This window comes from Providencia sp. 2.29, from assembly GCF_015832305.1.
In the GTDB taxonomy this organism is placed as follows: Bacteria; Pseudomonadota; Gammaproteobacteria; order Enterobacterales; family Enterobacteriaceae; genus Providencia; species Providencia stuartii.
In genome coordinates, this window is record NZ_CP065420.1 from 1,960,835 (window position 1) to 2,018,505 (window position 57,671).

The 57,671-nt window shown below is 41.4% G+C and carries 59 protein-coding genes and 1 tRNA gene (2 of these 60 running past the window's edge); 42 read left to right on the forward strand and 18 right to left on the reverse strand.

Features of this window, described 5'->3' with window-relative positions:
- The 18 genes from I3B46_RS08830 to I3B46_RS08915 form a co-directional block, all read left to right on the forward strand.
- Positions 1-242: the final stretch of a DUF3383 domain-containing protein gene (locus I3B46_RS08830; protein WP_163762018.1), read on the forward strand. The gene continues 1,279 nt to the left of window position 1, outside the view; 242 of the gene's 1,521 nt are visible here — the last part of the coding sequence; its start codon lies beyond the left edge, outside the window; the stop codon is at positions 240-242.
- Positions 243-255: 13 nt separating this feature from the next.
- Positions 256-702: a phage tail fiber protein gene (locus I3B46_RS08835; protein WP_163762019.1), complete on the forward strand. Its 447-nt coding sequence runs from the start codon at positions 256-258 to the stop codon at positions 700-702.
- Complete coding sequence (locus I3B46_RS08840; RefSeq protein WP_163762020.1) at positions 702-1,112, forward strand: hypothetical protein; 411 nt, start codon at positions 702-704, stop codon at positions 1,110-1,112. The genes I3B46_RS08835 and I3B46_RS08840 overlap by 1 nt, the downstream gene beginning before the upstream one ends.
- A 56-nt stretch (positions 1,113-1,168) precedes the next feature.
- A complete protein-coding gene (locus I3B46_RS08845; RefSeq protein ID WP_163761869.1) occupies positions 1,169-1,318 on the forward strand; it encodes a hypothetical protein in 150 nt (49 codons plus the stop codon).
- Between the two features lie 39 nt (positions 1,319-1,357).
- Entirely contained in the window at positions 1,358-3,736 is a 2,379-nt protein-coding gene (locus I3B46_RS08850) for a hypothetical protein (protein ID WP_163762021.1), read from the forward strand.
- A 64-nt stretch (positions 3,737-3,800) separates the two neighbouring features.
- A complete protein-coding gene (locus tag I3B46_RS08855) occupies positions 3,801-4,253 on the forward strand; it encodes a hypothetical protein (RefSeq protein WP_196993176.1) in 453 nt (150 codons plus the stop codon).
- 32 nt (positions 4,254-4,285) lie between these two features.
- Positions 4,286-4,840: a hypothetical protein gene (locus I3B46_RS08860; RefSeq protein WP_163762023.1), complete on the forward strand. Its 555-nt coding sequence runs from the start codon at positions 4,286-4,288 to the stop codon at positions 4,838-4,840.
- 139 nt (positions 4,841-4,979) lie between these two features.
- Positions 4,980-6,053, forward strand: coding sequence for an N-acetyltransferase (locus I3B46_RS08865; protein WP_163762024.1), 1,074 nt, complete (start codon positions 4,980-4,982; stop codon positions 6,051-6,053).
- The gene (locus I3B46_RS08870; RefSeq protein WP_140182660.1) at positions 6,031-6,420 is read left to right on the forward strand and encodes an ASCH domain-containing protein; all 390 of its coding nucleotides are present in this window, start codon (positions 6,031-6,033) and stop codon (positions 6,418-6,420) included. Before I3B46_RS08865 ends, I3B46_RS08870 begins: the two co-directional genes overlap by 23 nt.
- A 50-nt stretch (positions 6,421-6,470) precedes the next feature.
- Entirely contained in the window at positions 6,471-7,223 is a 753-nt protein-coding gene (locus I3B46_RS08875; protein ID WP_196993177.1) for a phage baseplate protein, read from the forward strand.
- Complete coding sequence (locus I3B46_RS08880) at positions 7,220-7,492, forward strand: phage baseplate plug family protein (protein WP_163762025.1); 273 nt, start codon at positions 7,220-7,222, stop codon at positions 7,490-7,492. Before I3B46_RS08875 ends, I3B46_RS08880 begins: the two co-directional genes overlap by 4 nt.
- On the forward strand, positions 7,482-8,369 hold the full coding sequence (locus I3B46_RS08885) for a baseplate hub protein (RefSeq protein WP_163762026.1): 888 nt from the start codon (positions 7,482-7,484) through the stop codon (positions 8,367-8,369). Before I3B46_RS08880 ends, I3B46_RS08885 begins: the two co-directional genes overlap by 11 nt.
- Positions 8,356-9,042 carry a phage baseplate protein gene (locus I3B46_RS08890; RefSeq protein WP_163762027.1) on the forward strand — a complete coding sequence of 229 codons (687 nt, stop codon included), beginning with the start codon at positions 8,356-8,358 and terminating at the stop codon, positions 9,040-9,042. The genes I3B46_RS08885 and I3B46_RS08890 overlap by 14 nt, the downstream gene beginning before the upstream one ends.
- Position 9,043: 1 nt before the next feature.
- Positions 9,044-9,397, forward strand: coding sequence for a hypothetical protein (locus I3B46_RS08895; RefSeq protein ID WP_163762028.1), 354 nt, complete (start codon positions 9,044-9,046; stop codon positions 9,395-9,397).
- Entirely contained in the window at positions 9,394-10,584 is a 1,191-nt protein-coding gene (locus tag I3B46_RS08900) for a baseplate J/gp47 family protein (RefSeq protein WP_163762029.1), read from the forward strand. The genes I3B46_RS08895 and I3B46_RS08900 overlap by 4 nt, the downstream gene beginning before the upstream one ends.
- The gene (locus I3B46_RS08905) at positions 10,584-11,216 is read left to right on the forward strand and encodes a DUF2612 domain-containing protein (protein ID WP_163762030.1); all 633 of its coding nucleotides are present in this window, start codon (positions 10,584-10,586) and stop codon (positions 11,214-11,216) included. The genes I3B46_RS08900 and I3B46_RS08905 overlap by 1 nt, the downstream gene beginning before the upstream one ends.
- 7 nt (positions 11,217-11,223) lie before the next feature.
- Entirely contained in the window at positions 11,224-12,486 is a 1,263-nt protein-coding gene (locus I3B46_RS08910; RefSeq protein WP_163762031.1) for a gp53-like domain-containing protein, read from the forward strand.
- A 21-nt stretch (positions 12,487-12,507) separates the two neighbouring features.
- Positions 12,508-13,140, forward strand: a complete 633-nt coding sequence (locus tag I3B46_RS08915) for a tail fiber assembly protein (protein WP_318559208.1) — start codon at positions 12,508-12,510, stop codon at positions 13,138-13,140.
- Between the two features lie 41 nt (positions 13,141-13,181).
- Here I3B46_RS08915 and I3B46_RS08920 read toward each other — a convergent pair whose 3' ends face one another.
- The 5 genes from I3B46_RS08920 to I3B46_RS08940 all read right to left on the reverse strand — a co-directional run bounded on the left by I3B46_RS08920 (position 13,182) and on the right by I3B46_RS08940 (position 16,005).
- Positions 13,182-13,460: a hypothetical protein gene (locus I3B46_RS08920; RefSeq protein WP_163762032.1), complete on the reverse strand. Its 279-nt coding sequence runs from the start codon at positions 13,458-13,460 to the stop codon at positions 13,182-13,184.
- A complete protein-coding gene (locus I3B46_RS08925) occupies positions 13,457-13,702 on the reverse strand; it encodes a DinI-like family protein (RefSeq protein ID WP_163762033.1) in 246 nt (81 codons plus the stop codon). The genes I3B46_RS08920 and I3B46_RS08925 overlap by 4 nt, the downstream gene beginning before the upstream one ends.
- A 184-nt stretch (positions 13,703-13,886) precedes the next feature.
- Positions 13,887-13,963 (reverse strand) — tRNA-Pro (locus I3B46_RS08930).
- Positions 13,964-14,036: 73 nt separating this feature from the next.
- A complete protein-coding gene (gene yejM, locus I3B46_RS08935) occupies positions 14,037-15,755 on the reverse strand; it encodes an LPS biosynthesis-modulating metalloenzyme YejM (protein ID WP_004920906.1) in 1,719 nt (572 codons plus the stop codon).
- A gap of 22 nt (positions 15,756-15,777) precedes the next feature.
- A complete protein-coding gene (locus I3B46_RS08940) occupies positions 15,778-16,005 on the reverse strand; it encodes a YejL family protein (protein WP_014656193.1) in 228 nt (75 codons plus the stop codon).
- Positions 16,006-16,247: 242 nt separating this feature from the next.
- Here I3B46_RS08940 and yejK point away from each other — a divergent pair, with 242 nt between their 5' ends.
- The gene (yejK, locus tag I3B46_RS08945; protein ID WP_004920902.1) at positions 16,248-17,249 is read left to right on the forward strand and encodes a nucleoid-associated protein YejK; all 1,002 of its coding nucleotides are present in this window, start codon (positions 16,248-16,250) and stop codon (positions 17,247-17,249) included.
- 88 nt (positions 17,250-17,337) lie between these two features.
- On the opposite strand, the gene rplY is transcribed toward yejK, so the two are convergent.
- Both rplY and I3B46_RS08955 read right to left on the reverse strand, forming a co-directional pair.
- The gene (gene rplY / locus I3B46_RS08950; RefSeq protein ID WP_004920900.1) at positions 17,338-17,619 is read right to left on the reverse strand and encodes a 50S ribosomal protein L25; all 282 of its coding nucleotides are present in this window, start codon (positions 17,617-17,619) and stop codon (positions 17,338-17,340) included.
- Positions 17,620-17,781: 162 nt separating this feature from the next.
- Positions 17,782-19,542 carry a DEAD/DEAH box helicase gene (locus I3B46_RS08955; RefSeq protein WP_004920898.1) on the reverse strand — a complete coding sequence of 587 codons (1,761 nt, stop codon included), beginning with the start codon at positions 19,540-19,542 and terminating at the stop codon, positions 17,782-17,784.
- Positions 19,543-19,767: 225 nt separating this feature from the next.
- On the opposite strand from I3B46_RS08955, the gene rsuA reads away from it, so the two are divergent.
- The 3 genes from rsuA to I3B46_RS08970 all read left to right on the forward strand — a co-directional run bounded on the left by rsuA (position 19,768) and on the right by I3B46_RS08970 (position 22,778).
- Positions 19,768-20,472: a 16S rRNA pseudouridine(516) synthase RsuA gene (gene rsuA, locus I3B46_RS08960; RefSeq protein ID WP_004920895.1), complete on the forward strand. Its 705-nt coding sequence runs from the start codon at positions 19,768-19,770 to the stop codon at positions 20,470-20,472.
- Positions 20,473-20,570: 98 nt separating this feature from the next.
- Positions 20,571-21,758, forward strand: a complete 1,188-nt coding sequence (locus tag I3B46_RS08965) for a Bcr/CflA family multidrug efflux MFS transporter (protein ID WP_014656192.1) — start codon at positions 20,571-20,573, stop codon at positions 21,756-21,758.
- 678 nt (positions 21,759-22,436) lie between these two features.
- A complete protein-coding gene (locus tag I3B46_RS08970) occupies positions 22,437-22,778 on the forward strand; it encodes a hypothetical protein (protein ID WP_004920891.1) in 342 nt (113 codons plus the stop codon).
- An 86-nt stretch (positions 22,779-22,864) separates the two neighbouring features.
- Here the strand turns inward: I3B46_RS08970 and mepS are convergent, their stop codons facing one another.
- Both mepS and I3B46_RS08980 read right to left on the reverse strand, forming a co-directional pair.
- A complete protein-coding gene (mepS, locus tag I3B46_RS08975) occupies positions 22,865-23,446 on the reverse strand; it encodes a bifunctional murein DD-endopeptidase/murein LD-carboxypeptidase (RefSeq protein WP_004920890.1) in 582 nt (193 codons plus the stop codon).
- A gap of 589 nt (positions 23,447-24,035) precedes the next feature.
- Complete coding sequence (locus I3B46_RS08980) at positions 24,036-24,653, reverse strand: YrbL family protein (protein WP_004920888.1); 618 nt, start codon at positions 24,651-24,653, stop codon at positions 24,036-24,038.
- A gap of 324 nt (positions 24,654-24,977) precedes the next feature.
- Here I3B46_RS08980 and I3B46_RS08985 point away from each other — a divergent pair, with 324 nt between their 5' ends.
- Positions 24,978-25,325 carry a hypothetical protein gene (locus tag I3B46_RS08985; protein WP_104873554.1) on the forward strand — a complete coding sequence of 116 codons (348 nt, stop codon included), beginning with the start codon at positions 24,978-24,980 and terminating at the stop codon, positions 25,323-25,325.
- Between the two features lie 98 nt (positions 25,326-25,423).
- Here the strand turns inward: I3B46_RS08985 and yeiP are convergent, their stop codons facing one another.
- The 3 genes from yeiP to I3B46_RS09000 all read right to left on the reverse strand — a co-directional run bounded on the left by yeiP (position 25,424) and on the right by I3B46_RS09000 (position 27,980).
- Positions 25,424-25,996 (reverse strand): elongation factor P-like protein YeiP, encoded by a 573-nt coding sequence (gene yeiP, locus I3B46_RS08990; RefSeq protein ID WP_004920883.1) that lies wholly within the window; start codon positions 25,994-25,996, stop codon positions 25,424-25,426.
- A 130-nt stretch (positions 25,997-26,126) separates the two neighbouring features.
- On the reverse strand, positions 26,127-27,377 hold the full coding sequence (gene mtr, locus I3B46_RS08995; RefSeq protein WP_104873553.1) for a tryptophan permease: 1,251 nt from the start codon (positions 27,375-27,377) through the stop codon (positions 26,127-26,129).
- Positions 27,378-27,542: 165 nt separating this feature from the next.
- Positions 27,543-27,980 carry a nucleotide triphosphate diphosphatase NUDT15 gene (locus I3B46_RS09000; protein ID WP_004920878.1) on the reverse strand — a complete coding sequence of 146 codons (438 nt, stop codon included), beginning with the start codon at positions 27,978-27,980 and terminating at the stop codon, positions 27,543-27,545.
- Between the two features lie 161 nt (positions 27,981-28,141).
- On the opposite strand from I3B46_RS09000, the gene fruK reads away from it, so the two are divergent.
- Positions 28,142-29,077, forward strand: coding sequence for a 1-phosphofructokinase (gene fruK, locus I3B46_RS09005; protein WP_004920877.1), 936 nt, complete (start codon positions 28,142-28,144; stop codon positions 29,075-29,077).
- Between the two features lie 58 nt (positions 29,078-29,135).
- Here the strand turns inward: fruK and nfo are convergent, their stop codons facing one another.
- Both nfo and I3B46_RS09015 read right to left on the reverse strand, forming a co-directional pair.
- Entirely contained in the window at positions 29,136-29,978 is an 843-nt protein-coding gene (gene nfo, locus I3B46_RS09010; protein ID WP_004920874.1) for a deoxyribonuclease IV, read from the reverse strand.
- Between the two features lie 106 nt (positions 29,979-30,084).
- Positions 30,085-31,164: a YeiH family protein gene (locus tag I3B46_RS09015; RefSeq protein WP_036940814.1), complete on the reverse strand. Its 1,080-nt coding sequence runs from the start codon at positions 31,162-31,164 to the stop codon at positions 30,085-30,087.
- 226 nt (positions 31,165-31,390) lie between these two features.
- Here I3B46_RS09015 and yieE point away from each other — a divergent pair, with 226 nt between their 5' ends.
- The 8 genes from yieE to dld all read left to right on the forward strand — a co-directional run bounded on the left by yieE (position 31,391) and on the right by dld (position 43,503).
- On the forward strand, positions 31,391-32,254 hold the full coding sequence (gene yieE, locus I3B46_RS09020; RefSeq protein ID WP_040133253.1) for a DNA-binding transcriptional regulator YeiE: 864 nt from the start codon (positions 31,391-31,393) through the stop codon (positions 32,252-32,254).
- Positions 32,255-32,469: 215 nt separating this feature from the next.
- Entirely contained in the window at positions 32,470-33,960 is a 1,491-nt protein-coding gene (locus tag I3B46_RS09025; protein ID WP_004920869.1) for an amino acid permease, read from the forward strand.
- Between the two features lie 347 nt (positions 33,961-34,307).
- Positions 34,308-35,432 carry an ABC transporter substrate-binding protein gene (locus tag I3B46_RS09030; protein ID WP_154598944.1) on the forward strand — a complete coding sequence of 375 codons (1,125 nt, stop codon included), beginning with the start codon at positions 34,308-34,310 and terminating at the stop codon, positions 35,430-35,432.
- A gap of 18 nt (positions 35,433-35,450) precedes the next feature.
- Positions 35,451-36,545, forward strand: coding sequence for a FecCD family ABC transporter permease (locus tag I3B46_RS09035; RefSeq protein WP_014656188.1), 1,095 nt, complete (start codon positions 35,451-35,453; stop codon positions 36,543-36,545).
- Entirely contained in the window at positions 36,542-37,330 is a 789-nt protein-coding gene (locus I3B46_RS09040; RefSeq protein WP_004920863.1) for an ABC transporter ATP-binding protein, read from the forward strand. The genes I3B46_RS09035 and I3B46_RS09040 overlap by 4 nt, the downstream gene beginning before the upstream one ends.
- Positions 37,331-37,594: 264 nt before the next feature.
- The gene (locus I3B46_RS09045) at positions 37,595-39,568 is read left to right on the forward strand and encodes a ligand-gated channel protein (protein ID WP_196993178.1); all 1,974 of its coding nucleotides are present in this window, start codon (positions 37,595-37,597) and stop codon (positions 39,566-39,568) included.
- A gap of 593 nt (positions 39,569-40,161) precedes the next feature.
- On the forward strand, positions 40,162-41,544 hold the full coding sequence (locus tag I3B46_RS09050; RefSeq protein WP_004920857.1) for an APC family permease: 1,383 nt from the start codon (positions 40,162-40,164) through the stop codon (positions 41,542-41,544).
- A gap of 225 nt (positions 41,545-41,769) precedes the next feature.
- Positions 41,770-43,503, forward strand: a complete 1,734-nt coding sequence (dld, locus tag I3B46_RS09055; protein WP_004920852.1) for a D-lactate dehydrogenase — start codon at positions 41,770-41,772, stop codon at positions 43,501-43,503.
- A gap of 46 nt (positions 43,504-43,549) precedes the next feature.
- Here the strand turns inward: dld and sbcB are convergent, their stop codons facing one another.
- A complete protein-coding gene (sbcB, locus tag I3B46_RS09060; protein ID WP_102780482.1) occupies positions 43,550-44,977 on the reverse strand; it encodes an exodeoxyribonuclease I in 1,428 nt (475 codons plus the stop codon).
- Between the two features lie 374 nt (positions 44,978-45,351).
- On the opposite strand from sbcB, the gene I3B46_RS09065 reads away from it, so the two are divergent.
- The 3 genes from I3B46_RS09065 (at position 45,352) to tmaR (ending at position 47,585) form a co-directional block, all read left to right on the forward strand.
- Complete coding sequence (locus tag I3B46_RS09065; RefSeq protein WP_036940804.1) at positions 45,352-45,546, forward strand: hypothetical protein; 195 nt, start codon at positions 45,352-45,354, stop codon at positions 45,544-45,546.
- A 272-nt stretch (positions 45,547-45,818) separates the two neighbouring features.
- A complete protein-coding gene (locus I3B46_RS09070) occupies positions 45,819-47,090 on the forward strand; it encodes an MFS transporter (protein ID WP_104873550.1) in 1,272 nt (423 codons plus the stop codon).
- 162 nt (positions 47,091-47,252) lie between these two features.
- Positions 47,253-47,585, forward strand: coding sequence for a PTS system regulator TmaR (gene tmaR, locus I3B46_RS09075; RefSeq protein ID WP_004920843.1), 333 nt, complete (start codon positions 47,253-47,255; stop codon positions 47,583-47,585).
- A gap of 43 nt (positions 47,586-47,628) precedes the next feature.
- Here the strand turns inward: tmaR and I3B46_RS09080 are convergent, their stop codons facing one another.
- The gene (locus I3B46_RS09080) at positions 47,629-48,255 is read right to left on the reverse strand and encodes an SDR family oxidoreductase (RefSeq protein ID WP_104873549.1); all 627 of its coding nucleotides are present in this window, start codon (positions 48,253-48,255) and stop codon (positions 47,629-47,631) included.
- A 179-nt stretch (positions 48,256-48,434) separates the two neighbouring features.
- Positions 48,435-51,686, reverse strand: a complete 3,252-nt coding sequence (rne, locus tag I3B46_RS09085) for a ribonuclease E (RefSeq protein WP_163762034.1) — start codon at positions 51,684-51,686, stop codon at positions 48,435-48,437.
- A gap of 544 nt (positions 51,687-52,230) precedes the next feature.
- On the opposite strand from rne, the gene rluC reads away from it, so the two are divergent.
- Complete coding sequence (gene rluC, locus I3B46_RS09090; RefSeq protein WP_004920838.1) at positions 52,231-53,184, forward strand: 23S rRNA pseudouridine(955/2504/2580) synthase RluC; 954 nt, start codon at positions 52,231-52,233, stop codon at positions 53,182-53,184.
- A 48-nt stretch (positions 53,185-53,232) separates the two neighbouring features.
- Here the strand turns inward: rluC and I3B46_RS09095 are convergent, their stop codons facing one another.
- Positions 53,233-53,817 carry a Maf family protein gene (locus I3B46_RS09095; protein ID WP_004920837.1) on the reverse strand — a complete coding sequence of 195 codons (585 nt, stop codon included), beginning with the start codon at positions 53,815-53,817 and terminating at the stop codon, positions 53,233-53,235.
- 143 nt (positions 53,818-53,960) lie between these two features.
- On the opposite strand from I3B46_RS09095, the gene yceD reads away from it, so the two are divergent.
- The 6 genes in view from yceD to fabG are tightly spaced (at most 23 nt apart) and all read left to right on the forward strand, a layout consistent with a single transcriptional unit that may run on beyond the window.
- Positions 53,961-54,485: a 23S rRNA accumulation protein YceD gene (gene yceD, locus I3B46_RS09100; protein ID WP_004920836.1), complete on the forward strand. Its 525-nt coding sequence runs from the start codon at positions 53,961-53,963 to the stop codon at positions 54,483-54,485.
- 12 nt (positions 54,486-54,497) lie between these two features.
- The gene (rpmF, locus tag I3B46_RS09105) at positions 54,498-54,668 is read left to right on the forward strand and encodes a 50S ribosomal protein L32 (protein WP_004920835.1); all 171 of its coding nucleotides are present in this window, start codon (positions 54,498-54,500) and stop codon (positions 54,666-54,668) included.
- 23 nt (positions 54,669-54,691) lie between these two features.
- On the forward strand, positions 54,692-55,738 hold the full coding sequence (gene plsX, locus I3B46_RS09110) for a phosphate acyltransferase PlsX (RefSeq protein ID WP_014656180.1): 1,047 nt from the start codon (positions 54,692-54,694) through the stop codon (positions 55,736-55,738).
- Between the two features lie 3 nt (positions 55,739-55,741).
- Entirely contained in the window at positions 55,742-56,692 is a 951-nt protein-coding gene (locus tag I3B46_RS09115; protein ID WP_004920833.1) for a beta-ketoacyl-ACP synthase III, read from the forward strand.
- An 18-nt stretch (positions 56,693-56,710) separates the two neighbouring features.
- Positions 56,711-57,643: an ACP S-malonyltransferase gene (gene fabD, locus I3B46_RS09120; RefSeq protein ID WP_004920832.1), complete on the forward strand. Its 933-nt coding sequence runs from the start codon at positions 56,711-56,713 to the stop codon at positions 57,641-57,643.
- 7 nt (positions 57,644-57,650) lie between these two features.
- On the forward strand, positions 57,651-57,671 hold the 5' end (the start) of the coding sequence (gene fabG / locus I3B46_RS09125) for a 3-oxoacyl-ACP reductase FabG (protein ID WP_004920831.1). It continues 714 nt past the right edge of the window; the window shows 21 of its 735 coding nt (coding positions 1-21); its start codon is at positions 57,651-57,653; its stop codon lies beyond the right edge, outside the window.

The window sequence follows — 57,671 nt, forward strand, 5'->3', positions numbered from 1 at the left end:
AAATGCTGAATTTTGGCGGTATTCAAGCGGGTATTGAGCTCTCTGAGCAGCAAAAAACACAAATCAACACTGAAGCGGGCTTTGATGCGGCAACGCAACTTAACGTTACGGGCTGGTGCTTGAAGATAGAGAAAACCTCCGCACAAACACGCGGCTTGCGCAAATCAATGCCGTTGAAATTATGGTATGCCGATGGCGGTAGTGTTCAATCCGTTAATTTACCGTCTATCAATGTTCAGTAAGGAGTAACACGTTATGCCAATGGGCCATAATGAAAAAACGATTACTTCCGCCAACTCGGTCATGATGCTGCGTTGTGAGGGAGTTTACGATAACTGGGTGCGGATCCTTGGTTTTCAAGCGGATAACGCGTGGGAATTTGGTGACGCGAATATTGGTGAAACCCGTATGGGTGTGGATGGACGACAATCCATTGGTTACACACCGCACGAAACACCGTGGACGCTTTACCTTGAAGCGAACAGCCCTTCAATACAAATCATGGAAAATATCCGTAAAGACTTTAATGCCAATATGGAAACGCGCTTCATTGAAATCATTATTGAAATGCCTTCTATTGGCAAACGTTATACCGGCAAGGGCGGCATGACGACGATGAAAGGCGGTCCAAGCGGTAAAAAAATGCTTGATGGTACCGCGTATAACTTCAACATGGTCACTAACGGGGCGGATGAAATCTAATGTCATTAAAAACAAAAACAGTAGTTATTGAAAAAGGGCGCGATGCGGGTAAAACCTTTGTAGTGACTGAAATGCCTGTGACTAAAGCGGATAGTTGGGCCATGCGTGCCATTTTTGCCTTAGCTAATGCGGGTATCGATATCGGTGATGTAAAACCAGAAATGGGCATGATGGGGTTCGGTCAAGTGGCACTGAAAGCCCTGTCGAGCATTAAAGCCGAAGTTGGGATCCCGCTTCTGAATGAATTACTCGACTGTGTCCAAATTGTCCCTACAGGTGGTAATGCGCGTAATATGGAAATCGACTCAGATATTTTTGATGTCATGACTTTGTTTGTATTACGCAAAGAAGCGCTGGCGATTCACATTGATTTTTTAGCTCAAGGCGGTTTGTCCAGTTCAAGCAACTAAGGGCTGGCTTACCGCTTCGTGAAGGTGTTCTTGTCGAAACAAAAAATGTGTCTAGTGTGGTCAGAGAAATTACGTGCTCTGGCCTAGCAACATATACGGAGTTAACGACAACACTGGGACTAGAAGATGCAATGAACTTGCTCGAAATACACCATGTGAATGAATATAACAAGCAAGTGATGAAAGAATTGAGTCAACAACAATAAGCCGCTCTTGCGGTTTTTTTATTTGCCGCAGGAGTGCTTATGGCGACGATTATCGATGCGTTAATTGTTACGTTAAAATTGGACAATACAGGGTTTAAAGAAGAAACCCGAAAATCAACGGCCGAAAGTGATCGACTATCTGCTTCACTGGATAATGTGAATGAGTCCTCAGCGGACTTAACCATCACCATTAAAAATCAGGCTGATGAAACCAAAAAAGCCAAAGAGAAAACAGAAGACTTTACGCGCTCAATTTATAATGGTGTTAAAGCCTTAACCGCATTCTTTGGCACCATCATGGTTTCATCGGGGTTAGCTAAGTTAATAACTGATGTTAACCAGGCTAACGATAAACTTAACTTTCTGAGTAAAAATTTAGGCATGAATGCCACCGAGGTTAAAAAGTGGCAAAATATGGCCGAAATGGCGGGTGGTACCGCTGATGGTATGACGGCCAGCTTATCTAACTTGAGCAAGTCGTTGTGGGATTTAGTCACTATTGGTGATGCGTCAGTCTTACCGTATTTCAACGCGCTTAACGTGGGAGTGGTGGACTCTACAGGCAACATCCGAAACCTTGATGATATCTTGCTCGATGTGTCTGACAGCTTATCGAAAATGTCACGGCCACAAGCTTACAACATTGCAAAAAATATGGGATTTGATGAAGGAACCATTAACACGTTACTTCAAGGCCGTGATGCCATGGAACGGCAACTTGCTGCACAGAAAGATATTGTGATCTCTTCTAAAGAAGAACTCGAAATCAGCCGCAAGCTGAATGAACAAAATGCGTTAGTGAGTCAGCAATGGGAAGGCTTAAAAACACTTATCGCGAATTACTTAATCCCTTACTTTCTTAAATTCTCTGAACGACTTACCGCTTGGCTTGATTACCTTAATCGAAACCGTGATGGGGCTATTTTGATATTTAAAGGTATCGCGGCCGTTATTGGGTTAACACTTATTCCGTTAGCATTAAAAGCGGCGATAGCCTTTGCAGGGATGTTTGCACCACTGTTTACAGGTGTTGGTTTAATTCTTGCGCTAGGTGCTGCGATTGTTGGGCTATCCAATGATTATGAGGTTTGGAAGCGCGGTGGTAAATCGATGTTCGATTGGTCGGAATGGTCAGAGTCGATTGAGGCAGTCCTTGAGTGGTTAGATGATTTAGAAGAGTGGTTCAAAGGCACTACTGTTGGTAAATGGTTTACTGATCAGGATGGAAATCTTAATAAATGGCAACTTGCACTTGCTGCTTTCGGGACTTATTTTGGCGGTAAGTGGGTGGTGGGTATTTTGAGTGGCATCACTAGAATCGGTACCGCGTTTGGCGGACTGCTCGGATGGCCTGCGCTGTGGGCTGCTTCTTTTGCTGCCGGTATGGCTATTGTAAAGCCTTTCGTTGATGAAGGGATCAAAGGCCTTGAAGAGATTATGGATAAGGCTGCTGAGAAGTCATCTAAGATAATTGGGGCCGTTTATAAACTCAATGACCCTAACGCAACAACAGAGGATAAGGCAAAAGCAGGGCTTGATGCTGCAAGTGGTATTGTACCCGGTGCTGATATTGGATCATTTGGTTTAATGGTGAAAAATTCAGGATTATTTGATGGAACTATTGATGCTACAAAAAACGGAGGTATGACAGGGCTGATAGGTACCATTGCAAATAACTACGAAGCGATGAGAAGGCAATCATCAACAAATAACTCGTTAGCAATAGGAGATACGCGAGGGGAAAGAAATAATAACCCTTTAAACATGGATTACGTGGGACAAAAAGGGGCAATTAAAGAAACAGGAAAAGGAGCCCGATTTGCTGTGTTTAAAACGCCTTATGATGGATTAGAAAAAACCGCATGGCAACTAAGGCGTTATTATGACGGTAAAACAACAGGAGAAAAACTCCAGACAGTTCAAGATATTGTTAACACATGGTCTCCAAAAGGTGATGGAGCAAACAATCCCGCCATATATACCAAAAGAGTGTCCGAGCGGTTAGGTGTTAAACCAACTGACCAAATAAATCTAAATGATGATGACATAATGTTTTCATTGATGAATGCAATGAGCATGGAAGAAATTGGCAAAACCTTACCTTATGATAAGGCTCTGATAATGGCAGCTATAAAAGGTAAAGGTGACCCCTATGCTAATGCCGCCAGTAATCTAAAAGGGTTCAATGACTATATATCAAAACCTTTGATTCCCAATATAATGCCAGATATCAAACAAACACTCGGTCAATCTGATGCTCTGAGAGCTAATGAGCAGGCGGTAAATAACAATAAAATCGAGGCTACATTTGGTGATATTAATATTCACACTAGTGCATCTACTATCAAAGGGAATGTATCTGATGCGGTAGAGACAACAAATGAATTAATGTTTCAGCTAATTGGTCCGATGTCTTGATTTGCTTTAAATTGCAGCAGCCCGATGGCACAATACTTTAAACGTAATAAATATTGAGGTAACAATGTTTAGGATACTTACTATTGGGTTGGTATTATTTCCACTCATGGCTAGTGCTAATTTTGATAAGCTATCTGAATTGAGGGACGACAAAGGTTATTTGGATTTACGTAACGGAACATATCAATGCAACAGTCAATCAGGGAAAGATGATGGCTTGAAGAAAGAGCAAGTACCTGTGCTCATGTATGTAGAGAAAATGCAGGGAAATGAACTGTTTTTTACGGTGAATTTAGAAAACGGAATACACATGACGTCACCTATGCTAAATAAAGCTCCGAGCAAAGAACCTGATTTTGTAGTGTATTCAAAGGTCATAGATGAAAAAGAAAAAAGCGTGTGGGCTCTTCAATCGACAACAAAAAATGGTGTTGAAGGAATGATTATAAAAATGGGCGGAGATATCCAGATCACTATGGGAATATCGGACTGCAAGCTAATCCGTAACCTAGAGTAATAGTATCCATACCTGAAAGAGTCATACCAATAATGTTTAACCACAAAAATAGATTAAGTGATTTACTAAAAAACATACCTGAAAGCTCAACCCCGTCAGGATGGCAACTATGCGTTGAAATCGCTGTTGGTGGACTTACCGAGGTTGGGTTTTCTAGGCAACATCATAATCTATTACTGACAGTTTCATCTTCTGGTCGTGGTGTAATTGATTGTAACTCAGGGGAAAAGATAGCAAGAGATTATGAGGAGTACGGTGATTGGTACGATCCTTTTAACCTTAGCTGTTTGGGTATTGGTCCTATATCAGAGGAAATTATTACTATATCTGGTTTATGTGGAGGCGGCATGCCAACAGCAAATCATTTCGGTGAAACACTAACACGGGTCGCGCCAGAGTGGCCTTTAGAAGAGTTAATTTGGAGCCCTTTAGGTAAAGACCCTTTAATTAAACAATTCCAAGCAGGTTGTATTAAAATAGTTTCTGATTATTTTCGTTGCGTAGGTTTTTCATGGAATGGCGAGTTTATTGTAGCGGCAACAAGTAGTGATATTACAATATGGAAAAAGACAGCAATTAATCTTTAAATTTTCCTTGCTTTGTGACGTTCGACATAAAATGTAAGTTACCTTATTTAGCTTAAATTGTTATTCTTAGCATCTCTTAGTAATGGAGTTTATTTGATAGCGCTATTAATTAAAATATCAATTTAATAAGGTGTCAATTATGGATAACTTGCAGTATTTGCCTTTTAACAAAATTGATTTAAATGATGATTTTTTTTCGTCATTGAAAGACGATTATAAGCATGGGTTTATTGATTGGTTTAATAAAAAAGCATCATCACAAGATGAAAAAGCCTATGTTCTTTATGAAGATTCAGGTGATATTGATGGGTTTATGTACTTAAAAATAGAAAATGGTTCTATAGATGACGTATCACCACCAATATCTCATGGAAAGCATTTAAAAGTAGGGACGTTTAAATTCGAACCCAAGGGCACCCTAAGAGGACAACGTTTTTTAAAGAAAATTTTTGATAATGCACTTTCATTTAAAGTAGATGATATTTATGTAACAGTTTTTGAAAAACACGATTATCTAATTAGATTATTTAAAATGTACGGGTTTAATGAATGTGGGATAAAAGAGTCTAAAAATGGTAATGAGATAGTGTTGTTGAAAGATATGAAACCAGAGGAATCAACAGGTGATATTTTATCTGATTACCCACTATTTCCTATCGAACCGATACAGAATAAGTACTTGTTAGGGATTCGTCCTGAGTTTCATACAGATCTTTTCCCTGATTCTATACTGGTAACGGAATCGCCTGATATATTAAGAGATATTTCACATACGAACAGTATTAGGAAAGTGTATATTTGCAAAATGAAGCAAGCCTTATCCTTTAAGCCATACGATATACTCGTAATATATCGTATGGGTGACGGTAAGGGGCCAGCTCACTATCGCTCAGTTGCAACGTCGGTATGCATCGTTGAAAATATAAAGAAAATGAGTGATTTTGAATCAGAGGAATTATTTGTAGATTATTGCATTAAATACTCTGTGTTTACTAAGGAGCAGCTACAAGAGTTCTATCGGGATAAAGTGTATCCTTACATAATCACCTTTACATATAATTTAGCGTTCCCAAGAAGGCCAAATAGAGCATCGTTAATTGAAAACGTTGGTCTTGATCCTGATGAGCGCTGGGGTATACTCAAACTCACAGATGAACAATTCAACAGAATTTTAAGCTTAAGTGGCGCAGATGAAAGTATTATTATCAATTAAACCTGAATTTGTTAGTAAGATATTGGAAGGAACAAAAAAGTATGAATTCAGGAAAGGAATGTTTAAGAATTCATCAGTTACTTCGGTCGTTATTTACTCTACGTTACCCGTTGGCCAAGTTGTTGGCGAATTTAGCATAGAGCATGTTTTAGAGGACACGCCCCCATCAATTTGGAAAATTACAGAGGAATATTCAGGGATAAGTAAAAGCTTTTTTGATGAATATTTCCAAGAGAAAAGTAAAGCCTTTGCTATACAGATAGGTAACGTTCATGAATATGATGAACCCATATCTTTAGCTGAACTTAGCGAAAAGCTTGGGAGAAAAATTACAGCCCCTCAGTCCTACTGTTATTTACCAGCCTAAATAATAACCCTCTTCGGAGGGTTTTTTATTACCTAAAATTCGAGGTTCTTATGTTCGGAATGCCAGATATCCCTAACTGGAAGGGCATCCCCAATGCCGCGCTTGACGCTGGCATTAGCTTTGGTGGTGCAGCGTTAATCAATAAGTTGTTTGGTAACTATTGGGGGATCTTTAATCAATACGGAGTGCCATTGCTTTTGGCTGATAATGTTATTTCCCTGCAGTACCAAAACCAAAACCGTGTTGTCAGCGCACCTATTGAAAAAGGCTCATTTGCTAGTTACAACAAAGTTGCCGACCCGTGGAAAGCCACTATTCAATTAAGTAAAGGCAGTGGTGGAACTTTTGAGCGCGGGGCCTTTTTAGCACAACTGGAAGTGCTCTCTAAAAGTACACTTAAGTTCATCATTATCACGCCTGAATTTGTTTATAAGTTTGCCAACATCACAGGTTATGACTTAGCGCGCGAAGCTAAAGACGGTGCAACACTAATTAAGGTGAATGTGCACCTTGAAGAGATCCGCGAAGTTACCGTTAAGTATGATGAAGAAGAGGTCAAGCAGCCTGACGATGCGAAAATAAAAGACGGTGGTGATAAGACACAATCTGCGGAAAATGGCTCTTTTGATACAAGCCTAAAAGAATTGGCTGATATTTTTAATGCCCCTGATAAATCATATCTCGTAAAGGGGAGTGAAGCCGCTCAGTTGGTTATAAAGGTTATGGGCAATATGTATAAAGATATACAGCAAGTCAAGGACGCAGCGGGCATGATGGAAATGCAGGTTGGAGGTGGATTTTGATAACAGAAATACCACTTTCGGCAGTACCTAATCAAGTCCTTACCGTTACCATCGAACAAAATACCTACGAAATCACTTTAGAAACTCGGCTTAATAACCTATTCGCTACGGTAAAACGGAACGGTGAATACCTGGTCTGTAATCGAATTTGTCGAAACCTAACTTATATTTGCCGGTGGCTGTTATTTATGGACGTGACTGGCAATACCGACCCTGTTTATACAGGCCTTAACTCTCGATACAAATTGGTGTGGCTCAATGGCATTTAATCGGAAAGTTATCAAAATAACGTTGGTGCTGGGTGGCAAAGAAGAGTCTTTTACGTCTGACAATAAAAATAAGCTGTCTGCTACCGGATTAAGAATTAGTGCAGAGGTCACAAATGGTAATGGGGCTCCATCACCATCAGCAAGGGTGAGAGTTTACGGTTTACCCATTGAAACCATGTCAAAACTATTACGCATTAAATGGCGAGAAGTCACTGCGCTAAAAAATTCAGTTACGATAGAAGCGGGGGAGCAAGGCGAGGACTTAGTAACGGTATTTAAAGGCGGTATCACTTTTGCCTATCCAGATTTAGCCGAAGCGCCTAATGTTTCTCTCGTGATCACTGCGCAAACGGCCGTACTAGAAAATATGCAATCAACGGCGGCTGAAAGCTATGAGGGTTCTCAAGACGTTATCAATATCATGGGTAACATTTGCCAGAGAATGGGCTATACATTTGAAGATAATGGCGTTAATCAGAAGCTAGATAATGTTTATTTGTGCAATTCGGACATCAAAAAGATCCAATGGTTAGCTGAAAGTGCAAACCTCGATTTGTACGTTGAAAGCAATCACATAGCAGTAACAAACAAGGGACAACCTCGGAAAATAAAAATTCCTGTCATATCTCCTGAAACTGGCTTAATAGGCTATCCAACGCCCACGATACAAGGTATTCAATTTCAATGCCTCTATGACCCATTGGTACGCTTTGGTGGTTTAGTTCGCATCAATGATAGTTTGATTGATATCTGTAACGGTGATTGGTTGATATATGGAGTGAGGGCTATGCTAGAAACCGAGAGTGATTCTGCACGCTGGTTTATGGATGTTGCCGCATCATTAAAAGGGGATAACGTTACTTATGTCCAAAGATAACAGCGCACTTCCTTTTGATTTACGTGATTTAGCCGGTGGAGCCAGAACCCAAGAATACATTATCAATAGCTTAATCGGTCGTATCGGCACGACTACGATTTGTCGCATTGTCAAAGTAAAAAACGGTGGAGTAGGCCCAGTTGGTTTAGTCGATATAGTGCCAATGGTTTTACAAGTCGACGGTGCCGGTAATGTTTACGATAACGCAACTATTTTTAACGTACCTTATATGCGTTACCAAGGTGGTGCAAATGCGGTAATTATTGACCCAAAAGTCGGTGATATTGGCATTTGCTTAGTCGCTACTCGTGATATTTCGAAAGTGAAGCGCACTAAAAGAGACGCGCCACCCGATAGCAAACGTAAATTCGATTGGGCCGATAGTTTGTATATAGGTGGCATTTTGAATGGAACACCTGCGCAGTATATCCATTTCTTAGAAAGCGGAATTGATATTGTTGCTACGGGGGAAATTAAAGCCACGGGCACCAAGATCATACTCGATGCGCCAGTCGAAACCACAAGCACAGTTCAATCAGCTGGTGATATCACGGATAACACCGCAGCCGGCAACAACCAAACCATGGCAAGTATGCGCGTTACATATAACGGGCATAACCACAAAGCTAACGCAGAATACGCGAACACGAATAAACCAAATCAGCAGGTTTAATATGAAAACACTATTTCTTCACCCTAACACATGGGACTTAACCCTTGATGTGTCGGGGAACCTTGCTATTGCATCAGACCAATACGCTCGGGCGCAATCTGTTGCAAATAAGTGTCGGGTTTTTATGAAAGACATGTATTACGCACAGCAAGAAGGTATTCCTTATTTAGAGGAAATTCTTGGTAAGAACCGTTTCTCACTTTCGCTTTATCGTCAGTATTTGCAAGATGCCGCACTTTCCGTTGAAGGTGTCGTATCGGCAAAAGTGGAGCTTAGCACCGCAAATGATCGCGTTGTGCGAGGGCGAATTACATTCACAGACAAAGACGGCCGAGAGGGAGCGATAGAATTATGATCCCACCCATTGAAGTAACACCCGAGGGTATATTAGCGCCTACGTCACAGCAAGTTATCGATGGGTTGTGGCAACTTATGCGTAACTGCTTCGGCGATACTATTTCGACTGAAATGGATACACCACAGGGCCAACTGGTCACTACGTTGTCAGCGATTATTACTGATGAGCGTAATTTCATGATTAACCTGCTTAACAGTTTTGATCCTCGATATGCTTCGGGAATGATGCAGGACGCCATTGGCTATATCTATTTCTTACAGAGAAAGCCAGCGACTAGCTCAGTGGTTGAGTTAACCTTTACAGGGCTAGCGGGTGCTACCGTTCCGGATGGTTTTCAAGTCCAAGATGTAACAGGGCGGATTTGGCAAACTGAAAAGCAAATAGCGATTGGTAATACCGGTACAGTGGCCGTTAATGCTTTTTGTTCTGAAGTCGGCTCGATATCAGCGCAACCAGACTCAATCACTAAAATTATTCGTAGTGTTTCTGGTGTAGATTCGGTGACGAATTTAAAAGCCGCAATTATTGGTCAGAATGAAGAAAGCCGGCAAGAGTTCGAATTGCGTCGATACAATTCTGTGTCAGCGAATGCCAAAAATATGAACTCGTCGACCTATGGCGCGGTATCAAACATTAAAGATGTTATTGATTGTTATGTTATTGATAACCCTTCAGACACTACAATAACAGTCGGTAAAACGAATTATTCATTAATTCGAAATTCAATCGCCGTTTCTGTTGTCGGTGGCAATGACCAGGTGATAGCCAAAAAAATCCTGACCAAGGCCGGTACCGGATGTGCGTTTGTGGGTAATACCTCAGTAACTTATGAAGATGTTGAAAATTTCCCCTACATGCCGCCTAAATACGAAGTCAAATTTATCCGGCCAACCCATATTCCTGTTGAATTCACTGTCTTGTTTGAAGATAAAAACCTCTTAACGTTCCAAGAAAAAGATGCGGTTAAAAACGCGATTTCGGAAGAGTTTAAAACAGGAAGAGGCAAGGGCCGGATAGCAAAACGCTTGATTGCCAGTGATTATATTTGCACGGTGGCTCAGTCGACTGTTAACCGACTGTTGTCCGTTCAAGTCAGTAGAAAAGAGGGCGCTGCAGGAAATTATGTCGATTTTGGGATAGATGAGTTTCCGGTGTTGTCGGTCGATGACATAAGGATAACGTGATGATTGATATTAGAGAAACCCTACTCAGTCAATACGCTAACTCCCCTTGTATTACCTCAATCCTTAAATCAGTCAACGAAGCCATAGACCCCCGACAGAGTTCTGATGAATTCTATCATTTAGCTATTAACGTTCTAACCGCTCAAGGCTTCGGCTTAGATATTTGGGGGCGTATTGTTGGCATTAATCGGGGCTTAACAATACCGGACCCTGATGCTGATTACTTTGGTTTCGATGGAACTGAGAAGTATTTACCATTTAACCAAGAACCCTTTTTTGGGGATTTTAAAAACGAAAGCTCTTACTTGATGACAGACCCCACGTTCCGTGAAGTTATCATCATGAAAGCGTACGCCAATATTATTAATGCAACTGCACCTAATATTAACACCTTTTTAAAAACCTCTTTTACACGCGGAAAAGCGTATTTTTTGATTACTGGGCATATGAAAGGGCGATATGTTTTTGAATATCGGCTTTCTGAATTAGAAAAAAACCTCATCTTTAATCACAGCATATTGCCGAGGCCCAACGGCGTTGAAATAACAATCCGTGAACTACCTTACGCCGATTATTTCGGTTTCTTCGGTTCAGGATTCCAAACCTTCAATCAGGCACCTTTCATTAAATAGGTACGTAATGAAAAATCCAAAACTCATCACTAAGCCCTTCGCACAGAATGGGCAGAAGAACGCTATACCCGAAAACTTTTCATCGAGCATGGAAAGCAATCAAGCAACGTGGGATACCGGCTTCGGGCAAATCACCATGATCCCTGTGGCTGCTGGTGGCTTACCCCCAAAAGGTCAGGACTTTAACGGTATTTTTAACCAAATATCAGAAAATGTTGTTTATTTATCAATGGGAGGTCGATTTAAGTTTTCTGCTGATTATGCAGCGGCAATCAATGGCTATCCAAAAGGGGCTATTCTTCAGTCAGATGACGAAAAGAAAGAGTATCAAAGTATTATTGATAACAACAAAGTTAACTTTAACACCGCGACTCAGGCGCAGATTAATGCGGCGTGGAAGTTGATTAGTACTGATGACCTGTTGCAGCAAATAGCGAATAAACAACCATCTGGCAATTATGCACTGAAAGGTGATAGCTACACCAAAGATGAAGCAAATAAAAAATTTCAGCTTATAGGTTCTTACGCTGATGGTAATCGGTTTAAAACGATACCCAGTAATGTGTCAATGTCTCCGCCTGAAGGCTCTATTTCCCTTGTTTTGCAAAATGACGGAACGCTTTTCATGTGGGATGGTGCTAAATCTATTTTTAGAATTTCTAATGCTGGTGAGATAACAACAGGATCCATGGCTTATTCTCGTCTAACGGGTGTACCTATCGTGCAATCCACAGGCGGAAGTACAACGAGTTTTATGAGTCAAAAAGCCGTTACTAATATGGCTTCAGGCCTGCAAGCCAAAGGCGATTATGCAGACGGTAAAAAATTTAAAGTGTCTTTAACAAACTCATCTGTTTTATCACCAAATGGTGAGATATCACTTGTGCTGCAAGATGATGGTACTTTGTTTACTTGGGATGGTAATAAATCTGTATTTTCTGTATCGCCCGCTGGAAAACTATTAAAAGGGGAGATCCCTTATGAGCGTTTGACGGGGGTGCCATTGAATACATTGTTTAGTGAGGATAATGGCTATTGGCGATGTAAAGACACAGGATTCATGATCCAGTGGGGGAGAGCCAGTGCTAATGGTTTCGTCAATTTTCCGATCCCATTTCCAAAAGCGCTATTTTCATTTTCAGGAATACATGTGGGTGAAAATGCGGTCCCTGTTAGAATCAACGCAGAAAGAAGCACATTAAAGGGTATTGATATCGCGCAATCCACAACAGGACAGATAGGTATGCGCTGGATTGCTATTGGATTTTAATTAAACGTAATGGAGCTAAAAATGGATGAATCAATCGTATTAGATGCAGATAAACAAACTGAAAAATATTATTTTAATGCGTTAGATAATATTTTCTTGATCTCTGAAAAAAAATTAGAGGAATTAGACGGTTTTATTGAAATAGAAAAAGAAGTATATGATTCCATGATGACATTACCTAATGATTTCATGGTGGCTTCTGAGGGAGGCTATCCCATTAGTGTTCCTGTCGGTTCTTATCATTTTAGTGCATCACAGAATGCCTTTTACCCATATGCAATGCAAAGCGTCTACTTAAAGGCGGGCAGTTGGCCCCTAGACGGTCAATTAGTCGATGAATCAACTTATTATGAATTTGCTGTCAGTGAGGCACCTAAAGGAAAGCAGCGAACAGCAAATAAAAAAGGTTTACCCGCTTGGACTGATATCCCTAAACCATCACAAGAGCGGTTAATTGCAGAGGCTGAACAGCAAAAGCAATCACTTTTAGCTGAAGCGAATAGCGCGATTGCACCTTTACAAGACGCAGTCGATTTAGGCATGGCAACTGACGAAGAGAAAGCGCAATTAACAGCGTGGAAAACATACCGTGTCTTGTTAAACCGTGTTGACACCTCAACAACACCGGATATTGACTGGCCACAAAAGCCTTAATTCCCACCCAAAATAAAGCCGCTGTAAAAAGCGGCTTCTCGTCACATCAAGTATTTTTTAACGGGCTCAGGATAGTCATCATCCGTTTTTTCTAAATACTCTCCAATCTTAGAGTACATATACTCTGCAATATCACGAGATAAATAAGTGCGCTGAGCCGGTCTATCAATATCTTCCCACTCGCGAGTTTCTTTGTTAATGGATCCATCAGCAAAAGTGATTTCCAGTACAAGAACTTCATAAGGGCTATTAACAGCTACCTTCACTTCCGTAATTCGAGGAACAATATCGATATTACTTTCTCCACGATCATTTTTCATGCAGGCACCCATGAGTCATCCAGCCAAATGTCTTCGATAATTTGATTTATTTCTTTGGTCGCATCGTCACTTTTAGCTCCAGTAACCACTAATGATGTTGACGAACTTAGCGCCACCCTGACATTTAGAGTGCCGTACTTGTCGCCAATCTTGTGTATCACTTGTTCACGTAGGGCATTGCGTACTTTTTCAGATGGCTTGTTGCTATTTTCTTTATCAAAGAGAATTTCAATGCGTGGCATAATGTAACCTCTCATTTAACTGTTAATTTATACAGTGTATTTATATACAGTTAAAAGGGTTTGTGCAAGAGAAAAAGGCAACTATTGTGATAGGGTTTTACCCCAGTTTTACCCCCATTTTACCCCGCTTAAAATTTAGACATAAAAAAACCAACCTTAAGCGGTTGGTTTATCTATAAAAAGTTGGTCGGCATGATAGGATTTGAACCTACGACCCCCGACACCCCATGACGGTGCGCTACCAAGCTGCGCTACATGCCGAACTGCGATTAATACTACTCATTTTCCCCATGAAAGCAAGACATTGATTGCACGACTGATTGATTTTTAAACGTTAATTTTCATTAAAACGCTTAAGCTCTGTGAAAATCTTCAATAACTGTGCAAGATCAGGTTTTTGGTCTTTAACTTCTCGACCTTGCAGGTCATAGATACTAAATTGACCGTTATGATCCATATACAGGGTCGCACTATTGGTCGTGATCACTACATCATTGTCATCGCCGGTAATAACCCACGGGTATTTACGTTCTGGGCTAAATAAATCTTCCCCTTGGCTATAATCCTCAGGCGAGTTAGACACATGCAGTAACCGTTGCATAATCGTCGTCAATACGTCTTGGTGGCTTGTCAGCTTATCAATTTGTTGACTCGGTGTATTAGGCCAATAGATAAGCAGTGGAACCTGCATTTTTTCCCGCTCAAAACGTTTATTACTAAACCAGTTTGTTGTGTCAGATTGTTCAGCATTATTATAATTCGCTGTAATAATAACAATCGTATTTTTCAAGCGACCATCACGTATCAGTGACTCTATTACTTGATTGATTTGTTGATCCGTCTGGTTACTTCCCGGTTTACCTTTAATATTTAAGAAGGAGAACCAAGGCGATTCATTTTTTAAACCTTTTAACCAGGAATCCCACTGAGAAATTGTTTGTGCATCACTATCAGCCGCTTTTGCAGGCAATGAATAATCGGCCAAGATAGCTTGACGGAAAAGCGGGGAATTAAAGCCATCGGTAGAGAATAGGCCGAATTGATACCCTTGTTTCTGCAATGCTTGGATAAGCACAGAGGCATACCGCTCATTAAGAATATTATCAAAATAGCTGGATGAGATACCATAAAATAGGCCAAAGAGAGCAGTATCGTTACGTAAACCCGTCGTATAGTGGTTGGTGAATTCGGTACTCATCTCTTTAAATGATTTCAGCGATGACATGCTATTTTGCTGTGTTTTATTGCCTAAATCATCAACAACAACTAACAGCAAGTTATAACCCATACCTTGGTCATAGTAGCTGAGCGGTTTTAATGGATACTGGATTTTTAGTGCAGTAGGGCTACCTTGTTGGAAAACACGATTTTGATGTTCTGATAAGTCCAGCAGACCGTATTTATCAAGCAGTTTCCTTGCCGTCATAGGTTGTGACAGCGGGTAATTATAACGCTGCATGGTAATGGGGCGATAGAAATTAGCATCAGACCATGCATACATTAGGTGCGACATAATAAAGGTCGCAATAAATATCCCCGCAAGTGGCTTACCAAAAGTTTGCCTGTTCAAACTGCGTAACTTTTGCCAACTCCACGTTGCAAATAGCATTTGAACGAGAAAGATAATTGGGATGGTGATAAACATGAGTTGCCACTCGCGAGCCATTTCACCTTTGTCAGGGTTGATGACAAGATCCCAAACTTGTGGCGTTAGGTGTAGGCCAAATTGGCTAAATACCCGAATATCAAAGAGTAATAATGTGGTGCCAACGGTGGCAAGGGCAACACAAATCAGCCTCAGCAGCCGCTGAGACATCACAATAAAGGTCAGAGGAAAGACAATGAGCAAGTAGCAAGCAAAAACGACAAAGCTAAAATGGCCAATCCAACTGACGAAGGCAAAAATACGCCCAGCTAGCGTATCAGGCCAATCGAAAATAAACAGATAGCTACTGCTTAGCCCAAGGCTAAGCAGTATATTGAAAAGTGCAAACCAGTGCCCCCAACTTATCATTTGGGAGACTTTGTCACGGTAGCGCTGCTGGGTCACCATACTGTTTATTTCATTAGTCTATTTAGTGAGATTGATCTTCTTTAACAGAAGACAACAAAGCGTTGGCGAAAGAGTCTGCAATCATTTTACGTTGAGTTGGCGCAACAGACGTATTAAGCAGATTGGTCACCATATTGCCTAACACCATAAGTGAAAGATCTACAGGAGTATGGTTTTTTTCTAACACGCTGACAAGTTCAGCAAGCAAAGTTTCAACTTTTTCATCACTATAGCGAGATGACTGTGGCATAAATTTCGACATCCTAAATTAGTTAAAGCTCACCTATGATAGCGTATAGCGGGATGTTTTTCTTCATTCTTCGCAAGAAATTTATATTCAAGTGAGAATAATGCTTATTAAGATAATTTGAATGAGTATTAGTTCAATTTTGCTAAGTAAAAATAGGTAGAGATGACGGTTTCAGTTGCAGATAAATAGCATCGGTGTTTGAATACGCGCGACAATATTTCTGCTTGAACAAGGAGCCTACAATGAGTCTGGAAATTACCCAGATAGCTTTACATCAGTTGATCAAACGCGATGAACAAACACTCGAAGTGATGTTACGTGATTCTCTGTTGTCAACCGATAACGTTGTGCAAGACATGATGGCAGAATTACACCGAGTATACAGTGCGAAGAGCAAAGCGTTTGGCGAGTTTAACGAAGAGAGTGAGCTGGCGGACGCATTGAAATTATTGCGCAAAGGTGAAGAGGAGTTTCTCGGTTTTAGCCGTGCAATGACCGTGCGCTTAAAAGATGAATTGGCAAAATATCCCTTTGCTGAAGGGGGCGTGGTGCTCTTTTGTCAATATCGCTACCTCGCGGTTGAATATTTATTAATCGCGGTATTAAGCAGCTGTGACAGTATGTTTGTGACAGATAACCTCGATTTATCGACGACACATTATCTGGATATCCCTCATGCAGATATTGTAGCGCGTATTGATTTAACTGAGTGGGAAACGAACCCAGAGTCAACCCGTTACTTGACCTTTTTAAAAGGGAGAGTAGGGCGCAAAGTCTCTGACTTTTTTATGGACTTTTTAGCGGCGTCAGAAGGTCTAAATGCAAAAGCTCAAAATAAAGGCTTAGTACAAGCGCTAGATGATTTTTGTGATAATGCTCAGATGGATAAAAATACGCGTCAAGCGTATCGTCAGCAAGTCCATAATTATTGTACTGAGCAGTTGCAATCAGGGGAAGAAATTGAATTACAAGCGCTATCGAATGAGCTGCCGGTAGTTGAGGAACAAAGCTTCAGTGATTTTGCTCGCCAAAATGATTATCAATTAGAAGATAGCTTTCCCGCAGATAGAGGTACGTTAAAGCAACTGACCAAGTTTTCTGGTAGTGGTGGTGGAATAACGATCAGTTTTGATGCATTACTGATGGGAGAGCGTATTTTTTGGGATCCAGTCACAGATACATTAACGATTCGAGGCACTCCGCCAAATTTGCGGGATCAACTGCAACGTCGTAGTGGCAAATAAGGTAACCACTAAAAATAAATAACGCCGCAATTGCGGCGTTATTTACTCGGCGTCCCGATAAATTCTAAAGCTCGGCTTGTGGCTTTAATTAAACGCGCAGGAAGTCAATGTGCGTCACTTTTGGCTTGAATGGGTGACGTTGAATTGCCTGAACTTTGACTTTAGTTTCTTTACCATCGATAACCAGGCTCAGAACTTCATAAAATTCTGCTTTGCCTTCTTGGTTAATTACTTCATCATGGTTAAGAGTAACAGAGATAGCTTCTTGGTTGCCACCGTAAACGATAGCTGGAAGCTGGTTTGCTCTGCGCAGGCGGCGGCTCGCACCCTTACCCTGCTCTTTACGTGCAATTGCATTAATAGTTAACATTACTATTTCTCTATACAAGAAAAAAATAAAATCCTGCTACAGGCGACCCAGCAGCAGGTTCGAGATTTGGCTTGTTGATGTGTAATTCGCTGACGCGAAACATCCAAGCGGGCGGCATTTTAACGGAAAACCGTCTTTACAGCAATCATAATCTAATCAATATCAGGAGTAGAGTTGGTCGGCAACTCGAAAACGCCCTTGATAATCAAATATTTTTTGGCGGATCTCCCAATAACTTTCCTTCTTACGAGCCACTATAAATTGAGGATAACGTAATAAAGCCTGCTGAGAGATAATGTCATTAGCCGAAGACCAATGAAAAGGAACGCCTGGCGCACGGAAATGTTCCCGCAAGAAATGGTATTCAAAAGCACGGCGTTGCGCCTGCGTATGCAAACGAAAGCGCTCCGAAACGGAGGTGCCATCTTCATCATAGTACGTGATTTTTAGCCATTCACCTTTGTTATCAGCACCATTGGTTAGTGCCATGCCGCCGCAACGTAAGATCAACGCATCTTTTAATTTCAAAGCCGCTTTTAGCATATCGTCAGGATCAGATAATACCCCATCGCATTTTTGGCAGCGGCGAGCGGCAATATCGTTTTCTGCACCACAATGAGGACATTGTTTAAAACGAAAACGGTACTCACATTGCTGCTTTTGACCTAATTCATTCTCTTCCCAGCCTTGGCAGCGGCGACCATAATGCTCGATAATTTGCCCATCTTCGGTGCATTTTCCCCAAAAAGTATTAGCAAACTGACAAAGAGGGCAGAATACCTGAACGGGAACACTGTTGGTGTTAGGCTTAGTTGAACCTACCTCAGGGCGAAAGAGGTCGTGAGGATTCCCTGCATAGTCTAAGATCAGGCACTCGGTTTTTCCCGGTGAAAGGCGCAAGCCTCGGCCTACAATTTGCTGGTATAAGCTGACAGATTCTGTTGGGCGTAGAATGGCAATAACATCGACATGCGGGGCATCAAACCCTGTTGTCAGAACAGAAACGTTGACTAAAAAATGCAGCTTTTTCTGCTTAAACTGTTGAATAATAGCCTCTCGCTCTATCGCGGGCGTCTCGGCGGTAACTAAGGCGGCGGTCTGTTCAGGTAAATAGCCGAAAATTTCTTTTGCGTGTTCAACGGTAGCGGCAAAGATCATACAACCTTGCCGCGGTAAGGCGTATTCAACAATTTGAGCGACAATTTTAGGTGTAATACGTTTTTGTTTCTTAATAGAAAGGTTTAATTCTTGTTCATTAAAAATGCCGGCGGAACTGAGAGAAACTTGGCTAAAGTCATACTGTAATACTGGCATATCAAGGCGTTCGGGGGTGACTAAGAAATGATTTTTAATCATGTAATGCAAAGGTAACTCATAAATGCATTCATGAAAAAAACAGTTCTCATCGCCTCTTATCATGCCGTGATAATGATATTGATAGATCCATCCTGAACCGAGTCGATAGGGAGTGGCGGTTAAACCTAGGATCTTCAATGCAGGGTTGTACTGGCTAAGGTTATTGATAATTTGTTGATATTGGCTTTTCTCATTCGCGCTAATACGATGACATTCATCAATGATGATTAAGGAGAAATTATCATTAAAACTGTCTAAGTTTCGCGCAACGGATTGTACGCTGCCAAAGACGACTTTGCTTTGGGATTGTTTGCGATTTAAGCCAGCAGCGAAAATATCAGCCTCAAGGCCATAAGCGATATATTTTGCATGGTTTTGTTCTACTAATTCTTTGACGTGAGCAAGAACCAATACTCTTCCTCGAGCTAAGCGAGCAAGTTCGGCAATGACCAAGCTTTTTCCTGCTCCCGTTGGTAGCACAATCACGGCAGGTTGCGTGTGTTGGCGAAAATAACGAACGGTCGCATCGACAGCTTCTTGTTGATAGGGACGAAGGACAAAAGGCATATTATTCAGTATTAATTAAAAATAGTGAGTCGCTTAATGTAAAATTTAGGTTAACACAATGGGTTGAGCTAAAAACACGCGTTAATTTTGAGACGCTATCACTTGTAGTTAGTTATTGATATAATAAAAGATGTGAGCACAATCACAATAACCTTTCAATTTTATTTCTAACAACTTAGTTGTCTTTAGGCACTAAGTTACTATTCCATCAAATTAAGAGTGTTTATGCGACTGGATAAGTTTTTGTCCCAGCAATTAGGGATTAGCCGGAGCCTAGTGGCGCGAGAGCTGCGTGCCGGAAAAGTCACTGTAGATGATGAAATTGTCAAATCAGGTGCGGTACAAGTCAGCCCTGAACAAGTTGTCGCTTATGAAGGCAGTGTTTTAGTTCATGTTACAGGCCCGCGTTATTTTATGTTGCATAAGCCTCAAGGCTATGTTTGCTCAACAGACGATCCTGCACATCCCACCATTCTCTATTTTATTGATGAGCCGCTGGCAGACAAATTGCACTCAGCAGGGCGCCTTGATATTGATACCACAGGGTTAGTATTGCTAACCGATGATGGTCAGTGGTCACATCGCATAACCTCTCCCAAGCACCACTGTGAAAAAACGTATCGAGTTGAGTTAGAAAACGACATTGCTGACGATGTTGCAAAACGCTTTGCCGAAGGCGTCATGCTAAATGGCGAAAAATATCCAACCAAGCCAGCTCAGTTGGAGGTCATCTCTCCAAAAGAAGTGCTATTGACCATCAGCGAAGGGCGCTATCACCAAGTAAAAAGAATGTTTGCAGCAGTAGGAAATCATGTTTGTGGGCTACACCGCGAGCGTATTGGTGATATTTGGCTCGATGATGATCTTGCTCCCGGCGAGTATCGTGAGTTAACCGAAGACGAAATCAACAGCGTTATCGTTCCGCGCTAACGATAAATTATTAATAAAAATAAATAAAATCGTTTCTGGTGTGCGACATATCTTTAAGGTGTGTCGTATCAGGCGAGAGCGAGATAGGAGTTTAAAGAGTGCAACAGCAAAAATCATCCTACATAGGGTTGATATTAATATTAGGCTTATTATCAATGCTTATGCCTTTAGCCATTGATATGTATTTACCTAGCTTTTTAGTGATGGGTGAGTACTTCAATGTCGATGAAGGGCGTATCCAGATGACGCTTAATAGCTATATTTTTGGCTTTGCAATTGGGCAGCTATTTTATGGTCCAATGGCCGATAGTCTGGGTCGTAAGCCTGTGATTTTAGGCGGCGTCATCGTATTTGCCATCGCCTCAGCAGCATGTGCGCTTTCTGAATCAATCGAATCACTCATCTTGTTTCGCTTCCTACATGGTTTTGCTGCGGCGGCGGCTAGTGTTGTGATCAACGCATTAATGAGGGATATGTTTACGCGTGATGAGTTTTCACGCAGTATGTCATTTGTTGTTTTAGTGATGACAATAGCTCCACTATTGGCACCGATTTTAGGTGGCAAGGTGATGTTATGGTTCTCATGGCATGCCATTTTTTGGAGTATTTCGATAGCGGCCGTGATTGCGGTTATTTTAGTGAGTTTATTTATACGTGAAACGTTACCTGTTGAGAAACGGCAACCCTTTCATTTAGGTAATACATTAAGGCAGTTTGCAACCCTTTTTCGTGCCAAACAAGTGCTGTTTTATATTTTAGCGAGTTCATTTTCATTTGCGGGAATGTTTTCATTTTTGAATGCTAGCCCGTTTGTTTATATTGAACTGAATGGCGTGGCGCCAGAAAATTTTGGTTACTTTTTTGGTATTAATATTATTTTCTTATTCATTATGACCACATTTAATGGTCGTTATGTTAGGCGCTTTGGGGCAGAGCGCATGCTCTACCTAGGGATCATTGTCCAATTCACCATGGGAATTTGGTTACTGGCGACCACGGCAATGGATGTTGGCTTCTGGGCTTTGGTGCTTGGTGTGGCGATTTATGTCAGTGGGATTGCCATGATAACTTCAAATGCAATGGCGGTAATTTTAGATAATTATCCACATATTGCAGGTACGGTTTCTTCATTAGCGGGAACAATCCGTTTTTCCATTGGGGCTTTGATAGGAACTTTACTATCGATGATCCCTGCTAAGTCAGCATGGCCGATGGTTGGCTCTATGGTTGCGTGCGTGGCTTGCTCAATGCTATTTGTTTTATTGGCGAAACGCGCCAAAAAATAAATTAATCCAATAAGACTGGCTGTTTCATGGATGAAACAGTGGTTTCCTTCGTACTTATTTCATTTCGTGACCATCTCTTTTTATATAGTGTTAAGCAAAAATTAATTACTCGGTAAAACCGAATTTTTTGCCAGTAAAATTGGAAAGTATGAATAAAAATGATCTAAATCAATAATCATTTGATAGCGATTTGTTAAATTTGTGTATTAAACTCAGGTAATTGCAGTTAAGTCATAAGTTGGTGGAGTTAGTGAGTTTTCTTCAAAATTACTCAGCTTATTATTAATGCCCGTTTAATAATGTAAAAAAAATGACTAATAGTTAGTCTCTGTGTTGAGTTTTAAGATCAAAAAAAATTTAAAATTTAACATTCATAGTAAAAAAATGTGCATGCAAGGATTTATGTCACAAAAATTTAACGACACGAGTAATATTTAATGTTATATTTAGGTATGTATATTTAACAAACCCGTTACTTTTGGGCTTTGTCGCGAATTCGGTTTGAACGAAGTTTGATATCGTTTACTGACCTCTAAACATTTATTTAGAGGAGGGAGAGTCAAAGCTTAAGGCTCGTAGGTATCTCGCCATAAAGGCAGCCTCAGCGAAGCGTTGATTAAGTAAATAGCCTTCGTTCAACGAACACTATGATGGTTTAGGTAGCAATAGGAATTTGTTGTGGAAAAATCAGGTCTTTCGGTTGTGCACAGGCTGCCGCAAAGTTACCGCTGGTTATCTGGGAAAATAGGCACGGACGTTGAAGTCGTACCTACAGATGACTTCGATAGCGATAAACTTGTGGGGCTGAAATTACTCAGCCATGACTGTGCTACAGATTGCATTGCAATGAAGCAGTTGTCAGAATCATTGTCTGAATTGCAAATTGAAAGTGCGATTTTAGAATGGCAAAAAGAAATTTGCCTCTTCATTCATGCTAGTGATGAACTTGCCGCCATGTGCCGCTTAAAGGCGGCTGGTGTTGCTATCGCGGAGCTTGAGTCAGGTTTTTATTCATCCTAACATCGCTATTGAACGCAATAAAAAAGCTTCCAGTTTTTAACTTGGAAGCTTTTTTATTGGCAAGGAATTTAAAAAGGTATTATCGGTTATGAACCATTAATGATGCGGCGACCAGCGTAGTACCGTTTGCTCCAATACTCATTAGTCATTTCTGATACGATAACACCACTGCTGGTAGAGGCGTGAACAAACTTATTGTCACCAATATAGATACCAACATGCTTCATGCGGCGACCGGTTTTAAAGAGAACCAAGTCACCTGCTTTTAAATTGTTACGGTTAACACTCTTACCGGAAGACTCTTGCTCTGAGGTCGTACGTGGTAAGGCAACACCAAATTGTTCAATAAAGGTACGTTGCACAAAGCTTGAACAATCAATACCACTTTTTGTTGTACCGCCAAGACGATATCTCACACCTTTCCAATTTGCATATTGATTCATGATCTTCGATTTGGTATCGACGCTTTGAACGAGTTGTTCGAACTCATCTTGAGAAGCCATTGCTAACGAATCGGAAGAACCATTTAACATACGTGGTTCAGAATGAGTGGTACGTTGAGCATTTCTTGAAGAATCAGGGGCAGTACAAGCTGACAGTGTCGCGGCAATTGCTATTGCTGGTATGATGCGCAAAATGTTGCGCTTAAATTTTTCAGATGTTGCCATTATTGTTAATATCCCTTGCCATTTCTTATTGTGTTTTTTTCCACACAACAAACGTAAACTTATCCCTGTGAAAAGCGCATTTTACAAAATGCGACACTGGCTTTTCACAGAAAGCGTTTAATACAGAACAACTAAAACTTGTATATGAGCAAAACGACGATTTGCTGCGTTGGCGACACGTTTGTTATGTCAACATAACAACAAACTGTTAAACACTCACCGTTAGAGTTTGGCAGTTGCATACTTATTTCGCCAAACATAGAGAGCATACATAAACGAAAGCAAAATGGCGAGTTAATAAGGTAATAATTTACAAAACATTATATTAAGCATGGATGTGTATCATCTTTTGTACATTTAGAGTTAAAAAAGTGTGTGTGTTATCGTTAGGTACTCAAATAATCGAGTAAAAATAACGATCTAGATCACGCTTTGAGTGAAACAACATTTGCTTAATAGCATAACAGCGTCTACAGGCTTTTTTGAATTGTAAAGAAGTTTAAATTTTTCTAAATTGAATAATCTAATACGATGGTGAAGCATACGATATTGCGCCGCAAGATCAAAGCAACGCAATATCGTTTTGCCACTAGTTTATTTGCATATTAGCCAGTTTGACGTGATATTCTCTTAGCATTCGCTGTTCAAAATCGGTAAATCGACGAGTGAGTGTGGCTCGAGCGATTGTAGATGAAAAGTAGTCGACGGGAATTAAGGTCGCACAACCTAGATTATCAATGATAAAAAATTGGCCGTGGGGTTTATAGCCTAATTGATAAACAATATTGTAAGGCTTTAATGCCATTGTCACTATTGCATCTTTAAAAACAGTCTTTTTAAAAATATCATAGGCAATTCTCATATTTTTTTGATGTTTTAAAAAAGCATTTTTATTTTTTAAATAATAATCCAGCGTATTGGATACATTTCCCGCTTTATCTTTTATTAACTGAAATACGTAGCCTGTACCTAACGTGGTTTTTTGAATGCCATAATAATGGGCAATCGCATCTGATGATGATTTATTTCGGTAAATTCGTTTGTAATACTTAATTTCACGTATTGTTTCTCGATCATCTCTATTTGAATGATGAACTTTGACACATAAATCATCACGCTCGGGATGCTGATAACATGCACGTTGCCGACCACTTGCAATCAAGAGGGATGGCGTCAATTCGATGGTTTTTGAAAGTAATGTTTTCATAGTGAATTAGGTTATAAGTCTATTAGTGATCATAACGATTATTGTTAAGGCTTCTATTTCTAAAAATATCCGTACTATTTTTAATAGATTAAACCTAATGGGAGTTGCAATATGTGTGATCGTCTCAAATTTGTGATCAACTTAACTAATTATGTGTTATTTCTTAGAGTTTGAGAAAAATAAAAAACTACGACTGTAAGTTAAATATTGTTTCATTCATTCAAATTAAGATTCGGTTATTCAGTAATAAAAAGTAAAAAATTATTACAGATATAAATAATTCATCGCAGATGACGATAACCTAATTTTAAGCGGATGACTTTTATGAAACTTACAGCAAATAAAATTTCTTTGACAGCGCTATTAGCAATAGCCATTTTTAGCTTTTTTCCTTTTGGTAGTGTTCAAGCAAAAGAAAAAAACTATGTTGGCGGTGGAACGATTACCTTTATCGGTGCAATTGTTATGCCTCCATGTCAAATTGGTGCAATTGATGGGCATATTGAAACCACATGTTGGTCTAGCAATAAAGGTAAACCAGAAATAACAAAAACGTCTTTAAAAAAATTGAGAGTAGGCATCCATGAATTGCCTAATAGTCAAGGCACTCAAAGCTTTAAATGGATAAATAAAGAACAGACGTTGGGTGTGTATACACTGACATATAACTGAATAAAAAAACTTAAGCGGTTTATTAGGTAGGAAGTTAGTTTAATTTGTTTAAGAAAAAGAAAGCCCTATGGGCTAATGCCCATAGGTGATATATCTAATTAATCGCAGCGGCCCATATAGCGGCGTTCAGGAATATGAATACGAATTTTTTCACCACTCGTGAGGTATTCAGGGACTTGAACCGTTAGGCCTGTTGCCATTGTTGCAGGTTTTGTTCGCGCACTGGCTGAAGCACCTTTAATTGCAGGTGTTGTTTCTACAATAACCATATCAACGGTTTGTGGAAGTTCGAGCGCCAATACTTGCCCATCCATCGTGAGCACCTGCATGCCAGGCAATCCCTCTTCAGGGATAAATAACAGCTCCTCTTCAATGTCTGCACGTTTAAAGAGATAAGGCGTATAGTCTTCATTATCCATGAAAACATATTCATCACCGTCGATATAAGAGAAGCTAACAGCGCGACGAGTTAAAGAGATGGTTTCTAAAATATCATCACCTTTAAAGCGTTCTTCGACTTTTTGACCAGTCTTAATATCAGTAAAGCGCATTTTATATAAAGTACTGGCGCCACGAGCGCTTGGTGCCTGAATATCGATATCTTTAACCAAGAGCAGCTTGCCGTTGTAACTCACCGCAAACCCGCGTTTGATCTCATTGGCTTTTGCCATAAATAACCTTCTTTATTATCGTCAGAAAAGAGTGCGACAAAATTACTCGCAGATAGGCGATTAGGCAAGATAGGAAACGTACTTTTCAATAAAAAAAATCTCCCCAACGGTGATGTTGGGGAGGGTATCATCAGTAAACAGGCAGTAAACCAGATAAGGAGAGTATGTGTGCTACGGCATTAATGACACCAAACAAGATAACAAATAGGATGATACCAATGCCGCCAGGCGCCCTATAACTGTTATTCGGGAAACGCTTACGACTTGCTCTTGCCATCAGCGCGGGCACAATCACTGCCCAAATAGTGGCAGCGAGGCCTGCAAAGCCAATGGCATAAATAAAGCCATTAGGAAAAGCTAGGGCAAATACAGCCGGTGGCAGGAAAGTGATTAAGGCAGATTTTAAACGGCCTTGTTTGCTATCGTTGAATCTAAAGAAGTCAGCAATAAAGTCAAACAGCCCCAAAGATACACCTAAGAATGAACTTGCCAGTGCCATATACGAGAACAAATTCAAAAACTTCGAAATAAAATCGCTGTTGGTAGACAAATTCATTTGCTTAAGCAGTGCACCAATATTATTGCCGTCCTCACGAATTTGGATAAAGGCAGAGCGTGGAATATTCCCTTGGACCGCATACTGCCACAAGATATAAATGGCAACGGTGATAATCGCACCATAGACAAGGCTACGAACCACAGAACGGCTATCTTTATTATAGTATTTTACAAGCCCAGGAACGTTACCGTGATAGCCGAACGATGTCAGCAAATAGGGCAGTGCAGCGAGGGCATAAGGTAAATAATGTGTATTGCCTTGATCGACTTGGTTAAACAGAATCGAAGGTGAGGCTGTGGTGACCATACCGCCAACTGACATAATAAAGGTGATAACCATACCACCAATTAAAATGGTACTTAAACGGTCGACGGCACGCGTAGATAACCAAACAACAAAGGCAACCAGAAGTGCGAAGAACAATCCAGAAACGGCTTGTGGAACGTCCATTTTTATATAGGAAGATAAATTTTCCGAGATAATCGAGCTACCCGCGGAAATATAAGCATACGTTAAAATATAAAGGACAAAAGTAATGGATAGCCCATTAATTGAGTTCCATACAGGCCCAAGTAAATCTTTAACCATGGTATGAAAACTTGCGCCAGCAGGGTAATTCATATTGGCTTCTAAAATCATTAATCCTGAAAGCAGCATACAAAAAAAGGTATACAGCAAAAGTAGGATAGAGCCTGTAAACCAGACACCGGAGGTCACCATGGGGATTGAAAACATACCAGCGCCAACGGCTGTACCCGCGATGATCATCGCCCCACCTAAGATGGAGGGCTGCTTATTTGTTTTTACTGCATCAACAGACATGGAAACTCCCGATTAATGTTTCTTTGTACTAGCTTAATGATACAGTTGAGACATGTTGATGTAAACAATAATTAAAGCACAAATAGGTAAAATTAAGAGTAGTAATAATAGGTTGGGTGATTATTGTACAAATAGCCTTGAGCTATTTGTACCTGAGTAAAGCGATTAAGCGGGGTGATGATAAAATTGTTGGTTTAGCCAGAGGTCAATGGCATTACGGCTAGCCTCAAAATGGGGTTCTGGGAGTTCATTCGGGGATACCCACATCAAGCTTTCGCACTTATCTTTTTCCATGATTTGCGGCTCGATATCGCCATTATATTCAACATGCATACAGATAGAGACAGTATGTTTACCTTCTTGGTGATAGGTGTTTATATTGTTACTAATACCAAAAACCGTTGGGGCGGTAATATCAATACCAATTTCTTCTTTTATTTCACGAATAGCACAGGTTTCGAATGATTCCCCAGCATCGACATGCCCCCCAAATATTGACCAGTATGGTGCGTGCTTGCTGCTGCGTTTGCCCATTAAAATTTGGCCTTGTGAATTCGTGATAATTACGCCAACACCAACGACAACGCCATCAACAGTAGACATCAACTTCTCCTTTCTTTTTTTATTCTATTCGGTGCGATTCTGCCAGTTTATAGCAGAAAAACAATCAGGAAAAACTACAAATATCACTGAAGCCATTGTGTTTTAATGGTATAACTATGGCTGCATACACATGACGATAATGATAAGGGAGATTCGAGGTTATGACTCGCCGGGTTGCTACAATTACATTAAATCCTGCCTATGATCTTGTTGGGCTATGTCCATCAATCGAAGTCGGTGAAGTCAACTTAGTGAAGACGGCTAGCCTCAATGCAGGAGGCAAAGGCGTTAATGTCGCGAAAGTTTTACGAGATCTTGGTATTGATATCACAGTTAGCGGCTTCATGGGGAAAGATAACCAAGAAGAATTCCAACACTTCTTTAGTGATAATGGTATGGCAAACCGCTTTTATATGGTGTCAGGACGCACAAGGATCAACGTAAAGCTGACAGAAGATAATGGTGAATCGACAGATTTCAACTTTTCTGGCTTTGAAGTCAGTAAAGAAGATTGGAACCGTTTCTCAACGGAGTCACTCAATTGGTTAGGCCATTTTGATATGGTGGTGGTGAGTGGTAGCCTACCAAATGGGATTGATCCCGAAGAATTCACTCGTTGGATGAGCCGCTTGCGTCAATTATGTCCATGTATCATTTTCGACAGTAGCCGTGAAGCATTAAAAGCAGGATTAAAAGCCTCGCCTTGGTTAGTAAAACCCAATCGCCATGAATTAGAAATGTGGGTGGGTCGCAAGTTACCTGAATTGAAAGATGTCATTGCGGCAGCACATGAATTACGCGATAAAGGCATTTCTCATGTGGTTATCTCGCTTGGTGAAGAAGGGGCATTATGGGTGAATGCTTCAGGCTCTTGGTTAGCTAAACCGCCTCGTTGTGAAGTGATCAGCACGGTGGGGGCTGGTGATTCAATGGTTGCAGGCCTCGCTTATGGCTTACTGAATGGTGAATCTAGCGCACACACATTGCGTATGGCCACGGCTATTTCAGCGTTATCCGTATCACAGCCTGATGTTGGCTTAAAAAATCGTAATAAGCTTGCCGATATGATGGCAAAAATTGAGATGGAATCACTGTAAAACGATAAAGGCGGCGGAGGTTAACTCGCCGCCTTTATGCTTTATAGATAGTGACTGGTTATTTTTGCTGTGACTTTAGCCAAGCAATTTCTTGGGGCCAAATATCTGGATTAATGGTTTCAAGGATCAGAGGGATACCATCGAAACGAGGGTCTTTCATTATGTAACTAAAAGGTGTGTAGCCTATATTACCTTCCCCTAAGCTATGGTGACGGTCGACTCGGCTGGCAAACTCACTTTTGGCATCATTTAAGTGCATACCTTTGAGGTACTCAAAACCAACAATGTCAGAAAACTGTTTGAAAGTCTCTTCACAAGCCTCCTCTGTTCGCAAATCATAGCCTGCTGCAAAGGCGTGGCAAGTATCAATACAAACACCTACTCGGCTTTTATCATCCACATCTTCAATGATTTTTGCTAAATGTTCAAAACGATAGCCTAAGTTTGAACCTTGCCCCGCCGTATTTTCGATGACGGCAATGACGCCTTGAGTTTCATTTAGGGCGATATTGATAGATTCGGCAATACGAGCTAAGCAATCATCTATATCGATTTTTTTCAGGTGGCTGCCAGGGTGAAAATTGAGTAGATCAATACCAAGCTGCTCACAGCGTTGCATTTCGTCAATAAATGCGATGCGTGATTTTTCTAACGCTTCTTGCTCTGGATGACCTAAATTAATTAAGTAACTGTCATGCGGTAAAATTTGGTGCTTACCATAACCGTATTTTGCACAGTTAGCCTTAAATTTTTCAATCACCTCCTCGCTAAGAGGTGGGGCTTTCCACTGGCGCTGATTTTTGGTAAACAGCGCGAATGCCGTAGCGTTAATTTCATGAGCGCGAATAACAGCTTGATCAACGCCTCCAGAAGCGCTGACGTGTGCTCCAACATATTTCATTCTTGACTCCTTCTTTTATGAAGAAGTATGCCATTAATAGGAGAATAAATGAAATCAACAAAAAGGCCGCATTAAATGCGGCCAAATTAAAAAATGAACAAAGAGTTTATAGGATAGTCTGGATAATGGCATTGATGGCGAAACCACCAATGATTAGCCATACAAATAAGATAAGCGCCATCAATAATGGTTTGATCCCCGCCTGACGTATTGCACTAACATGAGTTGTTAAACCGAGGGCAACCATGGCCATCGCCAACAATACGGTATCTAACGTGATAATGTGTTTTACTATTTCTGTCGGTATCAAATTGAACGAGTTGAATGCAGCGACCAGAATAAAGATAACGGCAAACCAAGGGATCGTGATTTTGCTTTTTTGGGCTGTTTGTCCTTTAGCGACCGCAGAGCGGCGGCTCAAATAAGCAGATAAAATAATTAAGAAGGGTGCAAGCATCATCACTCGGATCATTTTGGTGATCACGGAAGCATTCTCTGCGTCAGGGCCGATAGTGTGACCGATAGCGACGACTTGAGCGACTTCATGCACTGTTGAGCCAATATAAATACCAAAGGTGTCTTGGGTCTGTGTGAACCAACCAAAATGTGCATTAAGTTGATAAAGCCATGGATACACAAAAATGGCGATAGTACCAAAAATCACCACCGTTGAAACGGCGACGGCAACTTTACTGGCAGAGGCTTTGACAACAGGCTCTGTCGCCATAACCGCTGCGGCTCCGCAAATACTGCTACCTGCACCGATTAAAAAAGTGGTTTCATCATCGAGTCCAAACACCTTTTTACCTAACCAAAAGGCCAACAAGAAAGTGGATGCGAGGGTAAGTGCATCAATGAGCAACCCTGTGGCACCAACATCAGTAATTTGTTGGAATGTTAGGCGAAAGCCATAAAGTATGATCCCCGCACGTAAAAAATAGTGTTTGGCAAATTTGATCCCCTCATCACAACGATGACTAATAGCAGGGTAGATTGTATTCCCGACGATGATGCCTAATAAAATTGCCAATGTCAGGGCGCCTAAACCGACATCAATAAACCATTGCTGCTCTCCAAGATATATCGAAATTGCGGTTAAAACTCCCGCTAAAATAATACCTGAAATTAGTTTTAGAGCTGGGTGCTGTGCGCTCTGTACTAACGTTTTTGTATTGCTTTTATCCATAACCTTACCTTTAGTTACGACTAATACCCTTCATAAAAGCAGTTTATTCAGGGTATAGATAATTTTGGAATAAGCATATAACAAAAACTATAATAATTTAAATTGATTGTTTATATATAATCTATCTGAATTTCTGGTTATAAGTTTCTTCTGGTAAGTTGGTAATAAATCGTTAATATTAACAATATTATTACAAACTCTAGTGAACAATGTTGGGGCTACCTGTATGCGAATAACACTTAGGCAACTCGAGGTATTTACGGAAGTACTAAAAAGTGGCTCCACGACGCAAGCATCCCAATTACTCGCTTTATCGCAATCTGCTGTAAGTGCGTCGTTGACCGACCTTGAAGGGCAACTTGGAGTACAACTGTTTGACCGAGTAGGCAAACGGCTTGTGACTAATGAGCATGGTCGGCTGCTCTATCCCAAGGCATTGGCGTTGCTTGAACAAGCGTTGGAAGTAGAACAATTATTCAAAAAAGAGATGGGGGCGGTGCGTCTCGCTGCCAGTACCACAATTGGTAATTACATGCTGCCATCACTGCTGGCGGAGTATCGTCGTGACCACCCGACGATCCCATTAGAGTTAAATATCAGTAATACAGAGGAAGTTATTAAAGCGGTGATGGAATTTCGCGCTGATGTGGGTCTTATTGAAGGCGTGTGCCATAGCCCCGAGTTAATTACCGAACCATGGCTAAAAGATGAATTGGTGATATTTGCGGCTCCTAGTAATCCATTGGCGGGAAGAACACTCACCTTAAAAGAGTTACGTGATGCGCCTTGGGTGCTGCGTGAAAGAGGCTCAGGTACACGAGATGTGCTCGATCAGCTGTTATTTGCTCATTTACCGGGTTTTCATATTTTTATGGAGCTTGGTAATTCGGAGGCCATTAAGCATGCAGTTCGCTTTGGTATGGGGATCAGTTGCTTATCAAGACGCGTTATTGAGGAGCAATTGACGAACGGGTCGTTAGTAGAGCTAGAGGTTGAAGGGCTACAGTTACAGCGAACACTGTATTTGATTTATCACCGCCAAAAACATTTATCTAATGCAATTAAAAACTTATTAGATTATTGCAAGTAATGTGTTGCTGATTTAACAAAGTTTATGGATCGTATAAAGCCAAATGGTCAACAAGGTTGTTATTTGAACTATGATGCATAGGATATAAGTGTTTTACTAATAATTCCGTTGGGATTATGAAGGTATCTTATAACTGCCAAGAGTTACTTAGTTCTGACAGGATGTTTTGCTAGAATTCCTTCAATATTGATTAAATAAAGAAAAACAGGGAACAGATGTCAGAACAACAAACCACTACGGTACAAGGTAGCGGACAAAGCAAATTACGTCGTGAGTTGAAAGCTCGCCATCTTGCAATGATTGCCATTGGCGGCTCCATTGGCACCGGCCTCTTTGTTGCATCCGGTGCAACCGTTGCACAAGCAGGTCCCGGCGGGGCGCTTCTTTCTTATGCAATTATCGGCTTAATGGTCTATTTTTTGATGACCAGCTTAGGTGAACTTGCGGCTTATATGCCAGTGTCAGGTTCTTTCGCGACCTATGGCGCTAAATATGTTGATGAAGGTTTTGGTTTCGCATTAGGCTGGAACTATTGGTATAACTGGGCTGTAACTATTGCTGTCGACTTGGTTGCCGCGCAACTGGTCATGACTTACTGGTTCCCTGATACGCCGGGTTGGATTTGGAGCGCAATATTTTTAGCCGTCATTTTCTTACTGAACTATATTTCTGTTAAAGGGTTTGGTGAGGCAGAATATTGGTTCTCACTCATTAAAGTGACAACCGTTGTTATTTTCATCGTTGTCGGCGTATTGATGATTTTTGGTATCATGAGTGGTGCTGAAAATGCGGGATGGCATAACTGGACCATCGGGGATGCACCATTTGCTGGTGGTTTCTCTGCCATGATTGGTGTGGCGATGATTGTCGGCTTCTCTTTCCAAGGAACCGAACTGATTGGTATCGCCGCGGGTGAATCTCAAGACCCTGCGAAGAATATCCCTAAAGCAGTACGTAAAGTATTTTGGCGTATCCTTTTGTTCTATATCTTTGCAATCTTGATCATTAGTTTGATTATTCCATATACAGATCCTAATCTACTGCGCAATGATGTTAAAGATATTAGTGTTAGCCCATTTACCTTAGTATTTGAAAATGCTGGGTTGCTATCGGCAGCAGCAGTAATGAATGCGGTTATTTTAACGGCGGTACTATCGGCAGGTAACTCAGGGATGTACGCCTCAACACGTATGCTGTATACCTTAGCCCGTGAAGGTAAAGCACCACGCATTTTTGCTCGCCTCTCAAAAGGTGGGGTACCGCGTTATGCGCTATTTGCCACTACGGTAATTGCTGCTCTGTGCTTCCTAAGTTCAATGTTTGGTAACCAAACTGTCTACTTATGGCTACTGAATACTTCAGGTATGACAGGGTTTATTGCTTGGTTGGGGATTGCAATTAGCCATTATCGTTTCCGTAAAGGTTATATTGCGCAAGGTAAGGATATTAATGACTTACCTTATCGTTCGGGCTTCTTCCCAATTGGTCCTATCTTTGCTTTTGTTCTCTGTTTAGTGATTACATTAGGGCAAAACTATCAAGCGTTTTTAGAAGATAAAATTGATTGGGTAGGGGTTACAGCCACTTATATTGGTATTCCATTATTTTTAGCAATTTGGTTTGGCTATAAAATAGCCAAAAAAACGTCAATTATTCGTTATAAAGACATGGAATTCCCAAGCTACCGTGAAAATCTGAATAAATAATTGCTTAAATTATTTACACATATTCAATAACAGTAAGTTATAAATAAAAATGCCAATCAACAATGAACTGGGGTCAGTTCGAACGTTGATTGGCATTTTTTATAATGGGAAAAACCGAATAATCGGGTCGTTTCCTCATGATATGCTTTGCATGCTGAGTCTGGCGTTATCTTCTTTTTTAAAGACGAAATAGCCAATTTATCAATTGATTAACAAAAATTTTCGTCCACGATCACAATTCAATACATAGATGGAATTAAATCAGCAATCGTATTGATAAGTATTCTTATTTGCTTTATTGTTATGGGCACCAAAATAAAGGGGATAAGAGGTTTGATGTGAAGTTGATGGCAAAGTCGTTAGCAAAAGGGATAGGTTTAGCATTATTTGCAGGCTCTGTGATGAGTATCAGTATTAGCTCATTGGCTGCAACAGTTACTGATGTTGCTGGTAGAACGGTTGAAGTACCTGATAATGTTAATCGTATCTTACTTGGTGAAGGCCGTTTGTTGAGTGCAATTGCTTTACTTGAAGGCGATAAACCGCTTGATAGAATTGTTGGCTGGCAAGGCGACTTACGTAAACTTGATCCACAAACTTACGCGGCTTATAAAGCTAAGTTCCCTCAAATTGATAATATTCCATTAATTGGTAATACCAGCGCTGATAGTGTCAGTGCCGAAAAAGTATTAACACTGAATCCAGACATTGCGATTTTTGGCCTCTCTGGTCATGGCCCCGGTAAAAATAGTGAGTTAGTAGGGCAGTTAGAAAAGGCGGGTGTGCCTGTTGTGTTTGTTGATTTTAGAGACAATCCACTGCAAAACACGCTACCGAGTATCCGTATGCTTGGGAAAGCATTAAATCGCGAACAGACTGCAGAAAAATATGCTGATTTTTACGAAAAAAATCAAAAATTAGTGACGGATATCACCAGTAAGATCCCTGAAGATAAAAAGCCTACCGTGTTTATTGATTTACGTGCTGGTGCATTTGAAGATTGTTGTGGAACCGCAGGCAACGGGAACATGGGGAATTTTATCGACCTAGCGGGTGGGAAAAATATCGCCAAAGATGTGCTACCCGGTGCTTTGGGTAATATGAACCTAGAAAAGGTTATCGCTGTTGACCCACAAATTTATATCGCAACAGGTGCTAAAGCTCCCGGCAGTAAAGATGTCGGAGTGCAATTAGGGGCACAAGGCACTGTTGAAGATGCAAAAAGTAGCTTGAAAAAAATTACTGAACGCAAAGGAATTAGCTCTTTGTCAGCGGTGAAAGATGGCAAAGACTATGCAATTTGGCATAACTATTACAATTCTCCCTACAACGTATTAGCGACTCAAGTATTTGCTAAATGGTTCTATCCGGAGCAGTTTGCTGATCTGGATCCGCAAAAAACCTTGAATGAATTACATAGCCAATTTCTTGCAGTTGAGCCAACCGGCATCTATTGGGTAAGTGAGAAGTAAATTTTGTAGGTAATAATAATGAGTCTTACTACCGAGTCTATATCAACTGTTAAGCCGTCAGTGAGAGAAAATGATAATGGTGTGAAGCAGCATTATCAAAAAATGTTACGTCGTAGGGTAGCATGGATTGCCGTGATCATCGCTGCAATCTTATTATCATTGGTTATTGATTTCACATTAGGCCCATCCGGCTTATCGCTGGAAAAATTATGGCAAACCATCGTATCCCCTGAATCTGTAGAAGCGGGAACTCGTGTGATTGTTTGGGATATCCGTTTGCCTTATGCCCTTATGGCCGTTGTGATTGGCATGTCACTTGGCCTTGCTGGGGCCGAGATGCAAACTATCTTGAATAACCCGTTGGCAAGTCCATTTACCCTCGGTGTTTCCAATGCCGCTGCTTTTGGTGCGGCATTAGCGATTGTTTCCGGTATTGCTATTCCTGGTGTGCCTGATCAGTGGGTAATTTCAGCGAATGCCTTTATTTTTGCACTATTGGCTGCACTGATGTTAGATGCAGTGACCCGTTGGACGCGCGTTGCAACATCGGGTGTCGTATTGTTTGGGATCGCATTGGTATTTACCTTTAATGCTTTAGTTTCAATGATGCAATTTATTGCCACAGAGGACACTCTGCAAGGTCTAGTATTCTGGACAATGGGGAGCCTTTCAAAAGCAACATGGGTAAAACTCGGGGTGATGACACTCGTCTTTGCTCTAATTTTCCCATTGGCGATGATGAGTTCATGGAAACTGACTGCACTGAGGTTGGGCGAAGACCGAGCGATTAGTTTTGGTATTGATGTCCGTCGGTTACGTTTAACCACATTGTTGCGTATCAGTATCTTATCAGCGTTGGCAGTCGCATTTGTGGGGCCTATCGCCTTTATCGGCCTGGTTGCTCCTCATATCGCGCGCTTGATGTTTGGTGAAGATCACCGCTTTTATTTGCCAGCAAGCGCATTAATTGGTGCCTTAGTCTTATCCATGGCATCTATTGCATCTAAAAATATTATACCGGGTGTCATTATTCCTGTTGGTATTGTGACCTCACTCGTTGGTGTACCGTTCTTCTTAAGTATTATTTTACGTCATAGAGGTAGTGTGTCATGACAGATGGCCTGATTATTAATCGCTTTAATGCAGGTTATCCTAAAAACCCTGTGATTGAAGGGCTGACAACAGAAGCTTTACCAAGAGGTCAGATCACTGTGTTATTAGGGCCAAATGGAAGCGGCAAATCGACTCTGCTGCGCTCTTTGGCTGGTTTAAATAAAGCTACAGGGCAATTGCTGTTAGATGGAATGGATTTAACACAGCAAAACTTTGCTCAGCGTGCGCAAAATGTTGTCTATTTACCTCAAAGCTTACCAGCAGGTGTTCATCTTTATGTCTTGGAATCAGTGATCGTTGCTCAAAGAGCATCGGGTGGTCTGAGTAATGAAAATAGTAAAGATGAAGTGATGCATTTATTGCGTCAATTAGGTATTGAACATTTAGCATTAAGTTATTTAGACCAATTATCAGGTGGTCAAAAGCAATTGGTTGGTTTGGCACAATCATTAATTCGTCAACCAAACTTATTGTTATTAGATGAGCCATTAAGTGCATTAGATTTAAATTACCAATATCACGTTATGGATTTAGTGGCGAAAGAAACAAAGCGTCGCAATATTATTACGGTGGTTGTGGTTCATGATATCAATATTGCGTTAAGACATGCTGAACATGTTTTAATGCTAAAAAAAGGCAAACTGATTGCTCAAGGTGAACCAGAGGCCGTGATTACGCCAGATAGCTTGGCTGATGTGTACGGTGTTAGGGGGCGAATAGAGCGCTGTTCTCAAGGGGTACCACAAGTTTTAATTGATGGCTTAGTGGATAAGTTAGCGAGCTAGTTTTGATATAAATTAATAGTGTCAATGAAATTTAGATTGGCACTATTAATTGAATAAGAGAATAAAGGTTATATTTTTCTAGCGATAATTAGTTATAGAAAATTTCAATATATACAAATAGTATTTACCATAAATTTTCTATGGGTAATTTTTATTATCTAATAACCAAAAAAATAATAATAGTAATGATAGGGTTATAGACCCGAATATTGAGCTTATGTCATATCAAAATTCAAATCAAAATTATCTCTTGGAGAGTTGGGAATGGTAGTTTTCAATAAAAGAAAAATTGCAATAAGCGTTATTGCGGCAATCACAGCAGTCCCTGTATTTGCGGATGATAGTAAAGACACGATTATGGTTACCACCGCATCTGGCTTCCAACAAAAAATTGAAGATGCGCCGGCGTCTATTTCTGTGGTAACGCGTGAGCAACTAGAAAATAAAGCTTACCGTGATGTCACCGATGCATTGAAAGACGTTCCGGGCGTTCTAGTCACCGGCGGCGGTAGTAGTTCAGATATCAGTATTCGTGGTATGGATGCAAAATACACGATGATCTTGATTGATGGTAAGCGTGTTGATACGCGCAGTACGCGCCCAAATAGTGACGGTTCAGGTATCGAACAGGGATGGCTGCCACCACTACCTGCAATAGAACGTATTGAAGTTGTTCGTGGGCCTATGTCTTCCCTCTATGGTTCTGATGCTATGGGTGGGGTAATTAACATTATTACTCGCCGTGTGCAGCAAGAGTGGACGACAAGTTTACGTGCTGATACGACAATTACTGAGCGTAGAAATTCAGGAAACACTGGACAAGGCAGTTTCTATACTTCTGGTCCACTGATTGATGGCTTGTTAGGCGTGAAGCTTAGCGGTCAATATTCACACCGTGGTGAAGATAAAATCGTTGATGGTTTCGGTCGTCAAATCGTTGCAAGTGGTGGTGGAACACTGTCATTAACACCAGATGAAAAGAACACCTTTGATTTGGATTTCAAAAAAGATAGCCAGCATAGGGACTATCGTGAAGGCTATACGTATAAAGAAGGTGATAGTAGCAGCTTTAGTAAATATGAGATGACGCATACTGCATTAACTCATACAGGGGTTTATGACCTAGCTAACACTGATACTTATATTCAATACGATGAAACTAAGAACCCAACTCGTAAGATGAAATTTGATGATCTCATCATACGTAATCAAAGTGTCTTCTTAATTGGTGACCACAGTTTAAGTTTAGGTGGCCAATATCGTAAGGAAAAATTAGAAGCAGGTGATAATAAATTTGCACTAAACAAACTTGACCGTTATAGCTGGGCGCTGTTTGCGGAAGATGAATGGTTAATGACCAATGATTTCGCTTTAACCGGCGGTATCCGTATGGATAAAGACGAAAACTATGGTATTCACTGGACACCTCGTCTTTATGGTGTTTGGCATGCTGACGACCAATGGACCATCAAAGGTGGTGTGTCTACAGGTTATAAAGCACCTGACTTACGTCAATCTTCAGCAGACTGGGGGCAATCAACGGGTGGGCGCGCAGGTAACGCAGTGATTTACGGTAACCCGAATTTGAAACCGGAGAAAAGTGTTACAGAAGAAATTGGTGTAATTTGGAATAACCAAGACAATATTACCGCAGGGATCACGATCTATAATACCGATTTCAAAGATAAAATTACAGAAGTTAGACGCTGTGATAATAGCAATGCAAATATCAGAGACTGTACATTAGATGATGGTATTGGTGATAATGGTAAGCCATACCGTTTTGTTAGTGACCGTGAAAACGTTGATAAAGCAAGAATGCGTGGTGTTGAGTTAACGTTTAACTGGGGCATTCTGGATAATTTAGCGTTTTCGGCGAACTATACTTACACCGACACTGAACAAAGAAGTGGTGTCAATAAAGGTAAGCCGCTAAACAAGCAGCCAAAACATATGGGTAATACGACATTGACATGGGATACAACTGAAGAGTTGCAAACATGGGCACGCATGAATTTCCGCGGTAAAACGTCTGATTACCAAGGCCGTGGTGAGACAATGAATAATGGTACGGCGTCATATGCATTGTTTGATTTAGGGGCAAGCTACCAGTTGAACAAGAATGCAAATATTGTCGGTGGTGTCTATAACGTGCTAGATCGCCGCATTGACTCAACAAACTATGGTGCTGAATTAGAAGGTCGTCGATACAATATAGGTATCAACTATAACTTCTAATGAGTTTGATAACTGACTGAATTAAGGCTCTCTTATTGAGTTAAGAGGGCCTTGTTTTTTGGCGTGCGAAAAAGAGTAAAAAATGTCTTTTAATAGCAAAAATTTATAGAAGAAAACAAGTTATTAGCTACCAGCGCAAAATCGGCAAATTTATCAAAAATTCTCATCAAATATTGTCTGTTTTTTTAACAATACCTATTGCTATTTGATAACTTGAAGTGCAAAATGCGCGAACTAAAAAAATGACTGATACCTCAATTTCCGGTATCGGTTTTTTTTTGCTTTTTAAGTTCGTTTAATTTTATGGGGCCGGATAATAGGCCGGATAGATAAATTATATTTTTACGTGTAGCAAACATTTTATGCTACCGATTTGAGGAATGCTTGCATGGCTTACTTTTTCGCATTCGCAGCAGGGCCTGGTGGCCGTGGCTGCCGCATCGATGATTACGGAGCAATCGGCTGCTTCGCAACTTCACCATTTAACCTTTCATCTTTCTTCTCTGCCTATAGGCAGATGCAAAGTCTTCCCAGTAACTGTCGATTAAGTAGGTCAAATAGTACTCAATCGAAAGTTATGGGAGGGCTTTATCATGCCAAATAATTCAGTACCATTATCCATCGGTAGCAACCAAACTGGTGCAAACAACCGCGTAGAGCTGGCAAAAACGCTCACCCTGTTACAAGTGGTGATGATTGGTCTTGCTTATATTCAGCCAATGACGATTTTCGATACTTTTGGTATGGTATCGGATAAAACCGGTGGTCACGTCCCGACTTCCTATATTATTGCACTTGCTGCGATACTATTTACTGCTCTGAGCTACGGCAAATTGGTAAAACGTTTTCCATCTGCTGGCTCGGCGTATACCTACGCTCAAAAATCAATGAGCCCACATATTGGCTTCCTTGTAGGATGGACCTCGCTGCTGTCTTACATCTTTATGCCAATGATCAACATATTATTAGCGAAGATTTATTTACAAGATATCTTCCCAACGGTTGAGCCTGCTATTTTTGTTGTGGGGCTAGTTATTCTGATGACTGCCGCTAACTTACGCGGTATCAACGTCATCGCTAATCTAAGTACCGTGATTGCCATTATTCAAATAGGGGTCATGGTTGTATTTACCTTGATTGTGATTCATGGTGTATCGAATGGCGAAGGAACGGGTGAAGTTTGGACCTTCCGACCATTTGCTGATGAGCACACGGAATTGATCCCTCTGATAGCCGGAGCGACAATACTCTGCTTTTCATTCTTAGGTTTTGATGGGTTAAGCTCTCTGTCAGAAGAGACGCCAAATGCAGGTAAAGTGATCCCGCGTGCTATTTTCCTGACAGCACTTATCGGTGGGATTATTTTCATTACCGTGTCATTCTTCTTACAACAATTTTTCCCAGATGTTTCGCGCTTTAAAAACATCAATGAAACACAACCTGACATTATGAGATTTGTTGCTGGGGCATTCTTCCAGTCCATTATTTTGGTTTTCTCATGTGTTACCGTATTAGCTTCAGGTATGGCTGCACATGCAGGTAGTGCTCGCTTGATGTATGTGATGGGGCGTGATGGGGTGTTCCCAGAAAAAATCTTTGGCCACGTAAGTCCAAGATGGCGTACTCCGTCTTATAACGTATTAATGGTCGGTGTGTTAGCACTTGGCGCTATTTGGTTTGAGATGGACTTTGCAACAGCATTAATTAACTTTGGTGCACTGATTGCGTTTACGTTCGTTAACATTTCAGTTATCAGCCAGTTCTTCATTCGTGAACGCCGTATACATGGGATTAAGAATATCCTTAACTATTTGATTTTGCCTGTCATTGGTACGCTGACCGTTTGTGTACTATGGTTAAATATCGAAGAGGATTCAATGGTATATGGTTTAATTTGGACGGCTGTCGGTCTGGTCTATATGGCGATATTGACGCGTATGTTCCGTCGTCCAATGCCTCAAATGAGCGATTATTAATTTAGTCGATTGAATAAAAACAGCACCTCAGAGTGCTGTTTTTTTTTGCCTATTATTCAGGCTGTTAGTCTATTATTTGTTTTAACCTTCCAATCAGCTAATTGTGACACTGCACCGATATCTCAATCTAAAACGCTTTATAATGTGATATGGTTGTTAAATGATTATGACATTACAATTAATTGAACAGTTTATTGATAATTACCCTGACAGGAAGGCGCAGAAATGAATGCAGTAAACAGCCCTGAAAATCAACGATTATTACTGACACTCACCAATATTGTTGGTAAAAAAAATATCCTGACTAAGCCTCATAAAACCGAACGTTACCGCAAAGGGTTTCGCTCAGGTATCGGTAATGCTATAGCGGTCGTCTTCCCTACCACGTTGTTAGAGCAATGGTATGTTTTTAAAGCCTGTGTCGAGGCGGATAAAATAGTGATTATGCAAGCCGCGAACACAGGGCTGACAGAAGGTTCGACGCCAAGCGGTTATGATTATGATCGTGATATCGTTATTATTAGCACATTAAAATTAAATCAAATTCAAGTATTACCTGAATTTAATCAAGTTGTTGCTATGCCAGGCAGTACGCTGTATGACCTCGAGAAATTACTAAAACCATTAGGTCGTGAACCGCATTCTCTCATTGGCTCCTCTTGCATCGGGGCGTCAGTGGTTGGTGGGATCTGTAATAGTTCAGGTGGCTCCCTAGTGCGCCGAGGCCCGGCTTATACGGAGCTAGCCTTATATGGGCGAGTAAATGAAGATGGAAAAGTGGAGTTAGTAAACCACCTAGGGATTAACTTAGGGGATACACCTGAAGAAATTTTAACGAACTTGCAAAATCGACGTTATCGAACAGAAGATGTTGAACACAGTGAAAAGCTGGCGTCAGACCATGAATATGCTCAGCGAGTTCGTGATGTGAATGCGGATACACCATCACGCTTTAACGCAGATGAGCGCCGCTTGTTTGAAGCATCTGGTTGTGCGGGTAAATTAGCTGTATTTGCTGTCCGCCTTGATACTTTCCCTGCCGATACCTCAACACAAGTGTTTTATATTGGCACAAACAATCCGGATGTTCTGGAAGACATTCGCCGTCATATTCTTAGTGAATTTAAAAACTTACCAGTAGCAGGTGAGTATATGCACCGCGGTTGTTTTGATATCGCTGAAGTATACGGAAAAGATACCTTTTTAATGATAGATAAATTTGGCACTGACAAAATGCCACTATTTTTTACTATCAAAGGCCGAATTGATGCCGTATTAAATAAAGTACCGTTGTTACCGTCAAACCTTGTTGACCGCACTATGCAGCTACTCAGTAAATTATGGCCTGCACATTTACCTCCACGTATGAAGCAATTTCGTGATAAGTATGAGCATCATCTGATGTTAAAAATGGCGGGTGAAGGTATTGATGAGGCGAAAGTTTGGCTGAAATCCTTCTTTGCAACGGCGGATGGGGGGTATTTTGAGTGTACACCAGAGGAAGGGGCGAAAGCATTTTTACACCGCTTTGCCGCAGCGGGATCGGCGGTTCGTTATCATGCGGTACATAATAAAGATGTTGAGGATGTATTGCCGCTGGATATCGCTTTGCGTCGAAATGATCGTGATTGGTTTGAAAAATTGCCGCCAGAAATTGAAAAATTGTTAGTTCATAAACTGTATTGTGGGCATTTTATGTGTCATGTGATGCACCAAGATTATGTATTGAAAAAAGGCGTCGATCCAAAAGAATTGAAAGAGAAAATGTTAGCGCTGTTAGATGAACGAGGTGCACAATACCCCGCAGAGCATAACGTAGGCCACTTATATAAAGCTCAGCCACAGCTAAAATCTTTCTATAAAAAAGCCGATCCGACTAACACCATGAACCCCGGTTTAGGCAAAACAACGAAACGTAAAAATTGGGAGGGGGATTGTGGTTGCCACCACGATCACTAATCAGTGCAAGCGTTGTTTTTGGGCAGGAAACCCTGCCCAACCCATATTAGCTGGCTAATTCAGCCGCGTAATTGACCAGTGCTTTGAGCTGCTTACAGCGTTCAACATCGTTTTGATGTTCAATCATTAACGACTCAATAGATTGCATATATTCCATTAAACGGCTTTCAGTAAAGTAGTCACGGCGGTGCTGCAACCAGCGTTGCTGCTCATCATAGGATAAGGTTGAGGGGTAATTACGTGCTTTATAACGGAAAAATAGCTCTTTCATACGTGGGTCTTCAAAAGTGAGGTCTAACGCAGGCAGGTTTTTTTCCGGTGTTTCTCTAATAATATCCATCGTCGAGCGGTCAGAGCTACTGAAAAAGCCACTGTAAATTTGAGCATCAACATCATCCGGCTCTTCAAATGGTTGCGCTTGGGCAAAAATTTCAATCACTTTATGACGAATATCGGGGTGCTTACGTAAGATTTCCAAATTGCGTAGGCAGAGATCGCGGTCAACCCCCGTGCGTTCAGCATCTTCTGTACGCAATGTTTTCTCAGGCGCAAGAATAGGGCATTTATTAATGTGTACTAATTTAATCGGAACCGGTAATTCGCCATCTAATTCCGTTTTAGGGGTATATAAGCGCTCACGCAAAGTCTCAACGGGCAAATTAACCAGGGGTGAAATATCCGCCGCTAAATCACACATAATAACCGCATTACGGTTGTCTGGGTGCCATGCTAATGGTGCAACAAGGCTAATATAGGAGCGTAGAGCGCCAAACATGCCAGAAACATGCACCAACGGTGTCATATCGACAATGTCGATTAATTGGCTAACTTTATTTTTATTTCTTAGCTGGTAGAAGTAGTTGAACATTCTAGGTTGAGCGGCTTTGAGCAGCTTCGCCATATTTATGGTGGCGAGTACATCGGACATCGCATCATGAGCATTTTCATGGGCGATACCATTCGCTTTTGTTAGATGTTCAAGGCGCATACTAGGTAAGCCTTCATCATTTTCAGGCCAAATAATCCCTTCAGGGCGTAGCGCAAAACACGCTCTCACAGTATCTAATAAATCCCAACGCGAATTACCTTGCTGCCAGCTATAAGCGTAGGGGTCATAAAAATTACGATAAAAAATATTTCGAGTCACTTCATCATCAAAACGAATATTGTTGTAACCCATAATACAGGTATTCGGTTGGCTAAATTGCTGGTGGATCCGTTTAGCGAATTCAGCCTCATTGACGCCTTGGGCTAAGGCGAGCTGTGGTGTAATACCGGTGATCATCACCGCTTCTGGTTGGGGCAAATAGTCGTCTGTTGGTGCGCAATAAAAGACTTCTGGCTCATCAATAATATTAAAATCGAGATCGGTTCTAACACCTGCAAATTGTGCGGGGCGATCAAGTGCGGGGTGTTTACCAAAGGTTTCATAGTCATGAATAAAAAAGGTAGGCTGCTTTTTAGTCTCTTGCAACGTTATTCTCCGTAAGCCTTTGCTGCTATTTTTGTGATGATGAGGTTTTGTGATGGTTACTGATAAGGGGCAAATAATTTAGGCTAATAAACACAAAAATTGCTCCAGAGAATAGGCGGTAACTTCTCACAAATAGTAGCGACTATCATACCTGATAGATGTGAAAACCTGAACAGAGGCCCTTAAATGGTTGGCGTTGCAATTTAAATATGTAATAGGAACAAACTGCTATCTAATTGATATTTATATCAATCATTTGATATAAGATGCCCTTTTTTCTTGAAAAAACAGGTAAATCAGCGTAAAAATTTGCCTGATAAAGGATATTTTGATCTACTCTTTTAAATGCGACTAACAAAAAAGAGGATGTGAATATGAATACATATGATGAAAGAACACGTTTAATTTTATCTGAAATAGGTCATGTGACACTAGAGCTATTGGGTAATAGCGACGTGACTAAACAAAGTATTATTGATAAGTTGAAAAAGGATGCAAAAGAAGAAAACAACCCAGCGCGAAAAAGCATTCTTGATGATGCAGTGACCTTTCTAAATAGCCAAGTTTAGATAATACGAGCCCTCGTTTGAGGGCTAGTGACAGCAACATTTATCATTTCATTACGTGACCTTTCTTTCGTTGATCAGAAGATCAACCCGCAAGTTGATATTGCTAAAACAACGGCTCCATACCGACACTGAAGAGTGATTTGCTTCATAAATCAGTGATGTTAACGTTAACAAATGTGCTTAACATCACAATTTGAGTGCGATTTACTGGTTTAGAAAAAATGTTAACCTTAACATTTTTGGCATTTAGGGGAATTTGCAGGCGAATAACAATGAATAATGAATCGAGAAAGTACTACGTGTCATTGAGTGCGTTGCTGTTTTTTTTCTTTTTTACTTGGTCGTCAACATTTTCAATTGTTGCTATTTGGCTTAGAAAATATGTTGGTTTAGAAGGCACTGAAACGGGGATCATTTTTTCATGTATTTCCATAGTGGCGCTTTGCGCGCAACCTCTTTATGGCTTTTTACAAGATAAGCTAGGTCTACGAAAGAACTTATTACTGTTTATTGCGATACTTTTGATATCATCTGGCCCATTTTTTATGGTGTTTGGCTATTTATTGCAATGGAATGTGGTGGTAGGAAGCTTAATCGGTGGTCTTTTTATCGGTATGACTTTCCATGCCGGAATTGGGGTACTTGAGTCGTATACGGAACGTGTCAGTCGCTTGCGTGATTTCGAATATGGCAAAGCAAGGATGTGGGGCTCATTAGGTTGGGCGATTGCGACATTTTTTGCTGGTCGCAATATTAACGTTGACCCTAATTACAATTTTATCATGGCGAGCCTCTCCGGTGCGATTTTTCTCGTTATTTTATTAAAACTAAAAACGGCAAAACCAAACGCATTTAATAGCCTAGAGCATGGAAAACCTTCTGGCATAACCCTTGATGACGCCTTGCAATTGTTCACACTTCCTCGTTTTTGGGCGCTGATTTTATTCGTGTTGGGCACATGCATATACAGTGTTTATGATCAGCAATTTATGGTCTATTTCGCACACCAATTCCAAGATGAGAAAACAGGTAATGAAATGTATGGCTATCTGAATTCATTGCAGGTTTTCTTAGAAGCAGGAGGTATGTTTTTAGCTCCGTATATTGTTAACCGCATAGGAGCCAAAAAAGGGTTATTGTTTGCGAGTAGTGTGATGGCATTGCGGATTATTGGCTCAGGTTTAGTCGAAGGACCTCTCATGATCTCTATTATGAAATTACTTCATGCTGTAGAGCTGCCAATATTGCTGATTGCAATTTTTAAATATAACAGTCGCCATTTTGATAAGCGTTTATCATCGACACTGTACTTAGTGGGTTTTAGCTGTATTACCTCGATTGTGGGGAGTATTTTATCGCCGTTGGCGGGCTGGGGTTACGATAAAATCGGTTTTGCTGATACCTATCTGGTAATGGGGGGCTTTGTCGTGATCACCACAATTTTATCTGCTTTCTGTTTACGCAGCGATAAAATAGCGCTTGCCAAACAAACTTCCAGAGTTGCTCAGGAAATAGGCGTTAAGGACGAGGTACAAAAGGTATAACTGAAACAATTCAGCTCGTGAGTGGAGTCGATTGAGCAAAAATGCCTTTTTATTTGTTTTTATATCAATGAATAGATGAAATAGGGTTGTAACACGGTGCTGTTAGAAGGTATTGTGTAACGAGTGAATGCGTTTTGTTTTTCTAACAGAGGGTTTTTAAACATGGACAACGCTAACAAACAATCTTTCCATAATGTTTTGGAATTTGTGCGTATGTATCGTCGTAAAAATAAAATTCGTCGTGAAATTACCGACAATGAAAAGAAAATTCGTGATAACCAAAAACGTGTTTTATTGCTTGATAACTTAAGCGACTATATTAAACCGGGTATGACCATCGAGGAAATTCAAGCAATTATCGCGAATATGCGTAGCGATTATGACGACCGTGTTGATGATTACATCATTAAAAATGCGGAACTGTCCAAAGAGCGCCGTGAGATCTCGAATAAATTAAAAGAGATGGGCGAACTCAATAAAAAAGACGTGAAATAATTGAAGACTAGAGCCGAGGTTAGCTCGGCTCAATGTCATCGCATCAACCCCAGTGTGGTTTTAAATCTGGGTCAATAACAGCGTAAACCTGCCTATAGCTACTTTTATCTTCAGCGAGCTTCGCTAATATTCTCGCGACATCCTCTCGGCTAACGACACCATGGGCTTCCCCTGTTAATAAAGTTGCGTTACCCGTTGCCGCGCTATTCATTAAGCCCCCAGGTCTTAAAATGGTGTAATTTATTTCGCTAGTCTGTAAATAGGACTCTGCCATTGATTTTTGGCGTACAGATTGCCCAAAAAGGGCTTTTGCTCTTGGTGATAAGGTTGACCAACTGTCGCCACAACCAATTGAAGTGACAAATAATAAACGATGTATCTGATGCTGCTCTGCTTGGCGGATAATATGGTAATTACCAACAAAATCGGCTTGCCCGCCGCCAATAGTGGTGAATATGACGGTATCAGGTGTCATGTGTGCAAAAATCGCCTCTAAAGAAGATGGGTCGGTGGCATCGCCAATAAAGGTTTGTATGCCTTCAGCCGTTAGCCGCTCAGCATCCGTTTGTTGACGCACTAAGGCTGTGACTTGGTGGCCTTGTTGAATACCAATGTTGGCTAATGCGAGGCCTATTCCTTTTGTTGCACCAAAAATTACCCAATGAGCCATCATATTTTCCTTTCAATTAACAATCAGTAAATAGAAATAATGATGGTTTTAATTTTTATTATCAATAATAGGTTTTGATTTATTGTTCTGTCAAATAAGTGGGAGAGCTATTCAGTGCAGAGAGATAGATATAAAAAAGCCCTGCGAGTTGCAGGGCTGTTTGACGTATTTAAAGAATATTATTCAAAATGAGCCGGTTTTGCCATTTGTGATGTCGCATAATTGGTTGCTACATGCCCACCGGCACCTTTACTGACAAAGTTTGAGGCTTCACGCTGGTAAACCTTGATTTCGAATGTTGATTCGACCACTTCAGGCGCTGGTGCTTTGGTCATTGGTGAGTAAGCATGACGTGCTGCCTTACTTGCAACAATAACCGTTGATTTCGCTACATAAGGCACTTCAACAGCTTCAGCCTTAGGCTCTTCAACTGCATCTGTGCTGGTTTGCGGCTGATCATCTTGTGCGGCTGTCTCTGCTGTAGGCTCCACTTTAGGTTGCTCAATCACAACGTCTTCAATGACCGCGACCGGTGCTTTAGGTTCAACGGTTGGTGCCGTTTCAACAACAGGCTCTGGTTGAGTGTCTTCTAGAGCTTGCTCTGTATGAACGACAGCCGGTTCAGCTTGTGGGGCAATGGCAGGTTCAAGAGAAACTGCATACTCATCTGCGGATTCAGCCACAAGATTAACGTTGGTTTCAGTGACGGTTTCTACTGGTTCGATAGCGACAGTTTCAACCGTTTCATTAGCCTGCTCGATGACCTGAGAAGGTGTGATATCGGTGGTTTCAACGGCCTCTACACTAACAATACCTTGTTGCTCAAGCATCTCTTCATTGGTCATGATAGCGATGGTTTCTTGTTGTGGTTGAACAACAGGATAGCTGATAAACACCTTACCTGACGCTAACTCAGGTGAGGCTACGGCAGCGAACAGAGGCATTGGTGATTTTGTCAGATGACGCTCATCACGGTAACGACGACGACGCTGACCACTGACACGTAGGTGACGTGGTGAACGACGTGAGCGACGTGGAATGATGGTATCTTGCTTATCTTCTTGGTTAGCAACTTGAACATCTTGTTGTTCTGAGCTATTTACCTCAGCCACTTGCTCATCAACATGAGTCGGAGCAGGGAGTGCTGCGATAGGCATAGCATCATTTTCAACGGCAGTTGCAACTTTAACCACTTCATCTTCTTGCGCTACGGCTTCAACATTATCAGTGATACGAATTTTTTGTGTCAATTGACGACGTTGACGACGAGGCGTAACAGGGCGCGTTTGAGGCTCTTCTTTCTCTACAGGTGTATTATCAGCACCTTGAACTGCCTCTTGTTGTGCCTTAGCTGCTTGTTGTTGACGTTTTTCATCTTGACGACGACGGCGTTCAGCACGTTGTTCGCGGCGCTGCTGTTGCTGCGCTTCACGGCTATTGCTATCAACGTTTTGCTCATCTTGCTGATTAGCGTTCTTATTATTGCGGCCTTTACGATTGTTAGCTTCGTCAGATTGCGCATTACGGTTAGAACGATTATCGCGATTTTCGCGGTTGTCACTGTTTTCATCACGATCACGGCGATTATTACGACGATTATTGCGGCGTTCATTGTTACGGCGCTTGTCGTTACCGCTATTTTGGCGACTTTTCTCAGCAGGTTTTTCAGTAACTTTTTCTTCTTCACCAGCAAAGAGTTTTTTGAAGAATTCAGCTACCTTGCTAAAAAAGCTCGGCTGGGCATCCACTTTAACCCCTTGTTTTGGTGTTTCAGTGCGTGCTTTGTTCTCTTTAGACTTAACAGTAACAGGCTGTTCTACAGGCTCTTGTAACGCGAAAGCAGAGATAGCTGGTTGCTCAGGGGCTTTACGTTCAGCGGCTGGATCTTCCGTACTGTTTAAGGTTTCCGTTTCATGGTAGTGAGCTAAGTTATAGCTCAGCGTATTTACTTCTTCACCTTTACGAATACGGATCACGTGAAAATGAGGCGTTTGCATTTGGTCGTTTGGCACAATGACCACGCGAACATTGCGTTGACGCGTTTCGATTTCGCTGACTGCTTTACGCTTTTCGTTAAGTAGATAGGAAGCAATTTGTACCGGAACGATAGCATGAACTTCATGTGTATTCTCTTTTAATGCTTCTTCTTCAATAAGACGCAAAACAGAAAGAGACAATGATTCATTATCACGGATGGTTCCTGTACCCGAGCAACGAGGGCACACATGGTGGCTAGATTCACCTAATGATGGGCTTAAACGCTGGCGCGACATCTCTAATAAACCGAAACGCGAGATACGGGCGATTTGAATACGTGCACGGTCTTGACGCACGGCCTCACGTAGGCGGTTTTCAACTTCACGTTGATGCCTGACTGGCGTCATATCGATAAAGTCGATAACAATTAAGCCGCCAAGGTCACGCAGACGTAATTGACGTGCGATCTCATCGGCCGCTTCAAGGTTTGTATTAAATGCGGTCTCTTCAATGTCTCCGCCGCGTGTTGAGCGTGAAGAGTTGATATCGATAGCCGTTAACGCCTCGGTGGTATCAATCACTAATGCACCACCAGATGGAAGGCGTACTTCACGTTGGAAGGCAGATTCAATTTGTGATTCGATTTGATAATGGCTAAATAGCGGAACATCACCGCTATAATATTTGATTTTGCTGGCAAAATCACCACGGCCAATCGCTTCAATATGGTTACGTGCCATTTCGACCACTTTCGGGTTATCGATAAGGATTTCGCCGATATCTGGGCGTAAATAGTCACGGAACGCACGAACAATGACGTTACTTTCTTGGTGTATTAAGAACGGAGCAGGGCGGTTTTCAGCCGCTTTTTTGATAGCTTCCCAGTGGCGTAAGCGGTAGAGCAAATCTTGTTGTAAAGATTCTGCGGATTTACCCACGCCCGCGGTGCGAACAATCAACCCCATCCCATCCGGGATCTCAAGGGAGGAGAGCGCTTCTTTTAATTCTGTACGATCTTCACCTTCAATACGGCGAGAAATACCACCCGCACGCGGGTTATTTGGCATCAGTACTAAATAACTTCCCGCTAAGCTGATAAACGTGGTGAGTGCGGCACCTTTATTGCCACGCTCTTCTTTATCAACCTGAACGATAACTTCTTGGCCTTCCTTAAGGACATCTTTGATATTGGGGCGGCCTTGAGAGTGGTAATTGCTTGGGAAGTATTCGCGAGCGATCTCTTTGATAGGGAGGAAACCGTGTCTTTCAGCACCATAATCAACAAAAGCAGCTTCAAGACTTGGTTCGATGCGAGTTATTTTTCCTTTGTAAATATTCGCTTTTTTTTGTTCATGACCTGGACTTTCGATATCCAGATCATAGAGTCGTTGCCCGTCAACAAGGGCAACACGCAACTCTTCCTGTTGAGTCGCGTTTATTAGCATTCTTTTCATATTGTTACTTACTCATTATTTTTTACTTTCAATAAAGAGCAGCGAAAAAGGGAGCTATTGTAAACCGATGGCCTCGTGATTTTTACAAAGCCGCCTGCCTCCCGGCAGTCGTCCGTATAGAGACGCGCAGTATTCGGTGAACCTGATTTTTAGATTAAAAATTCAGCGTTCTTAATCAGGAAGCCGTCATAATTTTGTTAACGGAAGTTCCTAACCCAAAAAGCTAATATTCGTTGCTCGCTAATTATTTGATTTTGCGAAGCGTCTTACGCCATTGCCGCGCTTTTACTCAATCAAATAGCAAATCTGTATTTCATGCCAATTATCGTTTTATCAAACATTATGGCAGTTACATATTATCCCACTGCCAATGACATTATAGCAAGTCGATACATGCGTTATATGAAAATTTTATTTAGAAATATGACTAACGAGCTATTCTTTGACCAAATAAAAAAAAATGATAAAAAAATTTGTGGAGTCGGTATGATATATCCCGCATATAAGGTCGTAATTTAATCAATCAGAGTTAACACATTTTTGAATGAAAACACAAAATCAAGTTCAGTTTATCGATATTAGCGATGACGAAGCCGGACAACGTATTGATAATTTCCTGCTCGCAAAATTAAAAGGTGTTCCTAAGAGTATGATCTATCGCATCATTCGCAAGGGTGAGGTGAGGGTTAATAAGGGGCGTATTAAACCTGAGTATAAACTTATTGCAGGTGATCAAGTCCGTGTACCACCGGTAAGAGTCGCTGAGCGTGAAGAAGCCCCTGTTTCGGCAAAACTGGATAAAGTTTCTGCGTTAGCTGATTGCATTCTCTATGAAGACGACGCAATACTGGTCATTAATAAACCATCAGGCACCGCAGTTCATGGCGGCAGTGGCTTAAGTTTTGGGGTGATTGAAGGGTTAAGAGCGCTTCGCCCAGAAGCACGCTTTTTAGAGTTGGTGCACCGTTTGGATCGCGACACATCTGGGATTTTGCTGGTGGCTAAAAAACGTTCAGCATTAAGAGCGTTACACGAACAGTTGCGCCTTAAACAGATGCAAAAAGATTACCTCGCATTAGTGCGCGGGCATTGGCAATCACATACCAAAGTGATCCAAGCTCCGTTATTAAAAAATATCTTGCAAAGTGGTGAGCGTGTTGTTCGTGTTAGCCCTGAAGGTAAACCGTCAGAGACGCGCTTTAAGGTTGAGGAACGTTTTGATAATGCCACTTTGGTTAAAGCAAGCCCAGTAACGGGGCGTACTCACCAAATTCGTGTACATACATTACATGCAGGGCATCCGATTGCGTTTGATAACCGCTATGGCGATAAACAATTTGATAGCCAATTAGCGGATACAGGCCTAAAAAGATTGTTCTTGCATGCCAGCGCATTAAAGTTTACTCACCCTAAAACGGGGGAGGAAATGCGGTTACAAGCGCCGCTTGATAAAGAGCTTAATCAATGCTTAAAGGTTTTACGTTCACGTAAAAACTAAGCATATTAAGTTACCGGCAGACAAACTTGCCGGTAACTTATTGCGTTGTTAATTATCTAATGGATTGTAGCCATGATGGCGTAGCATCTCTAATAGCAGGATCAGAGGCAACCCAATCAATGTATTAGGATCACGCCCTTCAAGCCTATCAAATAAGGCAATCCCTAACCCTTCCGACTTAAAACTTCCGGCGCATTGGTAAGGCTCTTCTTTGCGCAAGTAAGTCTCGATTTCTTTATCACTTAAAGAACGAAAATAGACATTAAAGGGTTCACACTGCACATGGTAGTTTCCCGTCGTTGAATCTAATAAACATAGACCGGTATAAAATGTGACTTGTTTTCCTGAGGCTCTTTTCAGTTGTTTAAAGGCATTGTCATAATTGTATGGTTTGCCTGCAATTTCACCATCAATCACACAGACTTGGTCTGAGCCGATGATGAGATGTTGTTTATGCTGTTCACTGATGGCATGTGCTTTAGCATGCGCTAAGCGAGTGACCAATGCCTCAGCGGATTCATTTAACACTGGGGTTTCGTCTACATTCGGCGCTACGGCTAAAAAGGGTAATCCCAGCTTTTTTAACAATTGCTGCCGATAGGGAGAGGTTGATGCCAAAATAATCGATTTCATATTTTTTCTCGAAACTCATAGCCAAAAGGGTTAACTCATTTTAAACTATCTGACGCTTAACAGGCGATTTTTTGGTGAAAAGGCGAGTTTTGCCCGCCTTTTTCTTTGACTATAGCTCATTACAAAGTTAATATGCGCGCCTTATGCAAAAGGTAAAATTACCCCTGACTATCGATGCGCAGCGTGCAGCTCAAAAAAACCTCGACTATGTCGGGAGTTACACACCTGAGCAAGTAACACGTATTGCTGAATCAGTAGTCAGTGTAGACAGCGATGTTGAGAGCGAATTATCATTTAAAATTGATAATCAGCGTCTGACGGTCATAGAGGGGCATTCTGATGTGGATGTCACCCTACAATGCCAGCGTTGCAGAAAAGATTTCAAGCATCATGTTTACGTATCGTATTGTTTTAGTCCTGTCGTCAGTGACGAAAAGGCCGAAGCATTACCGGAAGGCTATGAGCCAATTCAAATTGATGAATTTGGTGAAATAGATTTGCTGGGAATGATAGAAGATGAAATAATTCTTTCCTTACCAGTGGTTCCGGTTCATGATTCTGAACACTGTGAAGTGTCCGAAGCGGATATGGTTTTTGGTGAACTACCGCCTGAGGCGGAAAAACCAAACCCATTTGCCGTATTAGCCAGTTTAAAGAAAAGTACTTAAGGAGTAAGGTCAATGGCCGTACAACAGAATAAACCAACTCGTTCAAAACGCGGTATGCGTCGTTCACATGATGCACTGACTGCTACCCTAGTTTCTGTAGACAAAACTACCGGTGAAACTCACCTGCGTCACCATGTGACTGCAGATGGTTACTACCGTGGCCGTAAGGTTATCAACAAGTAATTATAGATTTACAAGTTGATACTTTGGCTAATCTAACCATTGCGTTAGATGCTATGGGCGGGGATGTTGGTCCCCGCGTCACAGTGCCTGCTGCATTGCAGGCTCTGGCATCTAATCCAGCACTCAAATTACTGCTAGTCGGTCAACCTGACGCCATTCAACCACTGCTCGCACAACAAAGTGTTGAGCTGACTTCGCGTGTCGAAATTATTCCTGCTGAAAATGTTATCGCTAATGATGCCAAACCATCAACGGCAATACGTCAAAGCAAAGGAACATCCATGCGAGTGGCGCTTGAGTTAGTGAAGACTGGGCAGGCACAGGCGTGCGTGAGTGCAGGTAATACGGGTGCTTTGATGGGGCTAGCTAAGTTGATGCTTAAATCAATTGATGGCATCGAACGGCCTGCTTTGATGACCATTTTGCCTAATCAGCAAAAAGGTCAAACCGTGGTGCTAGACTTAGGCGCTAACGTCAATTGTAGTAGTGATATGCTAGTGCAATTTGCTGTGATGGGATCTGTCGTCGCTGAAGAGGTGGCCAAAATTGCTTCACCAAAAGTGGCACTACTAAATATTGGTGAAGAAGAGAGTAAAGGGCTTGATAATATCCGCGAAGCCGCCGCAATTCTCAAAGAAACCGCGGCAATAAATTACATCGGTTATGTCGAGGGCAATGAGTTGCTGACTGGCAAAACGGATGTATTAGTGTGTGACGGCTTCGCAGGTAACGTCACGCTAAAAACAATGGAAGGGGTGATCCGCGTCATACTTTCCTTGTTGAAATCAACAGATGAAAGCAAAAAGAATAAAAAACCTAGTTGGTTGATTCAATTGGCCAAAAAGTGGCTTAAAAAACGGCTGATGAAGCGTTTCGGGGAGTTGAACCCCGACCAGTATAATGGTGCAACTCTGTTAGGATTAAAGGGAATTGTCATAAAAAGTCATGGCGCTGCAAACGAAAGTGCATTTAAAGCTGCGATTGAACGGGCTGTTCAATCGGTAGATAGACAAGTTCCGGACAGAATAGCAGCTCGGTTGAATATCGTATTACCCAGGAGTGATCAATAACCTATGTATAGTAAAATATTAGGCACAGGCAGCTATTTACCCACACAAATTAGAACAAATGCTGATCTGGAAAAAATGGTTGATACTTCTGATGAGTGGATTGTAACTCGCACAGGTATTCATGAAAGAAGAATTGCTGGTGAAGATGAAAGTGTTGCCACAATGGGGTTTCATGCCGCACAAAAGGCCCTTGAAATGGCGCAAGTCGATAGCAGTGAGATTGGGCTAATTGTTGTCGCAACGACCTCTTCAACACACGCGTTTCCAAGCGCAGCGTGCCAAATTCAACAAATGTTAGGCATTAATGATTGCGCTGCATTTGATGTTGCCGCAGCGTGTGCAGGTTTTACGTATGCGATAAGCATCGTGGACCAGTTTATTAAAACGGGAATGGCAAAAAAAGCATTAGTGATTGGTGCAGATGCACTGTCAAAAACGTTAGACCCAAATGATCGCGGTACTATTATTCTGTTTGGTGATGCGGCAGGCGCGATGGTGCTCGGCGCATCGCAAGAGCCGGGTATTATATCAACACATCTGCATGCCGATGGGCGTTATGGCGAGTTGTTAGCGCTGCCGAATCGTGAGCGAGGCTCAGAAGATCAAGCCTACTTAACCATGACAGGCAATGAAGTCTTTAAAGTGGCTGTGCGTGAATTAGCGCACATTGTTGATGAAACATTGGCTGAAAGCGGTATCGCAAAAGAAGAACTCGATTGGTTAGTTCCTCATCAAGCAAATTTGCGTATCATCTCCGCAACAGCGAAAAAACTTGATATGGCCATGGATAAGGTGGTGGTTACGTTAGATAAACATGGTAACACCTCGGCTGCATCCGTGCCGACCGCCTTTGATGAAGCGGTACGTGATGGTCGAATCCAACGTGGTCAGTTAGTGCTCTTAGAAGCATTTGGCGGCGGCTTTACTTGGGGCTCTGCACTTGTTCGTTTTTAATTTACTGAGAAAATAGACATGACACAATTTGCTATGGTTTTTCCCGGTCAGGGATCTCAGTCTCTTGGTATGTTGTCTGCATTAGCGGCGGAAAGTCCGTTAGTAGAACAAACATTCGCTGAGGCGTCTGAAGCATTAGGTTATGACCTTTGGGCTCTTGTTCAGAACGGGCCAGAAGAAGAATTGAACAAAACATGGCAAACCCAGCCAGCGCTGTTAGCTGCATCTGTCGCTATCTTCCGTGTTTGGCAAGAAAAAAAAGGCGCGATGCCTACGATGATGGCAGGGCATAGCCTAGGTGAATATTCAGCTTTAGTGTGCGCGGGTGTTCTTGATTTTAAAGCGGCAATTAAACTGGTTGAGTTGCGTGGTAAATTGATGCAAGAAGCCGTTCCAGAAGGAACAGGCGCGATGTATGCGATCATCGGTTTAGATAACGAATCAATCGAGAAAGCTTGTCAAGATGCCGCTCAAGGCCAAGTCGTCTCTCCTGTGAATTTTAACTCACCAGGTCAAGTGGTGATTGCAGGTGAAAAAGCGGCGGTTGAGCGCGCTGGTGCAGCATGTAAAGAGGCGGGCGCAAAACGTGCATTACCATTATCGGTTAGTGTACCGTCACACTGTGCGTTAATGAAACCAGCGGCTGAAAAATTAGCAGTTGCGTTACAAGAAATAACGTTTAATCAACCAAATTTCCCAGTTATTAACAACGTTGATGTGAAAATTGAGCAATCAGCGGAAAATATTCGTGATGCTTTGGTTCGTCAATTGTATAATCCAGTTCGTTGGACTGAGACGGTAGAATTCATGGCAAATCAAGGTATTGAGCATCTTGTTGAAGTGGGTCCGGGTAAAGTATTAACTGGTCTTACCAAGCGTATTGTCTCTAATTTAACTGCCGTTGCAGTCAATGATCCTGTATCATTAGGCACTGCATTAGAAAACCTCTGAGGACGATATGAGCTTTGAAGGAAAAATT

What these genes read in the sequence shown, in the direction of transcription:
- I3B46_RS08835 (WP_163762019.1), top strand. Translation starts at nt 256, where the DNA reads ATGCCAATGGGCCATAATGAAAAAACGATTACTTCCGCCAACTCGGTC.
- I3B46_RS08840 (WP_163762020.1), top strand. Translation starts at nt 702, where the DNA reads ATGTCATTAAAAACAAAAACAGTAGTTATTGAAAAAGGGCGCGATGCG.
- I3B46_RS08850 (WP_163762021.1), top strand. Translation starts at nt 1,358, where the DNA reads ATGGCGACGATTATCGATGCGTTAATTGTTACGTTAAAATTGGACAAT.
- I3B46_RS08855 (WP_196993176.1), top strand. Translation starts at nt 3,801, where the DNA reads ATGTTTAGGATACTTACTATTGGGTTGGTATTATTTCCACTCATGGCT.
- I3B46_RS08860 (WP_163762023.1), top strand. Translation starts at nt 4,286, where the DNA reads ATGTTTAACCACAAAAATAGATTAAGTGATTTACTAAAAAACATACCT.
- I3B46_RS08865 (WP_163762024.1), top strand. Translation starts at nt 4,980, where the DNA reads ATGGATAACTTGCAGTATTTGCCTTTTAACAAAATTGATTTAAATGAT.
- I3B46_RS08870 (WP_140182660.1), top strand. Translation starts at nt 6,031, where the DNA reads ATGAAAGTATTATTATCAATTAAACCTGAATTTGTTAGTAAGATATTG.
- I3B46_RS08875 (WP_196993177.1), top strand. Translation starts at nt 6,471, where the DNA reads ATGTTCGGAATGCCAGATATCCCTAACTGGAAGGGCATCCCCAATGCC.
- I3B46_RS08885 (WP_163762026.1), top strand. Translation starts at nt 7,482, where the DNA reads ATGGCATTTAATCGGAAAGTTATCAAAATAACGTTGGTGCTGGGTGGC.
- I3B46_RS08890 (WP_163762027.1), top strand. Translation starts at nt 8,356, where the DNA reads ATGTCCAAAGATAACAGCGCACTTCCTTTTGATTTACGTGATTTAGCC.
- I3B46_RS08895 (WP_163762028.1), top strand. Translation starts at nt 9,044, where the DNA reads ATGAAAACACTATTTCTTCACCCTAACACATGGGACTTAACCCTTGAT.
- I3B46_RS08900 (WP_163762029.1), top strand. Translation starts at nt 9,394, where the DNA reads ATGATCCCACCCATTGAAGTAACACCCGAGGGTATATTAGCGCCTACG.
- I3B46_RS08905 (WP_163762030.1), top strand. Translation starts at nt 10,584, where the DNA reads ATGATTGATATTAGAGAAACCCTACTCAGTCAATACGCTAACTCCCCT.
- I3B46_RS08910 (WP_163762031.1), top strand. Translation starts at nt 11,224, where the DNA reads ATGAAAAATCCAAAACTCATCACTAAGCCCTTCGCACAGAATGGGCAG.
- I3B46_RS08915 (WP_318559208.1), top strand. Translation starts at nt 12,508, where the DNA reads ATGGATGAATCAATCGTATTAGATGCAGATAAACAAACTGAAAAATAT.
- I3B46_RS08920 (WP_163762032.1), bottom strand. Translation starts at nt 13,460, where the DNA reads ATGAAAAATGATCGTGGAGAAAGTAATATCGATATTGTTCCTCGAATT.
- I3B46_RS08925 (WP_163762033.1), bottom strand. Translation starts at nt 13,702, where the DNA reads ATGCCACGCATTGAAATTCTCTTTGATAAAGAAAATAGCAACAAGCCA.
- yejM (WP_004920906.1), bottom strand. Translation starts at nt 15,755, where the DNA reads ATGGTGACCCAGCAGCGCTACCGTGACAAAGTCTCCCAAATGATAAGT.
- I3B46_RS08940 (WP_014656193.1), bottom strand. Translation starts at nt 16,005, where the DNA reads ATGCCACAGTCATCTCGCTATAGTGATGAAAAAGTTGAAACTTTGCTT.
- yejK (WP_004920902.1), top strand. Translation starts at nt 16,248, where the DNA reads ATGAGTCTGGAAATTACCCAGATAGCTTTACATCAGTTGATCAAACGC.
- rplY (WP_004920900.1), bottom strand. Translation starts at nt 17,619, where the DNA reads ATGTTAACTATTAATGCAATTGCACGTAAAGAGCAGGGTAAGGGTGCG.
- I3B46_RS08955 (WP_004920898.1), bottom strand. Translation starts at nt 19,542, where the DNA reads ATGCCTTTTGTCCTTCGTCCCTATCAACAAGAAGCTGTCGATGCGACC.
- rsuA (WP_004920895.1), top strand. Translation starts at nt 19,768, where the DNA reads ATGCGACTGGATAAGTTTTTGTCCCAGCAATTAGGGATTAGCCGGAGC.
- mepS (WP_004920890.1), bottom strand. Translation starts at nt 23,446, where the DNA reads ATGGCAACATCTGAAAAATTTAAGCGCAACATTTTGCGCATCATACCA.
- I3B46_RS08980 (WP_004920888.1), bottom strand. Translation starts at nt 24,653, where the DNA reads ATGAAAACATTACTTTCAAAAACCATCGAATTGACGCCATCCCTCTTG.
- I3B46_RS08985 (WP_104873554.1), top strand. Translation starts at nt 24,978, where the DNA reads ATGAAACTTACAGCAAATAAAATTTCTTTGACAGCGCTATTAGCAATA.
- yeiP (WP_004920883.1), bottom strand. Translation starts at nt 25,996, where the DNA reads ATGGCAAAAGCCAATGAGATCAAACGCGGGTTTGCGGTGAGTTACAAC.
- mtr (WP_104873553.1), bottom strand. Translation starts at nt 27,377, where the DNA reads ATGTCTGTTGATGCAGTAAAAACAAATAAGCAGCCCTCCATCTTAGGT.
- I3B46_RS09000 (WP_004920878.1), bottom strand. Translation starts at nt 27,980, where the DNA reads ATGTCTACTGTTGATGGCGTTGTCGTTGGTGTTGGCGTAATTATCACG.
- fruK (WP_004920877.1), top strand. Translation starts at nt 28,142, where the DNA reads ATGACTCGCCGGGTTGCTACAATTACATTAAATCCTGCCTATGATCTT.
- nfo (WP_004920874.1), bottom strand. Translation starts at nt 29,978, where the DNA reads ATGAAATATGTTGGAGCACACGTCAGCGCTTCTGGAGGCGTTGATCAA.
- I3B46_RS09015 (WP_036940814.1), bottom strand. Translation starts at nt 31,164, where the DNA reads ATGGATAAAAGCAATACAAAAACGTTAGTACAGAGCGCACAGCACCCA.
- yieE (WP_040133253.1), top strand. Translation starts at nt 31,391, where the DNA reads ATGCGAATAACACTTAGGCAACTCGAGGTATTTACGGAAGTACTAAAA.
- I3B46_RS09025 (WP_004920869.1), top strand. Translation starts at nt 32,470, where the DNA reads ATGTCAGAACAACAAACCACTACGGTACAAGGTAGCGGACAAAGCAAA.
- I3B46_RS09030 (WP_154598944.1), top strand. Translation starts at nt 34,308, where the DNA reads ATGGCAAAGTCGTTAGCAAAAGGGATAGGTTTAGCATTATTTGCAGGC.
- I3B46_RS09035 (WP_014656188.1), top strand. Translation starts at nt 35,451, where the DNA reads ATGAGTCTTACTACCGAGTCTATATCAACTGTTAAGCCGTCAGTGAGA.
- I3B46_RS09040 (WP_004920863.1), top strand. Translation starts at nt 36,542, where the DNA reads ATGACAGATGGCCTGATTATTAATCGCTTTAATGCAGGTTATCCTAAA.
- I3B46_RS09045 (WP_196993178.1), top strand. Translation starts at nt 37,595, where the DNA reads ATGGTAGTTTTCAATAAAAGAAAAATTGCAATAAGCGTTATTGCGGCA.
- I3B46_RS09050 (WP_004920857.1), top strand. Translation starts at nt 40,162, where the DNA reads ATGCCAAATAATTCAGTACCATTATCCATCGGTAGCAACCAAACTGGT.
- dld (WP_004920852.1), top strand. Translation starts at nt 41,770, where the DNA reads ATGAATGCAGTAAACAGCCCTGAAAATCAACGATTATTACTGACACTC.
- I3B46_RS09065 (WP_036940804.1), top strand. Translation starts at nt 45,352, where the DNA reads ATGAATACATATGATGAAAGAACACGTTTAATTTTATCTGAAATAGGT.
- I3B46_RS09070 (WP_104873550.1), top strand. Translation starts at nt 45,819, where the DNA reads ATGAATAATGAATCGAGAAAGTACTACGTGTCATTGAGTGCGTTGCTG.
- tmaR (WP_004920843.1), top strand. Translation starts at nt 47,253, where the DNA reads ATGGACAACGCTAACAAACAATCTTTCCATAATGTTTTGGAATTTGTG.
- I3B46_RS09080 (WP_104873549.1), bottom strand. Translation starts at nt 48,255, where the DNA reads ATGGCTCATTGGGTAATTTTTGGTGCAACAAAAGGAATAGGCCTCGCA.
- rne (WP_163762034.1), bottom strand. Translation starts at nt 51,686, where the DNA reads ATGAAAAGAATGCTAATAAACGCGACTCAACAGGAAGAGTTGCGTGTT.
- rluC (WP_004920838.1), top strand. Translation starts at nt 52,231, where the DNA reads ATGAAAACACAAAATCAAGTTCAGTTTATCGATATTAGCGATGACGAA.
- I3B46_RS09095 (WP_004920837.1), bottom strand. Translation starts at nt 53,817, where the DNA reads ATGAAATCGATTATTTTGGCATCAACCTCTCCCTATCGGCAGCAATTG.
- yceD (WP_004920836.1), top strand. Translation starts at nt 53,961, where the DNA reads ATGCAAAAGGTAAAATTACCCCTGACTATCGATGCGCAGCGTGCAGCT.
- rpmF (WP_004920835.1), top strand. Translation starts at nt 54,498, where the DNA reads ATGGCCGTACAACAGAATAAACCAACTCGTTCAAAACGCGGTATGCGT.
- I3B46_RS09115 (WP_004920833.1), top strand. Translation starts at nt 55,742, where the DNA reads ATGTATAGTAAAATATTAGGCACAGGCAGCTATTTACCCACACAAATT.
- fabD (WP_004920832.1), top strand. Translation starts at nt 56,711, where the DNA reads ATGACACAATTTGCTATGGTTTTTCCCGGTCAGGGATCTCAGTCTCTT.